Genomic DNA, 56,005 nt, shown 5'->3' with positions numbered 1-56,005 from the left:
TTTGAGAGCGCGCACAGAACATTCAATTAAGCCCGTCAAAAATTTACTCCGATCTTTCCCACGGTTTGACAGGAATCCAAATATGGAATTCTTTGTTCACTGAAAAGCCGTAACTCGGTACCGTAACTCCTCTTCTGTATTGCGATGCACGCGCGGAGGCTGTCTCTGGACTCCGGCTTCTGCTGGAGCAGATGTAAAGACGGCGCTCTGGCGCAGGAGCGTGCGCGCTGCTTTTGTAAGACTTCCGGAGGGTGGTTGTGAGCTGCACAGGTCACGGTTATCGGGGTGGTATATGTCCACAGAGGTAATTTTCAGATCGACCCGGTCGACGGGACGTCCTGCACAGTACGGACGTCGCGACCAGAAACCGGTACGCCGCTACGCCGGCATCGGTGTGGTGCTGCTCCTGCACGTCTTCTTCATTTGGGCGTTAATGAACGGCCTCGCGAACAAGGTCGTGCAGATCGTCCAGAAGCCGATCGAGACGAGGATCATCCAACCGGTGAAACCTCCGCCTCCACCGCCCCTGCCGACGGTGAAACTGCCGCCGCCGAAGTTCGCGCCGCCACCGCCGCCGCGGCCGTTCGTGCCGCCGCCTGAAGTGCACGTTACGCCGCCACCGCTTGCACCGACAATCACGCACCAGGCCGCGCCGGTGCCGGCGGAGGTTGCACCGCCGATCCCTGTGCCCGTCGCGCCGCCGGCGCCTGCAAAGCCGGTCAGCCAGGCGGTCGGCGTCGTATGCCCGAACTCGGACGACGTTCGCCGCTCGATGGGCTATCCGGAAGAGGCGCAGGAAAACAACATCACGGGTGACGTATTGATCTCGTTTGTTGTCGATCCGCAGGGGCATGTGACTGACGAGAAAGTCGAGCAGTCCGCCGACCCGATCCTCGCCCGCGCGGCCTTCAAAGCGGTGAAGAAATTCAATTGCATTTCGCAAGGGCAGCCGGTCCGTGTACAGGTGCCGTTCTCGTTCAACCTTAACTGAGCGCCGTGCGTGCAGTTCGAGGTTGCCCTTGATTTCAACCCTTTCGATAGCGATGGATGCACCATCTGGAGCATGTATGAAGAAGCGTTCCTTTTTTGCCGCCGTAGCGGCCAGCCTGTTGATCTCGACCACGGCCGCCAGCTTCCTCGCTGCACCGCAGGCCGCCTGGGCCGAGGCGAGCGCAGCGGGAGCCAACAATGTACCCGGGGCAGCCGGTGCATCGGGCGCCAACAATGTACTCAAGGAAGCCGGCGCTTCGGGCGCCGGTCAGTCAGCCACGCCACCGGCCGCAGCTGCCGCCGACCAGCCGGTGCCGCCGCCGCTGCCCGCGACCAGCACTGAAGTGGCGAACCCATACGGCCTCGGTGCGTTGTGGGCGAACGGCGACTTCGTCGCGCGCTTCGTATTGATTCTGCTCGTGCTGATGTCGATGGGAAGCTGGTACATCATGATCACGAAGTTCCTGGAGCAGTTGCGAGCGAACCGCCGCGCGCAAACCGCCGACGAGCAGTTGTGGAACGCGCCTTCGCTCGCGCAGGGCGCGGAACAGCTTGATGAGAACTCGCCGTTCCGTTTCATCGCTCAAGTAGGGATCGAAGCCGGCCAGCATCACGACGAAGTGTTGCTCGAAGCAGTGGATCGCAACACGTGGATTGACGTGTCTATCGAGCGTGCCATTACCAACGTGTCGAACCGGCTGCAGGACGGGCTCGCTTTCCTCGGCACGGTCGGTTCGACGGCGCCGTTCGTCGGTCTGTTCGGCACGGTGTGGGGGATTTATCACGCGCTGACCGCGATCGGCATTGCCGGGCAGGCGTCGATCGACAAGGTTGCGGGCCCCGTCGGCGAGGCGTTGATCATGACGGCGATCGGTCTCGCCGTCGCGGTGCCGGCGGTGCTGGGCTACAACTTCCTCGTGCGCCGCAACAAGTCGGTGATGGAGCGCGTGCGCGCGTTCGGTGCGCAACTTCATACGGTGCTGCTGCCGGGCACGAAGCCTCATGTGCGTGCGGTCGCGAATGCGAAGTAAGCAGCGGCAGCATAGACGGAGCAAGACGCCATGGCCATGAACGTTGGACAGGACGGCGACGAGGACGAGGTCATCGCCGCCATTAACACGACGCCGCTCGTCGACGTGATGCTGGTGCTGCTGATCATTTTTCTGATCACCATTCCGGTCGTCACGCACACGGTGCCGGTGCGGTTGCCGACGGAGACGGTGAACCCGTTGCAGACCAAACCGGACAGCATCGAGATTGCGGTCAACAAGGACGGCGACTTCTTCTGGAACGAGAAGCTGGTCGATGCAACGACGCTGCTTGCGAGACTGAAGGTGGCGTCGGTGAAGCTGCCGCAGCCGGAGGTGCACGTGCGGGGTGACCAGACGACACGCTACGAATTCATCGGGCGAGTGGTTACCGCATGCGAGCGCGCCGGGATCTCGAAGGTTTCATTTATTACCCAGCCGCCAGCGCGCGGCGGGTAGCTCTGCATGGGACCGGAGTAAGAGCTCTGCATGGGACCAGAGTAAGAGCTTTGCATGGGACCAGAGTAAGCGCTAAAGCGCCAACTCTGGCCGACAGCTAAAGCGCCCACTCTGGCTGACAGCTTTGCATAGGATCGAACCAGGAGCAGGAGTCGACAATGGGAATGAACGTATCTTCGGGCCGCAGCAGCGGCGAACCGGAGGTGATGGTTGACATCAACACCACGCCGCTGATCGACGTGATGCTGGTGTTGCTGATCATGCTGATCATCACGATTCCGATCCAGATGCACTCGGTAAAGATGAACCTGCCCGTCGGCAATCCGCCGCCGCCGGCTGTGCCGCCGCCGGTCGTGCAGGTCGACATCGATTTCGACGGAACGATCAGGTGGAACGGTGCGCCGGTCGCGGGCGTGCCGGACCTGGAAAAGCGCCTGGCCGACGTCGCCGCGCAGCCGGACCAGGCGGAAATTCATCTGCTGCCGAACAAGCTCGCTCCGTACAAGGACGTGGCGGCAGTACTCGCCGCCGCGCAGCGTGAAGGCGCGACGAAGATCGGGCTCATCGGCAACGAACAATATATGCAATGAGCGCGCGTGACCGGCGCGCGCAGCAACCGATCCAGTCAGGGAAGAACACCGGCACGATGATGACCAGGCGGCACGGCCGGATATCCCGCCTCACGAAGGAAGCCCGATGAGTTCCATCCACAACGAAATCGATCTCGATGCCGATGGACGTCACGTCGGCTATTTGCGTCTGCCTTACTCGGTTCATCGTTCCGCGTATGGATGGATTCCCATTCCGATTGCGTCGGTTCGCAATGGCGACGGTCCCGTCGTACTGCTGATGGGCGGCAATCACGGCGACGAATACGAAGGGCAGGTGCTCGTTTCCAGCCTGATTCGCGAAATCGAGCCGCAATGGGTGCGCGGGCAACTGATCTTCCTCCCCATGGCGAATTTTCCCGCTGCGGCTGCGGGCCTGAGGACTTCACCGCTCGACGGCGGCAACCTGAACCGCAGTTTTCCCGGCGACTCACAAGGCTCGCCAACGGCCGTCATTGCCGACTACATCGAGCACACGCTGCTCGCGCGCGCGCAATATCTGATCGACCTGCATTCGGGCGGCAGTTCGCTTCTCTACGACGGCGCCAATATGCTGGCCATCGAGCCGCGCGATCCCGAGGAAGAGCAGCGGCTCAAGGCTTTACTCACCGCCTTCGGGTTGCCGCGTGCGTTTCTGCATCGGCCGAATCCGGTCCATGCGGCGACCGCGGCGCGCCGGCAGGGCGCGCTCTCTATCCTCACAGAACTCGGCGGCGGCGGTACGGTGCAGGCGAACCTGCTGCGCGATGCGCGACACGGTCTGCTGAATCTGCTCGGTTTCATCGGACTGCTGAGCGGGCCCCTCGTCCCGGACGGTCCTCCCGGGCAGACCCGCTTTTTTACAGTATCCGGCTCGCGCCACTATGTGTACGCCTATGAGCGCGGTGTCTATGAGCCGCTCGCCGATCTGGGCGACCAGGTCGTGGCGGGCCAGCCTGCGGCGCGCATTCATTTTCCCGACACGCCGCTGCGTGAGCCGGTCACGACTTTTTTCGCGGGAGCGGGCGAGGTTGTTTGCAAGCGCGTGCCGGCCGCAGTAGAACGCGGCGACTGCCTGTTCCATCTCGCCGAACCGACTCAAAGCTAATACGGCATAAACTCGCTGCCGTTATCCTGGAAGCTCACGCGTTTTATCGGCGCCGGCCTACGTTTTATACGCATTAATCGTCATTTAAAGCCGGTATCTGAAAGCGTCCTGAAATAAAAAGGGCGGCCGGTATTTTTTAAAAACAAATATTTATTCAATAGCGCAATTCACGCAGCGCACGCGAATTGTAATCTTAATTAAATAATTGAAAGCAATATGAAATAATGCGGCGCCGATATCCTGGGGATTTACAGGCTCTATTGGCGGCGCAGCCTCGCGCTTAAATCCGGCAATAAGACGTGAATTATATATATGAAATTTTCGGAATAACGATCTGTTAAATGTTTGGTTCATTCCTCATTGACGGCCTGTTATCTTGTTTTCGGTTCGACGGCAATACAGATCGGGCGGAATAGAGATTCACCGACAGTATCAACAGGCGCAAACGCTCCCCATATCCGAAATGACCTACGAGATTATTGATACCACGCCTTTGGATCCCATTGCGCGGCCTCTATTGGATGCGCTTCAGGTCGAGTACGCGACACGCTATCGCGAATTCAGAGCGAACAGCGCGGCCTTGGTGAGTGAGGAGTTGGCGCGTTATCCGGCCGAGTTGTTTGCACCTCCTGAGGGCGCTTTCATTGTGATCGTGAGTGACGGCGAGACGATCGCGGGTGGCGCATTCAAACGTTACGACGCGACGACCGCCGAACTCAAGCGTATCTGGACGCATGCCGGTGAGCGTCGTCAAGGGTTGGCCCGCCGCGTCGTGCAGGAGCTCGAGTCGCGTGCGGTGCGACAGGGTTATCGCCGCGTCTATCTGACCACGGGCTTCAGGCAGCCGGAAGCGGCGGGACTCTATCACCGCGCCGGTTATGAACCGCTCTTTGATCGTTCGATCGCGCCGGAGATCCACTTTCGTCTTCCGTTCGGCAAGGACTTGCTGGAACCGGGCAGCATCGATTCGTTAAGCGATCTGCGCCAGCCCGAGCCGCTCGGTCAGCGGTAACCGTGCGTGCAACGCATCGGTCAAATCGTCCATTTCAACGGAATCTATCAAGTCATGAAACTCAGCCGGAATATTTTGTCGGCGATGGCCGGAACGTTCGCCGCCCTGGCGATGGGCGTAGCGGCCACAGCGCTGGCGGCCACACCCATCACGCTCAATCTGAGTCCGGATCAACACGATCGCATCCGGACCACCCCTGACGCTGCGGCAATCCAGGCCGTACCCGCCGCGTTTCCGTTTGCCGAGAAGGGCGAACTGGTTATCGGTATGACCGTGGCATGGCTGCCGCTCGGTTCGTATGCGAGCGATGCGAAGACCGTGATTGGCTTTGACCCGGATCTCGCGCAACTGGTCGCGGACGGTTTGGGACGCAAGCTGAAAATCGTAGTGCTGGCGTGGGAAGACTGGCCGCTCGCCTTGCAATCGGGCAAGGTCGACGCAGTGGTGTCGAACGTGACGGTAACCGAGGAGCGCAAGCAGAAATTCGACTTCTCGACCTACCGGCGTGACGTGCTCGGATTTTACGTGACCGATGCAAGCCCGATCAAGGCGATCAAGGAGCCGAAGGATGTTGCCGGACTCCGTGTCATTACCGATTCAGGCACGAACCAGGAAAAAATCCTGCTCGCGTGGGACAAGGAAAATGTCGCCCACGGATTGAAGCCGGTCCAGATTCAGTATTACGACGATCTCGCCGTGAGGGATGTGGCGTTGCGGTCGGGGCGCGCTGACGCGATCCTGAGCGTCAACTCGGGGCTTGCCTACGCGGCCGCGCAGCGTGGCGGGATCCGCTCGGTCGGCACGATCAGCGGAGGCTGGCCGATCATGGCCGACGTCGCGGTCACGACCCGCAAGGGCAGTGGACTCGCTGCGCCTGTCACGCTGCTGCTGAACGACCTCATTCACAGCGGGAAATACACGCAGGTGCTCGACCGCTGGAATTTGGGTTCAGAAGCGGTCGACCAGGCCAGGACGAATCCGCCGGGACTCCCCAAAAGCTAGCGGGTCGGGGAAATCGACAGCAGCGGTCGCTGCTGTCGAAGATGGCCCATCACATTTCCTAAGTATCACTAATAGGTTGGCGTGGCGCATCGGCTGATATGGGCCGATGTGCTGAATCGTTGTATCCACTTATAACCAACGGGGCAGTCGATGCGTGGTAAAAGCAGAAAGAATCGGGCAGGTCAGCCGATCATGGGGGCACGGCGAAAAGTGCTGTCGGTTGCTGTGCTGGCAATCACGTGCAACGGCGCTGCATGGGCGCAAAGTGCGGCTGCGCCGACGGGCGTGAGCGACGCCCCGGTTGCCTCGCCCACCGCCGATTCCACGCAAACCTCGCCGGCCGCGAGCGCTCAGTCGAAAGCGAGACAGCCCGGCGCGGCGGATACGGTGCAGCAGGATACAGTGGTGGTGACGGGGACTCGCACCGATACGAAGGCGAGCAAGAGCCTGACGCCGGTGGATGTGATCAGCAGCGCCCAGTTGCAGGCGACAGGGCAGAGCAATCTGCGCGATGCACTCGTCCAGCTGTCGCCTTCGATTGCGCATGAGACTTATGCGGGGGACGCCGCCGTGCTGACCGACGCATTGACGCTGCACGGTCTGAGTCCGGACCACGTGCTCGTGCTCGTGAACGGCAAGCGTCGCCATACCACGGCGAACATCGCGCTCGACGGCGGGTTGAATCAGGGTTCAACCGGCGTCGACATCGACATGATTCCGGTGGGGCTCATCGATCACATCGAGGTGCTGCGCGATGGGGCGGCGGCACAGTACGGTTCGGATGCAATCGCGGGCGTCATCAATATTATTCTGAAGAAGAGTTCGCACGGTGGCGAACTGCAGACGACGAACGGCCAGACCTATGCCGGCGATGGTTTCAAGAATGGCGAATCGGCCAGTATCGGTCTGGATCTGGGCGGCAAGGGCTTTCTGGACTTGAGCGCGGAATACGACCGCCAGAACCATACGGTCCGCACCGGGCCCGACGATTATTTCGGAACGTTCCAGCCGGGGCACGGTTACTACAACCCGATCGAAGGCGATCCGGCCAGCACGCGCGAGTCGGTGGGCTACAACGCCGGATATTACCTCGGCGACGATGTCGAGCTGTATGGCTTTGGCACGTACGCGCATCGCAACGCACAGGCCTACCAGAACTATCGTCCGCCTTCGGTGCTTCCGGCCGTCTATCCGGACGGGTTTGTGCCAAGGGAGACGGTCAACGAGAACGACTATTCGGTCACGACGGGTATCAAAGGGCAGAACCTGTTCGGCTGGTCGTGGGATTTGAGCACGACCTATGGCGGCGACCATGACGTCATCGGCATGGAGAATTCGGCCAACACGGGGCTGTTCGCGGCGCAGGGCTATACGCCGAGCACGTTCCATCTGGCGACGGTCAGCAACACCCAATTGACGAACAATCTGGATTTCTCACGGGCATTCCAGCTGCCGTTGCTTGCGGTGCCTGTGAACGTCTCATGGGGTGTCGAGCAGCGGCGCGAGACCTACTCGGTGGGGGCGGGCGATTTTGCATCCTATGTCGATGGCGGTTCGCAGGCGCTGCCGGGCCTTGCGCCCGTTAGCGCGAGCGACAACTCGCGCAACGTGATCGGCACGTATATCGACCTCCTGACCCATGTCACGCCGAAGTGGACGGTCGATCTGGCCGGACGCTTCGAGCATTACAGCGATGTCGGCAGTACGACGAACGGAAAGCTTTCGACCCGCTACGATTTCACGCCTGTTTTCGCGGTGCGCGGCAGCGTCAGCACCGGATTCCGCGCGCCCTCGCTGGCCGAGGAGTACTACAGCAACATTAACGAATCGCCCGCATCCGTCTTCGGCCTTCTTGCCGCCAACTCGGCGGCAGCCAGGTTGATCGGCGCGCAGCCGCTGCAATCGGAGAAGTCGACCAACTACAACATCGGCTTCGTGCTGACCCCGGCACGCGATCTTCACCTGACGCTCGACGCCTATCAGATCGACATTCGCAACCGGATCGTCGAGGGCGGGACGGCCTCGGGCGCGGCCGCGATCGCCGCGATGCAGGCCGCGGGGCTGTCGGTGCCCAGCTCGGTCCCGGCGTCGGCGGTATCCGCGAGCTACTTCACCAATGGTGCGAGCACGCGTACCCGCGGGATCGATCTGACCGGCACCTACCACACAGGCTTTGGTGCTTATGGACAGGTGGACTGGGACCTGGGCGTGAACATCAACACCACCTCGGTCACGCATGTGGCGGCCGGCGCCAACGGTGCGCCGGAACTCAATGCGCAGCAGATCGCGTGGCTCTCCACGTCGACGCCGAAGAACAAGATCATCATCGGCGGCACATGGCATCTCGACAAGTGGGGCGTGAGCCTGCACGAAACACGCTATGGCTCCACCACGAGTCAGGAAACCTACATCGTCGGACCCAATGCGTTTTCGACGACACAGTTCCTGCAATTCCAGAATGCGGCGAGATACATCACCGACGTCGAGGTCCGCTACAACGTGACGAAGAAATTCCAGATCGCAGTGGGCGCGAACAACTTGTTCGACGTGTATCCGAGCAAGCTGCCTTACGTCGCCCAGCTCGAAGGGAGCCAGTACGACGCATTTGCTTCGACGACCGGCGTGAATGGCGGCTTCTACTACGCGCGTGCCCGGTACGTGTTTTAGCGTTTTCCTGCTATGCATAGCAAAAATTGCTGGAACGCTCGCGAAGCCTGCTAGCGATAATGGGCTCAGTGGCTTCATGCAGGAATTTCCTCAAAACTTTTTCCCCATGTACCCGTGGGTGCATGAGGAGGACTCCGATATGTCCTATTCACTTTCGCTTCTCGACAAGAGTCCGATCGCCGACGGAACCAGCGCCCATGATGCACTGCGCTTTACGGTCCAGCTTGCCCAGCGCGCCGAGGTGTTGGGTTACAAGCGTTACTGGATCGCCGAGCATCATGGCGCGCCTGGACTGGCAAGTTCCGCGCCGGAGATCGTCGTGTCCCATCTGCTCGCGCACACCTCGCGCATCCGTGTCGGCTCCGGGGGCGTGATGCTTCAGCATTACAGTCCTTTTAAAGTCGCGGAGTCGTTCCGGGTGCTGGCATCGCTAGCGCCGGGGCGCGTGGATCTCGGCGTCGGCAAGGCGCCGGGCGGCCTGCCGTTGACGACGCGCGCGCTGCAATGGTTTCACGACAAGGCGAAGAAGCCCGATTTCGCCCATCAGCTCGCGGAACTCGATGCGTTCCTGAAGTCGGGCGTGGCCGTTGATCATCCGCTAGCGGGCGCCGTAGCGCTGCCCACGCCGCCGCAGGCGCCGGAAGGCGTGTTGCTCGGCGCGAGCCCCGAGAGCGCCGCGCTCGCCGCGCAGCATGGCTGGCAATTCTGCTATGCCGGCCATTTCAATCGCGATGAAACCAACCTCGAACGCTCGATTGACGTTTATCGCAACGCAACAGGGCGCGCGCCCTTGCTCGCGCTCTACGCGTTTGCAGCGGAGTCGAAGGCCGAGGCCGAGCGCCAGGTCCCAGCGCTGCGCATTTTCAAGCTGCAACTCGCCACGGGACAAAGCGTGAATCTCCCCAGCCCCGAGGCGGCCGCGGAGTTCGCGCGGCAAACCGGTGTGACCGACTACCGGCTCGACGAACTGCATCCGCATCTCCTCACCGGCACGGCAGACGACGTACGCCAGGAACTCGACGCATTGCACGAGCGCTTCGGTATCGAGGAATTCGTGATCGACACCCCGGTCGCGGACTACGCGCTGCGCCTCGCTTCGGTCGAAGCGCTGGCCGTGACCGAACATGCCGCGCGCGTTTGACGCGCTCCCCAGTCTCACATTACGGACCCCACCATGACCCAGCGGAACCTCACTTTCGGCATCATGCTGCACGGCGCAGGCGGCCACATGAATTCATGGAAGCATCCAGCCGGACCGGCGGATGCCAGCGTCAACCTGGATTTCATCACGGGCATCGCACAGAAGGCGGAGGCCAACGGCGTTGCGTTCGCGTTCGTGGCCGATGGCCTCTATATCAACGAGAAGTCGATTCCTCACTTCCTGAATCGCTTTGAACCGATCTCGATCCTCTCCGCGCTCGCCACGGCGACTTCGAAGATCGGTCTGGCAGGCACGCTCTCCACTTCATATAGCCATCCGTTTACGGTGGCGCGGCAGTTTGCGTCGCTCGACCTCATTAGCGGCGGCCGTGCGGGATGGAACGTCGTCACGTCGCCACTCGAAGGGTCCGCGAAGAACTACGGCGGCGAGCATCCCGATCACGAACTGCGCTACGAAATCGCCGACGAATATCTGGAAGTGGTGCAGGGGCTGTGGGACAGTTGGGACGACGGTGCGTTCGTGCGCGAGCGCGAGACCGGCCGTTTCTTCGACCGCGACAAACTGCATACGCTCGATCACAAGGGCCGGTTCTTCCAGGTTGCCGGGCCGATCAATATTCAGCGCTCGCCGCAGGGGCAGCCGGTGATCTTCCAGGCCGGCGCGTCGGATTCCGGAATCGCGCTCGCGGGCAAATACGCGGATGCGGTGTTCACGCATTCGCCCTCGCTAGAAGAGACGCGAGCCTTCACGGAGAGCGTGCGGCATAGCGCGGTGGAACACGGGCGCGCAGCCACGGACGTGAAGATCTTTCCGGGCATCGGCCCGATCGTCGGCGCGACGGCGGCCGAAGCCGAGGCGAAGTATCGCGCGATCCGCGATCTGCTGACCATCGACGACGCGCTCGCGTATCTCGGCCGCTTCTTCGAGCACCACGACTTTACGCAATATCCGCTCGACGCGCCGTTTCCGGATCTGGGCGATCTCGGCACGAACAGCTTCCGTTCGACGACCGACCGCATCAAGGCCGACGCGAAGCGTACGGGTTCGACACTGCGCGAGGTCGCGCTGGAGGTGGCGACGCCGAAACCGCAGTTCATCGGCACCGGCGAGCAGGTCGCGGACGAGCTGATCCGCTGGTTCGACGCCGGCGCGGCTGACGGCTTCATTCTCGGCTTCCCGGTGCAGGCCGAGGGCTTCGACGATTTCGTCCGGCACGTGATTCCGGTGCTGGAGGCGCGCGGCCGCTACAGCCGCACGCTGCCTGGGGCGACGCTGCGCGATCACCTCGGCCTGCCGCGCCGCGAGAGCCGCTACGCAACCGCGGAAACGGCATGACGAACGGCTCGCCGAACGGCTTGCAATCCTGGAGGGCGGCATCATGAGCGACACCACCCAGCAGCTTGGCGGCCCCGTCCACGCGGGCCATGTGATCCATGCGAACGATAGCGCAGCAGGGCACGAGTACGCGCACTACCGGATCGTTCCGGCGAGACATCATGCGCGGACGGCCGGAACCGTGCTGGCGATCCTGCTGATCGCGATCGTCCTGAACTCGGTACTCGGTAATCCGCGCTGGGGTTGGGACGTCTTCGCGCAATGGTTCTTTGCCGGGCCGGTGCTCGAAGGGCTCCTGCGTACGCTCGTGCTCACGGCCCTCGGTGCGCTCTTCGGCTTTGCGCTTGCGACGCCGCTCGCCCTGGCGCGCGTCTCCCGTTCGCCATTGCTGGCCGGCTGCGCATGGGCGTTCATCTGGCTGTTCCGCTCGATTCCGCCGATCGTGCTGCTGCTCCTGCTGAACAACCTGGGCTACCTGTATGACACGATCTGGATCGGCGTGCCGTTTACGCAGATCACGCTGCTGAGTGAACCGACCACCAACCTGATCAGCCCATTCTTCGCCGCAGTGCTCGGTCTCACGCTCAACCACGCTGCGTTTTCAGCCGAGGCGATCCGCGGCGGGATTCTGTCCGTCGACCACGGGCAGCGTGAAGCCGCCGCCGCGCTCGGTTTGCCGGGCGCCCGTCAGGTGCGGCGCATCGTGCTGCCGCAGGCAATGCGCTCGATCCTGCCGACCGCGTTCAACGACGTGATCGGTCTGGCGAAAGGCACGTCGGTTGTCTACATCCTCGCGATGCCGGACCTGTTCTATACGGTGCAGATCATCTATCACCGCAACCTCGAGGTCATTCCCCTGTTGATGGTCGCGACGGTCTGGTATCTGATCATCCTGACCGTGCTGTCGGCGATTCAGGTTCACATCGAACGGTATTACGCGCGCGGCGCGACGCGCGAGCAGGTGGCGCTGTCGCCGCTGGCCGCGCTATTCGGACGGTGGCGTGGCGCACGCGCCGCACGTGCAACGCACGCAGGCCAGCCAGAAAAGCAGGACCGCACGGCAGCCGAAGCGGGCGCGACGGGATGGGCGCAGCAGCGCGTCGGCGGCAAGGTCGGCATTCACAACGTATCGAAGAGTTTCGGCACACTGAAGGTTCTCGACAACATTTCGCTGGCGTTTCCGTCGGGCAGTGTCACGGTGATTCTCGGCCAGTCGGGCTCGGGCAAATCGACGCTGCTGCGCTCGATCAACCATCTCGAACGCGTTGACGACGGCTTCATCGACATTGACGGTGAACTGGTCGGATATCGCCGGGAAGGACGCACGCTCTACGAACTCAAGGAGAAGGACATTCTGCAGCGGCGCCGCGCCGACGTCGGCATGGTGTTCCAGAGTTTCAATCTCTTCCCACACCTGAGCGTGCTCGATAACGTCATCGAGGCGCCGCTCTCGGCAGGCGTGCCGCGCGCTCAGGCCGAGGCGGAAGCGCGCACGCTGCTGGCGCGCGTAGGACTCACCGGCAAGGCGGATGCCTGGCCGCGCCAGCTATCCGGCGGTCAGCAGCAACGCGTGGCGATCGCAAGAGCGCTTGCGTTGAAGCCGAAGGTTCTGCTGTTTGATGAGCCGACGTCGGCACTCGATCCTGAGCTCGTCAACGAAGTACTCGACGTCATCCGCCAGCTTGCGCGTTCGGGCACGACGCTGATCGTCGTCACGCACGAGATCGGATTCGCGCGCGAGGTGGCCGACACGATCGTGTTTATGGACGCCGGGCGCGTGGTGGAATCGGGTCCGCCGGCTAGCGTGCTCGGTGATCCGGCGCACCCGCGCACACGTGAATTCCTTTCGAAGGTACTGTGATCGTATGCAACGCGGAAAACGCCACAACGTAGAACAGTTGATGACACAGCGACGGACGTTCCTGATCAACATGGCCGTGCTCGCCGCCGTGCCGCTTGGGTGGCCTGCTGGATTTGCACTGGCTGCGACGCAGTCTTTCGACTTCAGTCCGGAACAGAAAGGGCGCGTCCGTGCGCCTCAGGATCGCGAGGCCGCGCGCTCGCTTTCAGCGTACCGCTTCGTGACGCCCGGTGTGTTCACCGTGGCCGTTGCGCCGTTCGCGCCGCCAATCGCAACCTATGCGACCGACGCCCGGAGTATCGTGGGCGCCGATCCTGATTACGCACAGCTTGTCGCCGATGCACTCGGCCTGCGATTGCTGCTGGTGCCCGTCGCGTGGCCGGACTGGCCACTCGGCCTCGCATCGGGCAAATACGACGCGGTGATCTCGAACGTCGGCGTGACCGAGAAGCGCAAGCAGAAGTTCGACTTCACAACGTACCGGCAGGGTTTGCACGGCTTTTATGTGCAGGCTTCCAGCGCGATCAAGTCGATCCGCGAACCTCGGGATATCGCCGGACTGCGGATCATCACGGGCTCTGGGACGATTCAGGAGCACATCCTGATCGAGTGGAACCAGCAGAACGCGGCACATGGGCTGAAGGAGGCCACGTTCCAGTACTACGACGACAGCGCGTCGGAGCGGCTTGCTCTGCTGTCGGGTCGCGCGGATGTCATCTTCGACCCGGACGGTCCTCTTTCCTACGAAGCCGCGACGCAGGGAAAGATCCGGCAGGTGGGCACGATCAACGCGGGCTGGCCGGGCAAGGCGGATGTCGCGATCGCGACGCGCAAGGGCAGCGGGCTCGCCCCGGCGCTGACGGCCGCGACCAACGGGCTGATCCGCGGCGGGCAATATCGCGCGGCGCTTGCCCGCTGGGGGCTGCAGACGGAGGCCGTCGATCGCTCCGAAACCAATCCTCCCGGCTTTCCGGATGCCTGATATAGCGTGCGCCCAGGCGGGAATAACCACACCGGTGCGTGGCGCAGCCGATCTGATGCCGATGCATCGCGAGAACAACAACAGAGGTCCGGTATGTGTGCTGTCCGCATTGAACATCTTGCTTTCCTGACCCCGGGTAACTATCCGGACGACGCGCCGCTCGCTGGCTTCGAGCGAACGCTCGAACTCTTCTCCGTTGGCGAAGCGCTCGGGTACGACAGCGCGTGGGTGCGCCAGCGCCATCTGGAGCGCGCGGTGTCGTCGTCGGCGACGTTCCTTGCTGCTGCGAGCCAGCGTACGACGCGGATTGGACTCGGCGCGGCGGTGATTCAGATGGGGTATGAGAATCCATTCCGGCTCGCTGAGGATCTTTCAACCGTCGATGTGCTGTCTCGGGGCCGCCTGAATATCGGGCTTAGCGCGGGTGCGCCTGCGCACGGCATCCTGCTCGGCGACCGGCTTTTCGATGCGAATCCCGAACTGATCGACTTCTCGCACGCGCGTGTCGAGCGTCTGCGCCGCAATCTCGCGGGAGAGTGGCTCGGCGACGAAGATAGCTTCGTCGAATCCGCGGCAGGCCGTGTTCGGCCGCGCGTGACGCCCTACGCGCCGGGCTTGACCGAGCGCCTCTGGTACGGCGGCGGCTCACAGCGTTCTATCGAATGGGCGGGTCGTAACGGCTTCAATCTGCTGATCGGCAACATTACGTCGGGTGAGGGGACGGACGATTACCGCGACGCGCAACTACGTCAGCTTGATCTGTACCGCTCGCACTGGCGCGAAGCCCGCGCGCCGCGTATCGCGCTGGGCCGCGTGATCGTGCCGACCGACGGCGCCGATGCCGGCACGCGGCAGCGCTATCGTGAGTTCGCCGAGGGGCGCCACGCGCGTACGCTGACGCCGCATGGCGAGCGGCGCACCTTGTTCGTGCCCGACCTCGTCGGTACGGCCGACGAAATTATCGGCAAACTGCTGGACGATCCGGTCGTTGGGCAGGTTCGCGAACTGCGCCTCGAACTGCCCTATGACCTGCCGTTTGAGAACTATCACCAGATTATCGAAGACTTCGTCACGCGCATCGCACCGGAACTCGGCTGGCGACCCGCCACCGCGCGCGAGACCGTCGCCGCCTAGCCACGGAGCGGTGGATGTTGCAAGCCTCTGATGGTGAGCGAGGCAGGGGATAGGAAAAAACATTTAACGTTACTAACCAAATGTGGGAGATTTGCTCATCATGAGCCGAGATTTGCTGTTGTTACTGGAACCGGGCTTTACCGATCCCGCTCACCCTGGTGAGCGCTTTGTTTGTCCGCACGGGGTGGCGATCGAAGGGCTGCTCGCGAGCGACCCTGCGCGCGTCGAACGGCTCGACGTAAAGCGCGTTTCGTTTTTGCGGCCGAGGCAGGATGTGATCGCCGCGCTCGACGACGCGCATCAGGGCCTGCCGGTGCTCGTTCTAGGTGACGAGCACCCGCTACCCGACGACGCTGAAACGCTCGGCGACAAGCGCTTCGTCACCGATACGAAGCGGATTCTTGCGTTGCTGGCCGAACGGCATGGCTTTCCGAAGCTTCACTAGGCGTGTCCACGCGCCGCGGCGATTTCCGGTTTTCGGTTCCCGGCGCACAGCACTACTTCCAATCATGCTGGTTTTACGCAGGAGTCACGATGTCCACCCTGGCCGCGCATCCGTCAACCGTGCCTGATGACCGCTTCGTTTACGTTCCGGTTCACGACCCATTGGCGCGTCCTTTATTCGATGAACTGGCCTACGAATATGGCAGCCGTTACGAAGGTCTGATCGATCCGGACGAGATCTCGAAGGAACTGCAGCGCTATCCGGTCGAGGCGTTCGCGCCGCCGCATGGCGCCTTCGTGCTCCTGCTGCGTAACGGGCAGGCAATCGCCGGCGGCGCGTTCATGCGCCATGCGGATGCCGGCACCACAGAGTTCAAGCGCATCTGGGTCAGCCGCGATCATCGCCGTCGGGGCCTTGCGCGCCGCGTGCTGGCCGAACTGGAGGCGCAGGCCATTCGCCAGGGTTATACGCGCGTGTTCCTCAGCACCGGGCCCCGGCAGCCTGAGGCCATCGCGCTATACGAGACGAGTGGCTATACGTTGCTCTCGGCGCATGACTTCGGGGAAGATGAGCCGCCAGGCTTTCTGTTCGAAAAAGATCTGTGCACGCTGCAAATTGGCTAGTCCCGGCGGGCATAACCGCGCAAAGCGGAAATCCTCATAAGCAAGTTCCAATTCGGTAGTAGGCGTGGCCTGCGTGTGCTGGTTCAATACGCGATTGGCCCGATCTCTTTCCCGATCACGGTCTCCCGCAAGTCCCGATGGCATGCTGTCTCGCGCAGTTAAGGCCGAAGCCGCGGGGCGGCCGGATTGGCAGGGGCGCTCGGGCGCCACCTCTGTCTGCACGAATCATCATGTCTATCCCGACTCATCTTCCGCGGCCAATCCTTTGCCGCGCCTTCCCGATCCCGCTCGCGTGCGGCGCATTGCCGATGACGCGCAAGCGCTCGCCAGCGCGCATGCACTCGCGGCCCAATTCGCCACGGGCGCGGCTGAGCGCGACCGTCAACGTCTGCTGCCCTGGGCGGAGCTCGATCTCTGGTCGGAGAGCGGGCTTGGCGCGATCACGGTTCCCCGCGAATACGGCGGCGCCGACGTCTCGTTCGCGACGCTGGCGGAAGTCTTCGTGATCCTTTGCGCGGCCGATCCGGCGCTCGGGCAGATTCCGCAGAATCACTTTGGCTTGCTCGGGGTGCTGCGCGAGATCGGCACACCGGCGCAAAAGGCCCGCCTGTACGGCGAAGTGCTGGCAGGCCGGCGGCTTGGCAATGCCGGACCCGAACGCCGCTCGGCCGGCGCCGCGACGATCCTGCAGGGCACGACGCGGCTAGTCAGGACCCCGGACGGCTTGCGCCTCGACGGTCAGCGCTTCTACTCCACCGGCGCACTGTTCGCGCATCGCGTGCCGACGCGCGCGACGGACGACGAAGGCCGCGCCGTGCAAGTGTGGGTGCCGCGTGATGCGCCAGGCCTTACCGTCATCGACGATTGGAGTTCGTTCGGCCAACGCACCACCGCGAGCGGCACGGTGACCTTCGAACAGGTGCCGGTCGACCCGCAGGACGTGCTGCCGGTCTGGCAACTCGCCGACCGTCCGGGCCTGTTCGGGCCGACCTCGCAGTTGATTCAAGCTGCGATCGACCAGGGAATCGCGCAAGCCGCCGTTGCCGATGCGCTCGCGTTCGTGCGCGAACGCGCACGCCCCTGGGTGGACTCCGGCCTTGAGCGCGCGAGCGATGATCCGTACATCATCGCCGATGTGGGCCGGTTGCAGATCGATCTGCATGCCGCACACGAAGTGCTTGAGGAGGCCGGCCGCACGCTCGACCTCCTCGCTGCGCAAACGCTGGACGCCGAAGGCAGCGCGGCGGCGTCGGTTGCGGTGGCCGAGGCCAAGGTGCTGACCACGCGCATCGCGCTCGAAGCGAGCGAAAAACTCTTCGAACTGGCGGGCTCCGCTTCCACTCGCGCGGCGCATAACCTCGACCGCCATTGGCGCAACGCCCGCACCCATACGCTGCATGACCCCGTGCGCTGGAAGCTGCATCTGCTGGGCAACTATCACCTGAATCATGTCCTGCCGGCACGGCATTCGTGGAACTGAAACATGAGCCTTGATCTTTCTGCTGAAACGCTCAATGACGTGGCATCAGGGGAATTGCCCGGCGAAACGCGTACCCCGCAACGGATTGTCGACGACGCGCAAGCGCTGCTCGCGGCACGGCGACTCGCCGACGCGTTCGCACCTGAAGCCGCGTGGCGCGATCGTGAGCGGCGGCTCCCCTGGGCCGAGCTCGACGCATTTGTGGCGAGCGGCCTCTGGGGGATTACCGTGCCGCGCGAGTTCGGCGGCGCGGGCGTGCGTAACGGTACCCTCGCTGAGGTGACCGCAACCATTGCCGCCGCTGACGGTTCGCTTGGCCAGATTCCGCAAAACCATTTCTATGCGCTTGAAGTGCTGCGCGTCGGCGGCAGCGTCGAGCAGCAGCGGTTTTTTTACGGACGTGTGCTGGCCGGTGAACGTTTTGGCAATGCACTCGCGGAAATCGGCCATCAGGATTTCAAACGGCGTACACGGCTCACACGGGCGGCGGCCGGCTGGCATATCGACGGCCGCAAGTTCTATTGCACAGGCGCACTATACGCACACTGGATTCCCACGCTTGTCGTCGCGGAAGACGAAGGCCGCGACGTCACGTACCTGGTGTTCGTGCCGCGCGATACGCCGGGCGTGACGGTAATCGACGATTGGGACGGCTTCGGCCAGCGGGTCACCGGCAGCGGTTCGGTGCAGTTCGACCATGTGCGTGTCGAACCCGAATGGGTCGTGCCGTTTCAGGTCTCGTTCGAACGGGCGACGACGATCGGGCCGCTTGCGCAGATCATTCACGCAGCGATCGATCTGGGTCAGGCGCGCGGCGCCTTCGCAGCCGCGCTGCAGTTTGTCCGTGAGCGTTCGCGGCCGTGGATCGACGCGAAGGTGGCGCGCGCTGCCGACGACCCTCTCACCATCGCGCAGTTCGGCGACCTCGCCGTGCGGCTGCGCGCAGCCGAAGCGTTGCTGCGCCGCGCCGGCCGTTTCGTCGATGCCGCTCAGGCCGAACCCACCGATCGCTCGGTGGCCGAGGCATCTATTGCTGTTGCTGAGGCACGGGCGCTCACCACGACAGTTTCGCTGGATGCGGGCTCGCGTCTGTTCGAACTTGCGGGCACGGCGGCGACACTCGATGGACTCGGCCTTGACCGCTTCTGGCGCAATGCGCGCACGCATACGCTGCATGATCCGGTGCGCTGGAAGTATCACGCCGTGGGCAACTTCTACCTCAATGGCACGCTGCCGCCACGGCATGGCGCGTTGTGAAGACGGAGAAGCGGAGGCTGCTCAACTGACCTCCGCCAACGCCTCGACCGACCATGCGCAGGCTTCAACGCAACTCGAAACCCAGCGCGGCCAACGCGTCACGCAAGCGATCACGGCCATGCAGCGATTCGCGGGTACGCCACCGCTCTACCGAGCGGTGGGTCCAGACCGCTTCGGACTGACCCTGCTGGGCCTGGAACCCGGACAGGATGTCATCGTAAAGGGAGATGCCGGCCGGCTGCGCGTGCGCGTTGTAGCGCTCGCGGTGCAGCACCACGGATTGTGGCAGGCGTGGCTTGACCTGCGCTGGACGGGCAGGGTCCTCGTAGCCCACGCATAAGCCAAACACCGGCAGCACATGCGGCGGCAAGCCCAACTCCGCCGCAACCTGTTCGGGCGCGTTACGGATTGCGCCGATATAGACCGAGCCAAGACCCAGCGACTCGAGCGCGACCACCGCGTTCTGCGCGGCAAGCGCCGCATCGATCACGCCGACCAGCAAGGTCTCGAGATAGTGCAGTCCTTCCGGCTTGACGCTGGCGCGCGCGGCCACCGCTTCAAGCCTTGCCAGATCCGCCAGCCATACCAGCAGCAGCGGTGCATCGCGGATATGTGCCTGATTGCCCGCCAGAACGGAGAGGCGCGCTTTTCGTTCGATATCCTCGACGGCGACGACGCTCCAGGTCTGCAAGTTCGAGGAACTCGGTGCGGACTGCGCTGCTGCAATCAGGGTTTCAAGCGTACCGTCGGGCAGCGGACGATCCTTATAGGCGCGCACGGAGCGATGTGCGAGTAGCGTTTCCAGCGTGTCGTTCCATGCCGGCAGCGATGCTGCCAGATGCGTTCCGTAACGTCTGTGCAATGCTGCAGCGGCGGCCTCAGGAAGAAGCGTCTCGAGGGGGCGTTCAAGCGTGTCGTCAGTGGACATGTGTTTTCTCTCGCAAAGTATGTCGGTGCCGATTTCTGCGCATACATTACCCAGGAATTGTTTGTGCAGAAGCGGACCGGCATCTAACAATTCACGCTACCGATATGAGCCCGCTGCTGGCACGCATAGGTCTTTTTAAGCAATGCATCTGATTTCATCATGTTCGAGCGCGGCTCGTGATGACAGACCCGCCGCCGCGCTGTCGAAGCACTCGTCTTTTTCATCTATCCAACGACGAGCAGATCCGGATTTGCATTTGCCAAATACTTATTTCTCCCGCTTCGTTAAGCCGACTAACCTCGATCCGTTGCTTCAACTGTGCCGTGTATCGGAGGTCAATCGCGCATGTATACAAAGGGTATGAAGTCTCACCGGCGGCGCAAGCTTTAACCGGTGGCCTGTTTGCCGCCAACCTTGTCATTCACGACGAAGTGTCGCTATTGAAGCCGGCTTTCGTATTCGACGCGCTCGACTACTTCTTCGAGTCGGATCTTGCCCTGGCCTATGCGGCTCGCTGGGCGCGCATGTGGATCGATGCCCGACCGCTGCGGCGCGCCTGAAATACAGTGGCATGGGAAGGTTCCGTTCATTTTGCAGCGCAAAACGCCGCTGCTGGCGCAGTCCTTCGATTTGCCCACAACGAAAGGCATCGACCGTAAGCTGGTTGTCGGCGCACTGATTTTTGGCGTTGGGTGCGGCATCGCCGGCTATTGTCCCGGCCCCGCCATCGCGCTGCTTGCGGCCCCTGACTCGGAAGCGCTCTATTTCCTGCCGGCCATGGTGGCGGGGTGGTGGTTGTATCGGTTGACAACGGGTGTAGCGAACCGACCTCGCCGTACCTGAAAACTTCATGCCGACGCAGTGCGTTCGTCACGCCGGGAAATGACGTTATCCAAGACTTGCAACTGCCATAAAGGCGCAGTATCTTGAACGCGCTCCGTAAATTCCCTTTGCTTATAAGCATTCCCGTATTTCACTCATGAAAAAGGGGTATTGCAATGGCAACAGCAGGCCACACCGCACTCGGCGACCGTGCAGCAAGACAGTTAGCAAACGCCACCAAAACCATCCCCCAACTAGCAACGATTACCCCGCGCTGGCTCACGCATTTTTTGCAGTGGGTGCCGGTCGAGGCGGGTATCTACCGTCTGAATCAGGTCAAGAATCCTGAAGCCGTGACTGCGGCATGCACGGCGCGCGAAGACGAAAGCCAGTTGCCTACCACCTATGTGCCTTACGAAGAAGAGCCCCGCGAATATTTCCTGAACGCGGTGAGCACGATTGTCGAGGTGCACACGCGCATCTCCGATCTTTACAGCAGCCCGCACGACCAGATCAAGGAGCAACTGCGTCTGACGATCGAAACGATCAAGGAATTGCAGGAGAGCCAACTGATCAACAACCCTGACTACGGGTTGCTGGCGAACGTCGCGGACGAGCAGCGCCAACTGCCGCTCACCGGTGCGCCGACCCCGGATGACCTCGACGAGTTGTTGACCAAGGTCTGGAAGGAACCGGCGTTTTTCCTGACGCATCCATGGGCAATCGCGGCGTTCGGCCGTGAGTGCACGCGCCGTGGCGTGCCGCCTCCAACCGTCAGCCTGTTCGGGTCGCAATTCATCACGTGGCGTGGTATTCCGCTGATTCCGTCAGACAAGGTGGCGATCGAGGACGGCAAGACCAAAATTCTGCTGCTGCGGGTCGGCGACAAACGCCAGGGCGTAGTGGGTCTTTATCAGCCGGGCGTGGCAGGCGAACAGGGGCCGGGATTATCGGTGCGTTTCATGGGAATCAACAACCAGGCGATCGCTTCGTATCTGGTGTCGCTGTACTGCTCGCTTGCCGTGCATACGCCGGACGCGCTGGCAGTCCTCGAGGACGTTGAGATTGGCAAGTACCATGACTATGCCGACAAATACCTCTAGTTCGCCGACTGCGTATCCGGATCCGACCTCAGCGCTTCCTGCCGGTTTACCCGATCCAGCAACGCTGACGCGTCTTGCGAACGAGCTTTTTGCCGCGCTGCCGGGAAGCACGCCCGCGGGTCATGGCGTGCCCGGCAGCGTGCCCTCCGAGCTTGCAGCAGCGGCGCCTGCGGTGCCGGCTTCGACGAATCCGGTGCCGCCGGGCTCGCCGATGGCGGGACCCTCCGGCGCAGGCAGCGGCATACCGGGCGCGGCGATGCCCCAGGGCAAAGTGCCGGGCGCCAACCTTGCGCCTTCGGCGCCGACCCATGTGCTATCGCTCGGCAACCGTGCGCCCGCTTTGTCGCCTCACGCAACGGCCCAGAACGGCTTGCCCGACAATCTGGTGACGGTCGCGCCTGCACTCGACAGCCGCTATGGCGGCACGGCGCTGGGTGTGCCCGAAGCCGCAGGGGTTCATGTCCCAACTGAGGGCGCACCAGGTAGAGGCAGTGCGTCGCCTTACTATTTCCTCGACCTCCCCAGACCGTCCGCGTACAACCCCGAAGGCGCGTCGCCGTCCGCCATACCGGCGCTCGATCTGTTCGCGGTTCCGTCGATGGTGCCGGTTGACGTTCCCGCAAGCGCCACACCCCCGCACGCGACGCCATTCGGCGCGCCGCGTGGCATGACGGAGGCGTCGCCGGCGCAGCCGGATGCAACCGGACGCTACTTTCTCGACGATATCCACGCGCCCGGGACGCCAGCCTCGGCCCGCGCGAGCGAATCTGCGGCAGCGGATCAGTCGGCTCATCCGCCGTTCGACGTCAACGCGGTTCGGCGCGACTTTCCGATCCTGCAGGAGCGTGTGAACGGGCGGCAAATCGTGTGGTTCGACAATGCGGCCACGACGCAAAAGCCGCAATCGGTGATCGATCGCCTTGCGTATTTCTACCGGCACGAGAATTCGAATATTCACCGCGCGGCACACGCGCTCGCGGGCCGTGCCACTGACGCTTATGAGGCGGCGCGCAGCAAGGTGCAGCGTTTTATCGGCGCTTCACAGACTGAGGAAATCGTGTTCGTACGTGGCACGACGGAAGCGATCAACCTGATCGCCAAGTCGTGGGGCGTGCAGAACGTCGGCGCAGGCGACGAGATTATCGTGTCGCATCTCGAGCATCATGCGAACATCGTGCCGTGGCAGCAACTCGCCTCGCTAACCGGCGCGAAGCTGCGGGTGATTCCGGTCGACGATTCGGGCCAGGTGCTGCTCGAAGAATACAGCCGGCTGTTGAACGACAGAACGAAGATCGTCTCGGTCACACAGGTATCGAATGCACTCGGCACCGTGGTGCCGGTCAAGGAGATCATTGAATTGGCGCATCGGGCCGGCGCCGTTGCGCTGATCGACGGCGCGCAGTCGGTGTCTCATATGCGCGTGGATGTGCAGGCGCTCGATGCGGATTTCTTCGTATTCTCGGGGCACAAAGTGTTCGGGCCGACCGGGATCGGTGTCGTCTATGGCAAGCGGGCGCTGCTCGATGCGATGCCGCCATGGCAGGGCGGCGGCAACATGATTAGCGATGTGACTTTCGAGCGGACGTCGTTTCAACCGGCGCCGCATCGGTTCGAGGCGGGCACCGGGAATATCGCGGATGCGGTCGGCCTGGGCGCGGCGCTCGACTATGTCACACGCGTCGGTATTGAAAACATCGCGCGTTACGAACACGAATTGCTCTGCTATGCGACGCAACTGATGAAGCCGATTCCCGGCGTGCGTCTGATCGGCACCGCGGACGACAAGGCGAGTGTGCTGTCGTTCGTTCTGAACGGCTATACCCCCGAAGAGGTGGGGCGCGCGCTCAGCGAAGAGGGGATCGCCGTGCGAGCCGGTCATCATTGCGCCCAGCCTATCCTGCGGCGCTTTGGTCTGGAGGCTACGGTGCGGCCGTCGCTAGCGTTCTATAACACGCCGGAGGAAGTCGACCGGATGATCGCGGTGGTGCGGCGGCTGGCGAAGCATTGATTCAGGCCGGCGCGGCGACCCGTTTCTCCGGCGTGGTGCGCTTTTATCAATCGCCATCACGATTGATTGCATGCGTCACCCGCCGAGATAGGCTTCCTTGACGCGTTCGTGGGTGGCGAGTTCGGTTGTGTCTCCGCTCAACACACAGCGGCCCTCGCTGAGCAGATACCCTCTTGAGCACACTTTAAAGGCCATATGCGCGTTCTGCTCGGCGAGCAGGATCGCGGTGCCTTCGTGCGCCAGTCGCGCAATCACGTCGAAAATGCTGGCGACGATCTTCGGCGCGAGTCCGAGCGAGGGTTCATCGAGCAGCAGCAGGCGCGGCCGGCTCATCAAGGCACGCGCGATGGCGACCATTTGCTGTTCACCACCGGACAAGGTACCCGCCTGCTGCTTCAGCCGGTCCGCGAGCTTCGGAAAAATCGCGAGTACGCGGGCCAGGTCGGCTTCGGACTCGCTTCTGCTCAAACCGCGGCGGCTGTATGCGCCCATGCGTAGATTGTCGAGAACGCTCAAGGGTGCGAACACCTGTCGTCCTTCGGGAACCAGCGCCACGCCGCGTCCCACGATCGCGTCGGCGGTAAGAGACTGAATCTCGGCGCCGTCGAAGCGCACGGTTCCCCGAACCGGTCGCAACAGGCCGGTCATGGCGCGCATGATGGTCGATTTGCCGACGCCGTTGGCGCCGATCAGGCACACCGCTTCGTGCTCGCCGACGGCGAGGTCTATTCCCCTGAGAACGTGCGCGGCCCCGCGCACGGCATGCAGATCCGTTACCTCAAGCACCATCGGCGGGCTCTCCGAGATAGGCTTCGATCACGGCCGGATCGGCTTGCACATGCAGGGCCGTGCCTTCGCTGATGAGCTCGCCGTTGCTGAGCACGATGACCTGATGAGACAGTTGCATGACGACCCGCACGTTATGTTCGACCAGTACGATCGAGGTTCCAGTGCGATTGAGATCCACTACAACCTGGGCAACCCGTTCGACCGCGCCGCCAGGCAGTCCGGCAAGCGGTTCGTCGAGCAGCAGGATGCGGGGCTCGGACGCCATCGCGCGGGCGATTTCCATGATCTTCGCTTCGCCGTAGCTCAGCGATTGTGCGGGCGCCTGAGCACGATCCGCTAGCCCGAGCCGATCCAGCAGTTGCCAGGCGGTGTGCCGTGCGTCGGCGGTATCGCGTCGCGCAGCGGGCGAGCCGGTCAGTCCCGCGATGAAGCCTGAACGGCTGCGCGTATGCGCTCCGATCATCACGTTCTCGAGCACCGTCAGTTCATCGAACAGTTGCAGGTTCTGAAACGTGCGCGCCATGCCGGCCACGACACGCTGATGCGCGGCAAGCCGGTCGAGGCGCCGGCCTCCGAGGGTGATCGTGCCCGCGGACGGCGGCGTGACGCCGCTCAGAATGTTCAGCAAGGTGGATTTGCCTGCGCCGTTGGGGCCGATCACGGAGCAGATCTGGCCCGGCTGCACGACGAACGACACATCGTGCAGCGCGCGCAAGCCGCCGAAGCGCCGTCCAAGGCCGTGCACTTCGAGTCGGAAATCGCTCATCGGACCCGCCTGCCGCTGAGGTGATCGGCCCTGCGCAGGCGCGTAGCAACGCGCGCCACGCTCGCGGCCAGGCCACCGGGCAGAAAGCCGACCACCACGATCATCGCTACGCCGATGACGAGTGTTTCGATATCGTCGAAGCTACGCATCAATTCGGGCAATGCGGTGACCATCAACGCGCCGAACAAAGGGCCGAAAAAACGTCCGGCGCCGCCTACCGTCACCATGACCAGCAGCAGTACCGAGGTGGAAAACGAGAACGTGTCGGGCGAGGCAAAATTGTTCTGATGCACGTAGAGCGCGCCGGCCAGCGCGGCGAAGGTCGAGGCGAGCGTGAAGGCGATCAGTTTGTAGCGGAACACCGGCACACCGCTGCAGGCGGCGGCAACGTCACTGGCGGAAAGCGCACGAAGCGCACGGCCGGCACGCGAACGTTCGAGATTCAGCAACCCGAGCATCACCACGCCGGTCACGAGCCACGCCACGGGATAGAAGGCCGCGGGTGTGTCGAGCACGTGCGAGCCGAGCGCGTAAGACGGCACGCCGATCAACCCGTTGGGGCCGCCCGTGATCCCCACGCAGCCGACCAGCAGGACCGAGATGATGGCATTGAAGCCAAGCGTCGCCATGGCGAATGAATGACCGCGCAAGCGCAGCGTCGGCAGACCGATCAGGACCGCCGCGCATGCGCCGGCGCCGAGCGCGGCCAGGGTGCCGAGCCACGGTGACCAACCTAGCGCGGTCGACAGAATACCGCTCGTGTACGCCCCGATGCCGAAAAAGGCGGCGTGTGAAAGGCCGATCTGTCCGGCGTTGCCGACCAGCAGGTTCAGACTGGCGATCAGCAGCAGATTGATCAGGAAGGTGCTGCCGAGACTCACCAGATAGTCGTTCCACGCCACGCATGGCCATGCGGCGAGCACCAGCCACAGCAGGGCAAGCAAGCGCGGCTCGCTGGCGAGCAAACGGCGGAGGGCGGTGCGCATGTCAGATCTTCACGATATCGGGTTTGCCGAACAGACCCTGCGGACGCACGATCAACACCAGCAACAGGATCACGAAGGACACCGCGTCCCTGAACTGCGAACTGAGATAACCGCCGGCAAGGGCTTCGATCAAACCTAGTACGAGGCCGCCGAGACCCGCGCCGTAGAGGTTGCCGAGGCCGCCCAGCATCGCCGCGCTGAATGCCTTGAAGCCGATGGTGGCGCCGCTGTCGAACGACATCAATGTGAGGGGCGTGATCAGTGTGCCGGCGAGTCCGCCGAAGCCGGCAGCCAACGCGAACGACAGCGAGACCATCCGCCCGCGGCGCACGCCCATCAGATCGGCGGCATCGCGATTGGCCGCTGCTGCCCGCATGGCGATCCCAGTGGTCGTGTGGTTGAAGAACAGGTGAATCGCGCACATCGACACCACGGCGACGCTGATGATCCAAAGCGTCTGCTGGTTGATCGCGGCGCCCGCCAGGTGCACCATCGCGTCGCCGGACAGGCCGGGATAACCTTGCGGCGAGCGGCCAAGCACGAGCATTGCGAGGCCTTTGCAGGCCAGCGCCAGTCCGACTGTCACGAGGGTCAGTTTGAGCGGCGAGGGATGCCGGATCGGCGCAATCACGAGGCGCTCCGACAGGAAACCCAACGCGACCACGATGAGCGTTGCGACGATGCACGCGGCCCAGACCGGCAGATGCCAATGCGTCACGCCGGCGGCCGCGACGAGGCCGCCGAGCATGACCCATTCGCCTTGCACGAAACTCAACGCGCCGGTGCTCTTGTAGGTGATGTTGAAACCGATCGCGATCAAACTGTAGATACTGCCGGTGCCGAGGCCGGAAAGCACAATTTGCAGAAGCGCTACGTTATGCATGACGCGAGGCAGTCGATGGCGGCCGGCTCATCGATAGTCGACGAGGCGAAAGCGATTGTCTTTCCAGGTGATCAGCACGAGATCGTCCTTGGAGAGTCCGGAATGTCGCGTCGGCGAAAAGTTGAAGGTGCCTTCCACGCCGTCGTACTTCGAGATTTTCTCGAGCGCATCGCGCGTCGCGCCACGTTCGCCATGGCCGGCTTTGAGCGCTTGCGCAGCGAGATAGACCGCGTCGTAACTCTGCGCCACGAACTGGTTTGGCGCGCGGCCGAAGCGCTTCTGAAATGCGGCGGTCAGCGTCGCGATCTTCGGCTTGAGCGGATCGGTGTCAGGCAAGTCTGCACCGACCGGAAACTTCACCGAAACGAGCAGCACGCCGTCGGCATCTTTACCGGCCAGTTCCATATAACGCTGCGACACGAAACCGTAGCTGTGAATCAGCGTACGGTCACCGAGGCCGAGTTGCTTCGCCTGCTTGATGAAGATGACGCCCGCAGGCGTTGTGGTCCAGCAGACGATTGCCTGCGCACCGCTACTCTTGATACGCGTGAGTTGTGGCGTGAGATCCGTGTCGGTCGGATTGAAGGCTTCGTCGACGGTGGTCAGTCCGCGCTCCGGTGCAACTTTGGCGAGCTCCTGCACAGCGGCCTGACCGAAGCCGCTGGTGTCGTGCAGCAGCGCCACCTTCGTGATGCCTTTCTTCCTGAAGTAATCGGCGAGCCGCTCGAACACGACGCTGTCGTCGACCGTGCTCTTGAATATCCATTGGCGCTGCGCGACCGGATTGACGATCGAGGCGGCGCCTTCGGTCGACATGAACGGAATTTTTGCCTGCTCCGCCAGCGGCACCATCGCCTGAGCAATGCCGCTCATGTTGCCGCCTCCCACGATGATATCGACGTGGTCTTGCGCGATCAGCCGGCGCGTCGACGCAATGGCCGTCGCGGTTTGGCTCTGGGCGTCATAGAAGGTCCAGTTGATCGGCTTGCCGTCGATACCGCCGTGCGCGTTGATTTCGTCCACGGCGATCGCCATGCCGTCCTTCATGTCGCCGCCGAGAAACGCCGATGGGCCGGTGGTCGACAAAATGGTGCCGACCTTGAAATCCTCAGCCTGCGCCGGCAATGAGGACGTGAACAGGAGCGCGGCCATCGCGGCGCCAGGCAATGATCGGACAGCGAATCTCATCCGGGTTCCCGAGAAATGAAATCTGCGCAGCGCCGGCAAATAAAGACGTCGTCCCTACCGGTGCGCAAGAGAAGCGCGAATTCTATGCCGAGCGCATTCGGTTTCTATATCTTGATTCCTGAATTGTTTATCTGGACTCGGCTTATGGCGCAGGACGGCTTGGCGCTATGATGGGTAGCTTCCTTCGGCGCTCGCAGAGTTTGCCTCGCCAGCGTCACATCGGCGTTATGTGCCTAGCGTCTGGCGCATGGCGCCCCTCATCGCGAACAGAATGACGACCCCACGTAACGATCAGATGCACCTCGCAGCGTTCGCGCTTGCCGGTCCTGTGTCCGGCAATCACGGCGGCTGGCGCTACCCCTCCGCCGACACGAACCTCCTTTCGGGCAGTTACTACAAGAAGCTGGGACGATTGCTGGAAGACGGCAAGTTCGATCTGCTATTTCTTGCCGACATCCTGGCCGTGCCGAGCCGTTATGAGGGCAGCACCGACAGCCAGCTGCGTTATGGCGCGCTGGGCGCCTTGCGGCTCGAGCCGCTTGCGGTGCTGGCCACCGTCGCCGCGGCAACCGAACGCCTGGGTCTCGCCAGCACGATTTCGACGTCGTATTTTGAGCCGTTCGCGGTGGCGCGCTCGCTCGCGACACTCGACCACCTGAGCGACGGGCGTGCCGCGTGGAATATCGTGACGTCGTTCCAGGCCGCCGAGGCCGCGAACTTCGGCCTCGAGGCGCAGCTCTCGCGCGATCAACGTTACGATCGTGCCGACGAATTCGTCGAAGTGGCCTGCAAGCTGTGGGACAGCTGGCGTGACGGCGCCTTGACGCTCGACCGTGAGACGCCGCAGTTCGCCGACCCGTCGAAGGTCGCCGCGATCGATCACGTGGGCGAGTACTTTCGCGTGAAGGGGCCGCTCAATGTGAGCCGTTCACCGCAAGGCCGGCCGGTTTTCATTCAGGCCGGGGCGTCCGGGCGCGGGAGAGATTTCGCCGCGCGCTGGGCCGAGGTGATCTTCGTCACGCATTCGTCGCTCGAATCCGCGCAGGAGTTCTATCGCGACATGAAGCGGCGCGCCGCGAAATTCGGCCGCAATCCGGACGAGCTCAAAGTGTTGCCCGGGATCGTGCCGATCGTCGGCGAAACGCGTCTGATTGCCGAGGAGACCGAGCGCTTGCTGAATAGCCTCGTCGTGCCCGAAGCGGGACTGTCGACGTTGTCATACCACCTGGACATCGATCTCAGCCAGTATCCTCAGGACGACGTCCTGCCGCAAGTCGACGTACCGGGCGTGCAGGGACACTACAAGGAAGTTGCCGAACTGACGCACAAACATGGTCTGTCGCTCAGGCAACTCGGGACGCGCTACGGCGTGGGGCCGCTGCGCGAATTTGTCGGCGCGGCGGACGAGGTGGTCGACACGCTGCAGCTATGGTTCGAGAGCGGCGCGTGCGACGGTTTCATGATTCAGGCGCCATTCCTGCCGGGCGGTCTGGAAGATTTCGTCCGTCTCGCCGTGCCGCGTTTGCAGGATCGTGGCTTGTTCCGTACCGAGTACACCGGCACGACCTTGCGCGATCATCTGAATCTGTCGCGTCCGGCGGCGTGACGCTCAACCGTAACGTGGCGGCTTGTTTCGATTCAATACCATGACGAACCGATCTTCATTTGGACCGCTAGTGTCGACCGCGTGGCTGGCCGCGCATCTTGGCACAGCGAATCTGGTCGTGCTCGACGCTACCATCATCAAGGAAGCGCTAGGCGAGTTGCGCTTCGTGCGGCGTCCGGCATTGCGCGAATTCGAAGCCGAAGGGCATATCCCTGGCGCGACCTTTGCCGACCTCGTGAATCAGTTTTCGGACCCGCAGGCAGCGTTTCCGTTTACACGGCCAACCTCGCAGCAAATCGCCGACGCGGCCGCGGCGCATGGCATCACGCGGGACAGCCTGGTGGTCGTCTACGACTCGCTTGACGGTATCTGGGCGGCTCGCGTCTGGTGGGTACTGCGCGCCTTCGGACACGATCAGGTGGCCGTGCTCGACGGCGGCCTGAAAAAATGGCGCAGCGAAGGCAGGGCGCTCGAACAGGGCGCCGGGCAGCGCCTGACACAGGCCGGCACGCCATTCGAACCGCAATTCGATGCCGATGCCTTCGTCGACAAGGCCTATGTGTCCCGCATGCTCGATACCGGTGGACAAGGCGTGTTGTGCAATGCGTTGCGCCGTCCGGTGTTCTCCGGTGCCGAGCAGGCTTATCCGAGACCTGGGCGGATTCCTTCCAGTCTCAGCGTACCCTTCGACGAACTGATCGATCCTGCCACCAATGCGTTGTTTCCGGTCGAGGTGTTGCGGGAACGGCTCGCGGCTTCGACGGAGTCTGGCACGCGCATCGTGACCTACTGTGGTGGCGGGATCACGGCAGCGGGGCTCGCGTTGGCGTTGGCAGTGTGTGGCTTTTACAACGTGACGATCTACGACGGATCGTTAAACGAATGGGCCGTCGATCCCGCATTGCCGATGATCGTCGACCTGGACGTGCACTGATTGGAATTCCGAACCGTGACCCTTTCCATCTTTCGTTTGCTCACTCGCGCGGTGCTGACATCGCTGCTCGTCGTGAGCGCCGCTCACGCGCAGACCGCCGCCAATCCTTCGGCCCCGCTAAAACTGCGGATCGGTTATCAAAAGTCTTCAACGCTCATCACGATCCTGAAAGCGCGTGGCTCGTTGGAGCAGGCGCTGGCGCCACTGGGTGTGACCATTACCTGGAACGAGTTTGCCAGCGGCTTGCCGCTGACCGAAGCGCTCAACGCCGACGCGGTCGACTTTAGCGCCGATGTTGCCGATACAGTCCCGGTGTTCGCGCAAGCCGCTCACGCACGGTTTGTGTATGTTGCGCAGGAAGCGCCGTCGCCGGGTGCCCAGGCGATTATCGTGAAGCGCGACGGTCCGCTGCATACGCTCGCCGACCTGAAGGGCCAGCGCATCGCGGTGACGAAGGCGGCTGGCAGCCACTATCTGCTGCTCGCCGCGCTCGCCAAAGCAGGTCTCGCGCCTGCTGACGTGCGCATCAGCTATCTGACGCCCGCCGATGGACGTGCCGCCTTCGAGCGCGGCAGCGTGGATGCGTGGGTCACGTGGGACCCGTATGTCGCCGCGGTCGACAAAGCGCCGGACGTGCGCATCCTCGCCAACGGCGATGGCCTTGCCTCCTATCAACGGTACTACCTGGCGTCCAGCAGCTTCGCTGCGGCCCACCCGGATGTGATTAGCACGGTGTTTGCACAATTGACGTCGGCAGGTGCATGGGTCCGCAGCCATCCCGACGATGCGGCAAAGCTACTCGCCCCGATCTGGGGCTTGGACGCGGCGACGATCGAGCGTGCGAATGGGCGCCGCAGTTATGCCGTACGCGCCGTGGATGCGCAGAATTTCGGTGAGCAGCAAAAGATCGCCGACACCTTCTATCGGGCGGGTCTTCTGCCGGCGCCGGTCGATACGGCTGCGGCGTTGCGCTGGAACTTCGCCACGAAGCGAGCTGAAACGGCGGGCGCGTCGACCACCGCTTCCGGGGGATAGGCGCTGGCGCCTGCCACCTCCGCGTCCTGTGAGAGCAGCTTTCACCGGCTCGCGCCGCCGCGAGCCGGTTGAAGAAACAGGCGAATCAGAGAACGAGACGCCCTTCCGATGCGATGGCAGTCAGCGAATTGCGCTGGCTCTGCACTTCGCGCGCCTGCAGCGCTTCCGGCAGCGAGGCCTTGTCACCCGCGCGGCCGATCGCGATAGCGGCTTCGATGGAGTAGACGTCCGGAACGGCGAGCGCCTGACGGATCTTCTCTCGTTCGATGCCGGCGAGGCCGTGCGCATGCCATCCGGAAAGGCTGGCCTGTAGCGCCAGATAGGCCCACGCGGCGCCGGTGTCGAACGAATGGGTGGGCGCCGGGACTTCAGCCGCGCCGCCGGGCGGCGTGAACGTGCTCTTGGAGAGCACGACGACAATGGCTGCTGCCTCACGGGCCCAGCTTCGATTGAATTCGTTAAGGAAGCCGAGGAATTGTTCCCAGTGGGGCGTGTCCCGTCTTGCATAGACGAAACGCCAAGGTTGGGAGTTATAGGAAGACGGCGCCCAGCGGGCGGCTTCGAGAAGCGTCAGCAGGGCGGCGTCCGGGATCGGGTCGGAGGTGAAAGCGCGCGGCGACCAGCGGTTGAGGAATTGCGGGGCGATGGGATGGTCGGCCGTTCGTGCGTTCGATGCTGTCATTGACTGCTCCTGGAGAGAAAGAATTCGACGCTCAAGCCTGAGGGCCATGAAGGCCCCAGGCGATGCCGGATCACTTTATTTGCCCGAACAGGATGACTGAACCGATTTATTCTCACATCGTTATTCCACCACTGAGCACGGCAGTGCCTCCGGCTCACAGCCCGCAGCGCGTTACAGCATCGGGTTTATCACTTCAGCAGATAACCGTATCCGATTTGCTTCGTTGTCCTCGCGCGCGGGCACCGGTAAATTCGTCTGGCTGCGCCCTTGCCGGCGTCTTTCGAACAGATTCGACCAAGAGTTTCCTGTGACGACAGTCTCTGCACCCACCGCCGCCAGCGCCGCTGGCCAAGTCAATCAAGCCCAGCGCATCGAAATTCGTGCTTTCGACGGTCCCGTCGGCGCGGAGGTGCTGGGTCTCGATCTCGGTAAGCCGCTGGGTCAGGACGATTTCGCACGCATCCACCGTGCACATCTGGACCATCACGTGCTGGTGTTTCGCGATCAACGCATCACGCCGGATCAGCAGATTGCCTTCAGCCGCCGCTTCGGGCCGCTGCAGATTCATGTGCTGCATCAATTCCAGCTGGCGGGCTATCCAGAGGTGCTGGTCGTCTCGAACATCGTCGAGAACGGCCAGCCGATCGGTCTCGGCGACGCCGGTCACTACTGGCATTCGGATCTGTCGTACAAGGAGAAGCCGAGCCTCGGTTCGATGCTGCATGCGCAGGAACTGCCCGCGGAAGGCGGCGACACGCTGTTCGCCAACATGCACCTCGCGTGGGACACGTTGCCGGCGCACTTGCGCAGCGCAGTGGAAGGGCGTTCGGCGGAGCACACGTATCTCGCGAAATACGCGGAATTGCAGAAACGCAGCCCATGGCGGCCGAATCTCTCGGCGGAGCAGATCGCCCAGGTGAAACCGGTGGTGCAACCGGTCGTGCGCGCGCATCCTGAGACCGGGCGACGCGCGCTGTTCGTCAGCGAGCATTTCACGACCCGCGTGATCGGTTTGCCGGAAGACGAGAGCAAGTCACTGCTCGAAGAAATTTTTGCGCACAGCGTGCGCCCCGAGCATCTGTACCGGCATCAATGGGCCGAACACGACATGGTGTTCTGGGACAACCGCTCCTTGATGCATCTGGCAGCCGGCACGCCGGATCATCTGCGCCGCAAACTGTATCGCACGACGATTGAAGGCGACGTGCCGTTTTGACGGCAACGCCGCCCGCTTTGACCACACTCACATGCTGACCGGAGTTCCGATGCTTGCCAGGTTTCATCCGACCGCTGCGCGGTCGTTCTTTGCTCGCCGCCTGAGCGCGGCGCTGCTGACTGTATCGATGGGCGTGGTGGGCTTCGGCGCAACCGTACCTGCTCACGCCGAAGGGCAGATCCGCGTCGCCGAACAGTTCGGTATCGTCTATTTGCTGCTGAACGTGGCGCGCGACCAGCAATTTGTCGAGAAAGAAGGGCGCAAGCAGGGCCTCGATATCAAGGTCGACTGGGTGAAGCTTTCGGGCGGCGCCGCGGTCAACGACGCGCTGCTCTCCGGCGCGGTGGATATCGCCGGAGCGGGCGTCGGCCCCTTGCTGACGATCTGGGATCGCACGCACGGCAAGCAGAACGTGAAGGGCGTGGCGTCGCTCGGCAATTTGCCGTATTACCTCATCAGCAACAATCCCGATGTCAAGACGATCGCCGACTTCACCGAGAAGGACCGCATCGCGGTGCCGGCGGTCAATGTGTCGGTGCAATCGCGCGTGCTGCAATACGCGGCGGCGAAGCGTTGGGGCGACAAGGATTACAACCGCCTCGACAAGTTCACGCAGGCGCTGCCGCATCCTGACGCGGCAGCGGCGATCATCGCGGGCGGCACGGAAATCACCGGACACTTCGGCAATCCGCCGTTTCAGGAGCAGGAACTCGCCGGCAATCCGAAGGCGCATATTGTGCTGAATTCATACGACGTGCTCGGTGGCCCGAGTTCGGCGACCGTTCTCTACGCGACAGAAAAATTTCGCGACAACAATCCGAAGACTTACCGCGCATTCGTCGATGCACTGGCGGATGCCGCACGCTTTATCTCGGCGAATCCCGACGCCGCGGCCGATATCTACATCCGTACGAATCAGTCGAAGGTCGACCGTAATCTGCTGCTGAAGGTCATCAAGGATCCGCAGGTGCAGTTCAAGGTCGCACCGCAGAACACGTTCGGACTCGCGCAGTTCATGTATCGCGTCGGCGCGATCAAGAACGAGCCGAAGTCGTGGAAGGATTACTTCTTCGACGACCCGGCAACCGCGGCGGGCAGTTGAGCGTGATTTTCCGGTTGAGCTTCGCCGGCCATTCATCGACCCGTGCGGTCGGCTTACAGGGAGCGATCTGATGGTGGCCAATCCTACCTTGCTGTTTCCGAACGGTGGCGGGCAGATCACGCCGGCGACCAGCGCAAGGCTGCTCGCAGTCGAGCATATCAACCTCGAATACCGCACGCGCGAGCGGATCGTTCGCGCGACCCATGACGTGAGTTTCGATGTCTATGGCGGCGACCGTTTCGTGCTGCTGGGGCCGTCGGGTTGCGGCAAGTCGACCCTGCTCAAAGCCGTGGCCGGCTTCATCCAGCCGACATCCGGCAGCATCGCGCTCGACGGCGTTCCTGTGCGAGGTCCCGGCGCCGATCGTATCGTCGTGTTCCAGGAATTCGACCAGTTGCCGCCGTGGAAAACGGTGCTGCAGAACGTGGCTTTCCCGCTGCGGGTGGCGAAGAAGCTTTCGCGTGCGGAAGCCAGGGAACGCGCGCTGCATTATCTCGACAAGGTGGGGCTTGCTTCGTTTGCCGACGCCTATCCGCATACGTTGTCGGGCGGTATGAAGCAACGCGTGGCGATTGCCCGCGCGCTGGCCATGCAACCGCGCGTGCTGCTGATGGACGAACCGTTCGCCGCGCTCGATGCGCTGACCCGCCGCAAGATGCAGGAGGAACTGCTGCGTTTGTGGGAAGAGGTGAACTTCACGCTGCTGTTCGTCACCCATTCGATCGAAGAGGCGCTGGTGGTCGGCAACCGGATTCTGTTGCTGTCGCCGCATCCAGGCCGCGTGCGCGCCGAACTCAACAGCCACCAGTATTCGCACGATAGTTCCGGGCGTAGCGACTTTCAGCACAGTGTTGCGCGCATTCATCACCTGTTGTTCGAGCAAACCGAGGCCGTTCAATGAGCACGCCCATCCTGTTGCCGCCGGTTCGCGAAGAGTATGAGCGCCCGCTCGAACCGCTCGGTGAACTTATTGTCGAAGCGCCGCTGCCGCTCGGCAAGCGCATCGTTGCGCAAGGCTGGGTGCGCAAGACGCTGATTGCACTGGTGCTGATCGTGGGGTGGGAAATCGCCGCGCGTGCGGTCGACAACGATCTGCTGCTGCCGACTTTCGGCGCGACGTTCAGCGCCTTCGTACAAGGCATCTGGTCGGGCGAACTGCTGCAGAAAACGGCGGTATCGATGTCCGTGCTGCTGCGCGGCTATCTGCTTGGCGCCGCACTCGCGTTTGTGCTCACGTCGCTTGCCGTGTCGACGCGTATAGGCCGCGATTTCCTGTCGATGCTGACCGCGATGTTTAACCCGTTGCCATCCATCGCGCTGTTGCCGCTCGCTTTGCTCTGGTTCGGCCTGGGCACCGGCAGCCTGCTATTCGTTCTGGTGCACTCGGTGCTGTGGCCGCTTGCGCTCAACACTTATTCCGGTTTTCAATCGGTGCCGGCAACGCTGCGCATGACGGGGCGTAACTACGGCCTCACCGGTATGCGCCATGTGCTGTTGATCCTGGTGCCGGCCGCATTGCCGTCGATTCTGGCCGGCTTGCGCGTGGGCTGGGCCTTTGCGTGGCGCACGCTGATTGCCGCCGAACTCGTATTCGGGGCGAGTTCCGGCAGCGGTGGGTTGGGCTGGTATATTTTTCAGAATCGCAACGAGTTGTATACGGATCGCGTTTTCGCCGGCTTGGCCGCGGTCATCGTGATCGGCTTGCTGGTCGAGCATCTGGTGTTCGATACGCTAGAGCGCGTGACTGTGCGGCGCTGGGGCGTGCAGCACTAACGGTCCAATGGCGCGACAATGGCAACGACGGTTCGCAACAAGGCGTGCGATCCGTCGAAGAGAATGAGCATACGAACGCCTTAGGCCCGAACCAGAGAGACAAGGAGACCCTGTCATGGGAATGCGTCCAGATCCTACGTTCCATGCATCGCCGAAACTCGCGATGGATGCGCCAGCGGAAGACTTTGCCTACACGTTGCTGCTCAGCCCCGATTTCTCGCAGCCGGACGCGCTCGCCGTTATCGACGTGAAGCCCGGATCGCCAACCTACAGCCAGGTGGTTCACACCGTGCCGGTGCCGAACAAGGGGGACGAATTTCACCACTTCGGATGGAATGCCTGCTCGTCGTCACTCTCGCCGCTGACCGGCCACGCCTTTCTCGAACGGCGCTATCTGATCATTCCGGGGATGCGCTCGTCGCGCATCTACATTGTGGACACCAAGCCTCATCCGACCCAGGCGCGAATTCACAAGATCATCGAACCCGAGGAAATCTTCCGCAAGACGGGCTATTCGCGTCCGCATACGGTCCACTGTGGGCCTGAAGGCATCTACGTCAGCACGCTCGGCGGAGGGGGGAAGGATGGCACAGATGGCCCCCCGGGCATCTTCATCATGGACTGCGAGACGTTCGAGGTGCTCGGCCGCTGGGAGATCGACCGTGGGCCGCAGGAAAAACACTACGATTTCTGGTGGAACCTGCCGCGCGATTACATGGTGTCGAGCGAATGGGCGCTGCCGCCGCAATTCGAGAACGGAATCGTCCCCGAAGATCTTCTGTCGAACAAGTACGGACACCACATCCACTTCTGGGATTTGCGGGCGAGGCGCAATGTGCAGACGATTGACCTCGGCGCCAATCATCAGATGGCGCTCGAAGTGCGGCCCGCGCACGATCCCAGCCGCGAATACGGCTTCATCGGCGTGGTGGTGGATACGACGAATCTTGAAGGATCGATCTGGACCTGGTGGCGGGAAGATGGGAAGTTCCACATCGAGAAGACCGCGACCATCCCGCCCGAGCCCGCAGCCACGGAGTTGCTGCCACCTTTGCTGCAGGGATTCGGCGCGGTGCCGCCGCTCGTCACCGATATCGATCTGTCCATCGACGACAAATTCCTCTACGTCGCCTGCTGGGGAACCGGCGAGCTGCGCCAGTACGACGTGACGGAACCGCGGAAACCGAAGCTCACCGGGTCGGTTCACATCGGCGGAATTGTGCGGCGCACGCCCCATCCGAATGGCAAGACCTTTGCGGGTGGTCCGCAGATGGTCGAGATCAGCCGTGACGGGAAGCGCGTCTACTGGACCAATTCGCTCTACTCGACGTGGGACAACCAGTTCTACCCGGACGGCGTGCCTGCGGCGCAGGTGATGGCCCGGGCTGAACCTGGTGGCGGCCTTGCGCTCGCCGACGACTACTGGGTCGACTTTCCCGACGGATACCGGGCGCACCAGATCCGGCTCGAAGGCGGCGACTGTTCGACCGATTCGTTCTGCTACCCGTCGGTGGGGACTTGATGGGGGGCGGCTGGCCGCAGGCCGGTCTTTGGTTAGCCGTCGCGGCGAGCGGTCTCTATCACGGGCTCAACCCGGCAATGGGATGGCCGCTCGCCGTGTCGAGCGGATTGATGGACAGACGGACCCGGTCGCTGTTCTCCGCACTCCTGTATCTCGCGGCGGGACACGTGCTGGCCATGTTCGTGGTGATCGCGCCCTTCGCCATGCTGGCGATCCTGCTCGCCTGGCAGCGCGAGATCCAGATTGGCGCGAGTGTGCTGGTTATCGGCTTTGGCGTTTTCCTTCTGATCTGGCGGCGCCATCCGCGTGTGCTCGCGCGGATTCCGCCGTCGCGCCTCGCGCTCTGGTCCTTCGCCGTGGCTATCGCGCATGGCGCGGGACTGATGCTGGTACCGATCTACCTCGGCCTTTGCCGGTCCTACGACATGGACCGGGGGCATCAGGCCGCGCAGGCGCTGATCGACGCCAATCTGGGCATGGCGCTGCTTGTCTCCGGCGTTCATGCCACCGCCATGATCCTGGTCGGTGGACTTCTTGCCTGGTTGGTCTACCGCTACCTGGGGCTGAAGTTCGTGTCACGGAGCTGGTTCAATCTGGATGCGGTCTGGGCCGCGAGCCTCATTCTGGTGGGTATGCTCTCATTGGCGTTCAATACCGCGTTGTCAGGCCGATTACCATGAATTTCACGGGCGATTTGCCTGCAAAACAGGCGGATTCATCTGGATAAAGTCGGATGAATCTCCCTGCACAGGGTGCGCAGCCAGAGCGAACGCGTAAAGCCTCAACCATTCGCTGTAACCCTGCACGAGAAAACCTCCTGAGCGCTCTATGTATTGCGGGCGGGACGTTTCATAAACGCCTCGAAGCGCAAACCACGGCACATGCGGTAAGTCGTGATGAACCAGATGGTAGTTATTGTTCAGGAACAGCAGCCGCCAGAACCACGCCGCTTCATTGATGACGGTGCGATGTTGGTGAGCAGATGCCGTGCGATGTTCCTGAAACGAGCGGATCGAACCCAACGACAACGATCCATATCCCGCGCCGACAATAAAGGCCCACACCGGAATTCCGCAGCTGCGCTGAAGCCACACCGTCAGCACGGCTAACGTGGCCAGATGCGCGAGCCACATCGGCACATCGCGCCAATCGCCGCGTTTGATCCTGGCGAGCGCATTCGCGCCCGTCGCCGCAATGGCAAAAGCCGGCCCGACTAGCAGGCGCCCGGCGAACGTATTGCGGAACGTCAGCAGCGCGCGAAACGCGAAACCGGCACGTCGCCAAACGCGCTGACTGACGAAGTAGCTTTCGGGATCACGCTCGGGAAGCGTCAGATGCGGATCGTCGTGATGCTGAAGATGCGAATCACGATAAACGCCATACGGAAACCATACCGCGAGCGGCGCGAATCCTAACAATGCGTTGAAGAGCGGCGAACGCGTGGGATGACCGTGCAGCAATTCGTGTTGCAGGGACATGTACCACGTGCCCAGCAACGCCAGCAGCGCGGTGCTCAGTGGCAAGCCGAGCGCGTGCGCGTGCGTGGCCACGCCGAACCATCCCGTGTAGATCGTGACGATCAGCAGCCAGGTCGGCCATTGTGTGCGCCATGTCCAGCTTGTGGCCTGTTGGGCGAGTGCTTTGCGTTGCGTGTCGTCGAGATAAATCGCCATCGGCTGGATCGGTTGAATGCAGGTTTAGACCGATCCTACGGACCAATTCACACGACCAGAACCATTTTGTTCAGCAATGCATCTGCGTATGCGTGCAAAAGCGGAGGGACACATCGCAAGCCTTTACGCAGCGAGAGGTCGCAATTACCAGCGCTCAAAACGTCTTGTACGGCGCTCGCCGATTCTGACCGGGCGGTCGACAATCAATGTTCATTCACCGTCCGCCACGCGGCATGCGTGATCGAGCAAGCCTTCCGCCGAGCCGCTGCCGTTGTCGACATCGAGGCCGCTATTCACGACGAGCCAGCCGTCCTGTTCCGCCGATGGTCCTGCGCCCGTCACGAGGATGGTTTGCATGGCCATCGCCGCAGCGTCTCCATTGTCACGCGCGACGATGCGAAACGGATTGTTCGCCTGCGTAAGCGAGGTGACGCGCATGATCCGGTAGCGCTGGCCGTCGAGCGTATCCCAGTGCCACTTGCCAGGCGCGTCTTTCGCGTGACGCGCGAGGGCGTCGCTTATCTTGCTGTGCATGCAGTCGATATGGATATGCAGCTGGTTTTGCGAGCGGCGGTACTGGGAATTGATCTCGAGGCCGAGTTGGTTGTCGGGCAGGGAGCGCTTGACTGATTTTTCCACGTATAGCCGGGACGTCCACGCGTCGTCCCAGTAGTCCTGCGCGTTCGGCGCCAGCACGAATGGACTTTCTATGCCGGTGACGCGGTCGGTCGGAATCAGCAGATGCTGTGAGCGGCCGACGATATCCTTCAGGATCACATAGTGTTTGTCGAGATCGACCACCGTGCATTGGCCTGGCGTGCCGGTGGACTGTTGCGATGGCACGCAACGCAGATCGACGATTTTCCAGAGCGCGTTCGAATCGACTGCGGCCAGGCGCGCACAGGACGTGGCGGCGAAAGCGACCGCTAATACCGCGACGGTGCGTAGAAGCGTGGACCGAAGGCGGGCGGGTTGGCGGAGAGTCATCGGCATGCGGATCGGCACTTTTTTAGCGGAATGTTCAACGGAATGCTTAACGGAATGTTCAACGGCATTTTCAATGGCACGCAATGGCACGTTCGGCGACATCTGCAAAGCCGTCAGAGCACCGGCGCCGGCAGCACGCCGAGCAATTGCTCGAATGCGACGCCAATCGCCAGCAGCCGCCGGTCCTCGCCGAGCGGGCCATCGAGTTCCAGGCCGACCGGCAAGCCGCTGGTCGTCATGCCTGCAGCCAGTGACAAACCCGGAATGCCGGATGTGCTGGCCGGGTCGGTATTGCGCAGGAACGCGTCCATCGTATCGAGCGGCGCGGCGCCATCGATCGCTACTGTCGACGAGCCATTCAGGTCGTCGATCGGCACCGCGGTGAGGCGCGTGGTGGGGAATAGCAACGCATCGAGATGCGCATCGGCGAAGGTCGCCGCGACATACTGCTGCAAGCGCGGCCGCCATTGTTTCAGCGCTGCGTCGTATTGGGCGCCGAGTACATCGGCGAGCACGCCGTCGTAGATCGCGCGCACGTCCGGGCTCGCGATGCGGGCCGCCATTTCACTGACGGTCTTGACCGGCGCATGGTTGGCGATGAGCCAGGCGAGGACGTCTTCACGCGCCTCATGGATCGCGATCGGACCGCCGACCAGGCCGTTCAAGGTCTCCAGTTCGCTCATCGCGACGGGGACGAAGATGACACCCGCCGCTTCGAGACGGCGCAAGGCGGCGCGCGCGACTTCTTCCACCTGCTTTTCGAGTCCGTCCCAGAGCGGCTCGGGCAGGCCGATGCGCAAGCCATTCAGCGTGAGTGCGGGCAACGGTCCCGTTCCGGTGATTACGCCGTCCAGCAAAGCGATATCGGCGACCGTGCGCGCCATCGGCCCCACCGTGTCGCGCGTATGACTGATCGGCACGACGGCATTCGGGTCGTGATAGCGCCGCTCGGCGCCGCCGTTACCGACCGAGGGACGAAACCCCGCGATGCCGGTCAACGCGGCCGGAATGCGGGTCGAGCCGCCCGTGTCGGTGCCCAGACCCGCGGGCACGATGCGCGCGGCGATCGCGGCGGCGGTGCCGCCCGACGAGCCGCCGGGAATCAGCGTGGGGTCGTAGGGGTTGCGCACCGGCCCGGCGTGCGTGGCGAAATTCGTACTGGTGATGCCGAACGCGAGTTCGTGCATGTTGGCCTTGCCGAGGATGATCGCGCCCGCATCGAGAAGCCGTTGTACCGAAGGCGCATTGGTCTTCGGCACGAAGCCCTCCAAAGCAGGCGTGCCTGCCGAGGTCTGCAAGCCGGCCGTGTTGATGTTGTCCTTCACGACGATGGGCAAACCGGCGAGCGGCAATTGCGCTTTTGTTTCGGGCGGCAATGCATCGATGCGCTGCGCGGCGGCCAGCGCGCCGTCGAGGTCGAGCGTGGTGAGTGCGTTGAGGCTCGAGAGCGATGCCGCGCGCGCCAGCAGCGTGGCGATATAGTCGGCGGCCTTGAGGCGCCCGGACTGGATCTCGGCGACCGCCTCGGTTGCGGTGAGGGCCAACTGTTGATCGACGGTCCATGTCATCGCAGGCGTCTCCTTGAACGGAAGTGTCGCCTATTCTGGCACAGCCGCTTAAGAATCGACGCCGGGTGGCGCAACGCGCTTTGCGTTCGCCAGGTTGCCGGTTCGCAGGGCGATCAGCGCACTCGTTTTGCGCGTGAGACCGGTATGGCGGCCTCGCGCTATCGGACGAACCCGCCGGAGGGCGTTACTTGCGGCTGTCGATCCACATGCGTCCCCAACGGAACGCATAGGCGAGCGCATGCTCTTCGTCGAAGAAGTAATCGAGTGCGTCGAACGAGTAGGCCTGAGCGTGGCTTGCCGATGCTCTCTCTATGGTCAGATTGGCGGCGAACAGACCGTTGGGTAGTCGTTGCGCAGCCGGTGCGACTTCGTAACCCTTGTAGCGCATAGGTGAATTCATGGTCGTGGCAGTGAGTGTGCCCTCGTGTGTTGCCAGGGAGCCGATGCGCGGGACGCAACCCTGTGCGTCAGGCAACCGGTGGTAAGCGGGCAGGATCAAGCGTAGGCCGCGCCGCGCAGCGGGTGAACCAATCTTTCGTCGTAAGCAAATCAGCGAGGTTCGGGAACGGTCTTCAGGAGGCCGGATCGGACCATAGTCGCAGTGTTCGAAAACACTATCCGGCGTTGCGGGTGGGCCGTCTGTTGTGTGGCGCACGGTTTGAACGAGCGGAAACACGAGCGCGTTCGAGCGCGCAGGGCGCGGCTGGTCGGCCTTGAAGGCTATCGGTTTGGGATGCGGCGGTTGGCAGGAAGAGGCGGTCAGCGCACCCCGGCGTCGAATGGTTCGCCGAGGCAGCGGCGCGGCCGCCGCTTCAGCGCAAACACGGGTGCGTCGGGGACCGCAGGCGCAGACCCTCGACGTGGTGCGCAAGGGCGTTAAACCGCGTGCAGCAAGCGGGCAGGTTGCGCTTCCTTGGTGGCATTGCCGATGGGCGCGGCCGTCGGCGTGCGATGCGCGTTGAACGCCAGCGCGAATTGCGCGGCCTGCTGGCCGACGGTAGCGAGCTGATCGACGACCTTGGCGTCGGAACAGCTATCGACGGTATCGAAGCGCGTTTCCAGCGTGTTGATCCCGGCGCCGAACGGCGTCGGCCAGCCTCGCAGCGCGTGGACGATCGAGCGCAGCGACGTCAGCACTGAGCCGGCAGCTTGCCAGCCATAAGCGGTGACGATACAGCCGACCGCGCGGCCATCCAGATAGGGGCGTTCGTCGGCGCGCAGCTCCTCGAGCGTGTCGAGTGCATTCTTGACGAGGCCGGAGACGCCGCCGTGATAGCCGGGCGTCGCGATGATCAGCGCGTCCGCATGGCGCACGGCGTCGATCAGTTCGAGCTGTTCGGCGGTGCGTTCGGGATTTTCCGGGGCGTAGTGAGGCAGGCTATGCAGGAAGGTGCCGCCGAACAGGCGGGTATTCGCGCCCGCGGCTTCCGCGCCACGCAGCGCAAAGCCGAGCGCGCGCTCGGTCGACGACGCCGCGCGTGTCGTGCCGCCGATGCCGATGACGAGCGGCCGGCGGTGATGATCGAAACTGGTCAACGAAATGCTCCTTCGGTAGCGGCTCACGGGACGCTGGCGCGGGGCTGCGCGTAGACGAACCGGGGCGAACCGGACTTTGAAGTGTCATCTTAATGACCGCCGCGACCCGGGCGAAGCGACTTTTTGTTCTAACGATATAACCGCGCGGGGTTATCGGCGGCGCGGCGGACTGTCTGACGGAGGCTTCCGGGACGATACGCAGCCCGTTGCAATGCAGTTGAGGCCGCGCCGGATAAGCATATGGCGAACCATTGTTTGGGGGCGCGTTCACACGCGGCTATGATCGAGTCGTCTCCTCCATGACATCTCCTTGACATGGGACTCGGCCTCGCTACACCAGTGGCGAGGCCTTTTTTTTGTCTGGTCTTTCAGCAGCGCCGGCGCTTGCCGCTTCACGATAAAGCCGTTTTTTGCATGCTACGATGGTCCGCGAAGCGATTCACGGTGAGGTCGAACACGCGATGGCAACCCTATATGACACGCTCGGTGTGCCCACGCACGCCACGGAAGAAGAAATCAAGCGGGCCTACCGCAAGGCCGCAATGAAATGGCATCCGGATCGCAATAGCGGCGCCGAAGAAGTTGCGCGCGCCACCTTCCAGGAAATCAAGGACGCTTACGCGATCCTCTCCGACGCCGCGCAGCGCAAGGTGTATGACGCGGTCTATGCCGAGCAGATGCGCGGCTGGGAAGCGCAACGTGCCCGCCAGCAAAAAGCGCAAGCCGAACGGGAAGCGGCCGCGCGCGCCGCGGACGAGGCGGCCTACGCCGAGATGGTGTCGCTCGCCATGCGTTTCGCCGACGAGGGCCACAATCGCGACGTGCTGTTCGGTGTGTTGCTAGGGCGTCGATGCGAGGCGCGCCGGGCCGCGCAGATCGCCGACAGCGTCTCGGCCCTGCAGGCGGCGCGGCGCGAGGCCGAGGAGGCTGTGGTTGCCGCCGAGGCGGCCGCAAAAACAGCGGACGTCCCGGGCGTTTCAGCCAGAACGGAGACAACGGCCGTGAACGACGATGCCGCCCATCACGGCGCACCCGGTCAGCACGGCAACCCGGGCAAGCGCGAAGAAAGTACCAGCGACGCGCATCCGGTCGGCGTACTGGGTGGACTCTGGTTCCAGTTTCTGAACGGCTTGCGGTTTTGAACAGAGGGTTCTGGCCGGTAGACCCGAGACGTAGACCGAATTGATATAGAGAGCGGCCTTCAGCGCCGGGATATCCACTTCTAGAATCAAAGACATGTCCGTGACATGTGTCGTTCGAGCGTCGATATGAAGCGACGGCTCTTGATTGCAATGCATGCGGGTGGCGGACGCATCAGTGTGTCGGGCACAGGATTGCGCATGTGCTCGCTGCTCCTCTCCTTGTCGCTGGCTCTATCTTCCCCGCGAAAAACCCGCTTCGCTTGACCTCCATGTTGCAGATCCCGAGAGGCACGACGGCCATGGTTACTTTTATTTTTGTCGTTGCGGTGGCGGCGTTTATCCCGTATGTCGCAGCGCCCGGCATTGTGAATGGCGTCAAGGCGATCAATGCCCAGCCCGCGGCGATGCTGTTCGACCCTTTACCGGCGGTGTCTGACGGCACAAGCGACGCTGCGAATCGGATTGTCTCCGGGCAGCCCGAAAGCGGCGCTTCCGTGTGAGGCGATGTCGGCGCGCAGTTGTTGGCATATTGAAAGACTCGGCTTTGCGCGGCTACACTTCGTAGCCGGTAAAGCGCGCGATGAGCGTGGCTTGAGCGGCCTGGTACAAATTCTTGTAGCGCAACAAATTAGGTCATCGTAGTGTCACGAGGGCGCAAGACTGGGCCGGCAGAATTGCACATACATAGAGAGATAAAAAAATACGGGGTGAGCGTGACCAGAAAATATAAGGTGCTGTTTCTCTGTCGCGAGAATTCAGCACGCAGCATCATCGCCGAAGCTTTATTGCGCGAACTGGCGGGGCACCGGTTCGAAGCGTTCAGCGCAGGGCCGGAGCCGGCCACGCGCGTTCATCCTATTGCGATCGCGCAATTGCGGCCCGGTATATCGGACCTCGGCGTGCTCAGTCCGAAAAGCTGGCTGGAATTCACCGGCGAATGGGCGCCGCGCATGGACCTGGTCGTCAACATGGACGAGTACGTCGCCGGGCATCATGCGCCATGCTTTCCCGGAGAGCCTTCGTTGTGCAACTGGATCTTTGCCGATCCGTTGGCCGACGGCATGTCCGAACCGGAGCGAGTCCGTTTGTTCGAAAAGGTGTTCTGGCAAATCGTCCGGCAGGTCAGCACGTTTATCGAATTGCCGCAGTATGCGACGCCGCCGGCTCGCATCAGCGACGCACCGTGCGCACCGGTGAGCGATGCAACGAGCCCCGCCATACAGTGCAACGCGTGAACGGCCCCGACGCGTCAACCGGTCGAGCGACGCCTGACGCGCAATGCGCGGGCGGTTCACGACACGGCTTTCGAGGGATTCATTGCGTCATTGGACGACAGCGCGTGCATGCCGGTGTCGCCCGAGTCTTGTCGTTGCGGCCAGAAAAGTACGGGTAGTGCCTCGGGGTGGTGCCTTTACGCTAGCGGTTTGACAATCTGATGGCTTAGCGGTTATTCGGGCGCGCAAGCGGGCTGCCCGCAAACGGATCGTTTAGCCAATCCACCTGTTTTCTCGGCTGCGGGGCGGGTGCCGGCGTGGCCGATAATTCGAAGTGGTCGATTGATTGACCTGCGCTAATTGCCTGTTTAAGCCATTGGGGCATTTCACCCTGGCCGTCCCAGCTATCTCCCGTTGCGCTACGGTAGCGTTCAGCTTTCTGCCCCTTCGGTTCGGCCGCCAGCACGGCGGCGAGGTCTTCTGGTTTGATACCAAACTCTTCCATGCGGTGGCGGAGATACGCAATCATGCTATCTCGCTTCCTTTCGTCCATAAGATATTCGTCCTTCTAAAGCGTCCAGTGTTCTGTCAATTACAGATTGCAAGGGGATGCCGCGACAGCATTGAGCCCTTGGATAGGAGCCCGCTCGCGGTAAGGTTATTGATCGAAGGAAATTCCAGTTGCAGCGTCAAGGAACGCCGCCCCATATATTGCGGTACAGCATATGTCCAACCAGGCCGCCTATCAGGCTGACTGTGCCAATCAGTGAATATTCAAGCGCTCCGCCGCGCGGCAGGTACGGCTGGGTAAGCCCTACGGCCACAGTGGAAAAAACGGTGATGACAATGCAATGATTGCGAACAGTCGGCCTCATGTCCACGCTCCGTCTCTCGCCGGTGCCTCGTGCGGGGCAGATTTTTGTGTGTTATGGCAGCATCATAACGCACTGTTCGGGTAACGCACGTGCCGGCAGGGCTGATTTTGTTGTCGCATGTCCCGGATCGGTGGGCAACCGGCGCCGCTTACGCCGCCTGCACCGCCGGGATTGAAATCCTGAATGGCCGACCTATAACGAAACAGCGGAGCAACAATCTGCGTTTCCAGCCTGGCGACGACCGGTTCCGGCAAGCCGCGCGTGCACGCCCGACATTGGTTTCAGGTCTGGCAACTAATTACTCGTTTAGTTCGGTGACTCGCAGCAGCAGTCCCGCATAGGCATTCGCCCGTCCGTCAGTTCGATTTGATGACACGACGTTTTTTCGCGGATTACTTCTTTTTGAAGGGGATGAGCGTTGCTGCGCCGGATTCGAGGAGTCTGGACATGAAACTACGTTTATTGATGGCATTGGCAAGCGCCGCGCTGTTTCTGGCGCCGAATACAGCCGGCGCACTGGACAGCCAGCAGGACGCTATATCGGGCCGGGCGCTCATGCAGAACGCAAACGAATCAGCGCAAGACACCACCGACATGTCGTTAGGCGACACTGTGCGGACCGCGATGCCGGCCGGGCAACCGGTGCAGAACGTCTCCTATGGCGGCGTGGCCGCGGGCGCGACGGAAGTAGGGGGCCCACAGGAGCGGCCGTGTTCTTCCGGGCCGCAATGCAGGATTTATTTTGGCCAATAGCAGAGCGGCAGTTCGGGAGGCGGTGCGGGAGCAGAACGCACCGCCTCCAACCTCAGCCGCGCGCTGCGCCCTGATCGAAATACCCACACGCCCGACTGCAATTTTACGGAGTGGTCAGCAGGCGATTTAATACGATGTTAAGGTATGTTCCATTCAGGTTTTCACCCGTTGTCTTTTCCGATCGCAATCATAAGCAGGCCAATACCGCCTGCTTTTTTATTCATGATTTGCCGTCCGTGATTTGATTAGTCCGGTGTGACTGCTCCAATCCCACCCGTTGTTTAGTAACCCGCAAACAATACTATGTTGATGGAAGATAATCTGCCGGCGAGCATTGCCTCGCCGGAGGATGGCGCGTCGTCGTCCCTGCGTTCGTGGCTCGCCGTCGTGGCCGTTGCAATCGGTGCGTTCGCCTTTGTGACCACGGAGTTTTTACCTGTCGGATTGCTGCCGCGCATCGCGGCGGATCTGGGCGTGCTGCCCGGCACAGCGGGACTGATGGTCACGGTGCCGGGTGTGATTGCCGCCATCTCGGCGCCCGGTTTGATGCTGGTGGCCGGACGGATGGATCGCCGGCGCGTGTTTCTGTTGCTCACGGCTTTGCTGCTGGCGTCGAATCTGATTTCCGCCTTCGCGCCCGATTTCCTCGTCATGCTGATTGGACGCGCGCTGCTCGGTGCGGCTTTGGGCGGATTCTGGACCCTGGCGACGGCCGCATCGGGACGCCTCGTGCAGCCGAAGGACTCGGCGCGAGCCATGGCGACGATTCTGACCGGCGTGACCTGCGCAACGGTGATCGGTGTGCCGCTCGGCACATTCATCGCCAGCTTCGCGTCGTGGCGTGCATCGTTTATGGCCACCGGCGTGCTCGTTGCGGTCGCGCTCGTGGCGCAGTTCGTTTTCGTGCCGTCCTTGCCATCGAGCACTGCATTGCAGCTGCGCGATCTGGTGGGGGTGCTGCGCCGCCCGCATCCGCGTAGAAGCATGTTGATGGTGGCGCTCGTATTCGGCGCGCACTTCTCCTCGTACACGTACATCACGCCGTTCCTGTTGCACAACGCGAGTTTCACGATGTCGACGATTACGTGGTTGCTGCTCGGCTTCGGCATGATTGGCTTCTTCTCGAACTTCGCCGTTTCGTCGACAGTGACGCGTAATCTGAAAACGTCGCTGGGCGTGATGGTTTCCTTGCTTATGTTCGCGCTGCTGGCGATGCCACTGCTGGAACAATCGCCGATCGGTGTTGCGGCGCTCGCCCTCGCGTGGGGTGTTTCGTTCGGCGCGCTGCCGCTGTGTTTCAGCATCTGGATTCAACGCGCCACGCCGGATTCGCCGGAAGCGGGTTCCGCGCTGTTTATCAGCGTCATTCAGATTGCCATCGCGCTGGGATCGCTTGTTGGTGGCGTGGTAGTCGACCATGTCGGCATTTCTGCCGACTTTCTCTTCGGCAGTGGTTTGGCGCTGCTGGGGCTCGCGGCGCTTGCAAGTTTCGGACGGGGCGAGCAGGCGGTGGAGGTGAAAGCGATGGCGTGTCCGGCGTGTACTGATTAGCCGGGGTAAGCCGCTGACGCCACACCACCGATTGCCGCACACCTCTGGCGCCACGTCGACCGATCCGCTTTTGTTATCGGCCTCTCCAATACACGGATTGTTAGCGCATCGCACCGCTCGTATATTTGCTGAACGAAAGCACAGACAGCAGAAATACAACAACTGAACGGCAAGCCGCCCAGGCTTGTTACAGGAGCACAGCGATGAATCGAATCGATCTGGAGGGGCGTGTCGTCGTCATTACCGGCGGTGCGCGCGGCATTGGCTACGCGGTGGCTCAACGGGCGCTGAACTCGGGCGCATCGGTCGCGCTATGGGACATCGACGCCGAGCGCCTCGCGCGCAGCGAGCGCGAACTCAGCGAACTGGGCAAAGTCACCGCTGTCACCGTCGAACTCACCCAGGAAGCCTCGGTGGCTGAGGCGGTGGCACAAACGCTCGCCGCCCATGGCGCGATCGACGTGCTGATCAACTGCGCCGGCATCACCGGCGGCAACGGCACGACGTGGGAGCTGGACCCCGAGGTCTGGCGTCGCGTGATCGACGTGAATCTGATCGGCCCGTATCTGACCTGCCGCGCGGTCGTGCCGCACATGCTCAAACAGGGCTACGGCCGGATCGTCAATATTGCGTCGGTGGCCGGCAAAGAGGGCAACCCGAACGCCTCGCACTACAGTGCTTCCAAAGCCGGACTCATTGGCTTGACCAAATCCCTCGGCAAGGAACTTGCGACGAAGAACATCCTCGTCAATGCGGTCACGCCCGCCGCGGCCAAAACGGAGATCTTCGATTCGATGTCGCAGCAGCATATCGACTACATGCTTTCGAAGATTCCAATGAACCGGTTCCTGCTGCCGGAAGAGGCGGCGTCGCTGATTCTCTGGCTATCTTCCGAGGACTGCGCGTTCAGCACGGGCTCGGTATTCGACCTGTCCGGCGGCCGCGCCACTTACTGAGTCTGAGGCATCACAGCATCACCTGAGCAGTAGAAGTCGCCGTAGAAGTGGAAAAGGAAAAAAACGCAGAGTGCGACCCGCATGCTCTGCGAAGGAGACGACATGAATCCGCATTCGCCCGCTTCACTGGAGGCGATCAACAGCAAGGTCATGCGCCGGCTGTTGCCGTTTCTGTTGCTGATGTATGTGCTGGCGTTTCTCGATCGCGCCAATATCGGTTTCGCGCAGAAGGCGTTGCAGCACGATACGGGTTTGTCCAATGCGGCTTTTGCGTTCGGCGCGGGTGTGTTCTTCGTCGGTTATGCATTGTTCGAAGTACCGAGCAATCTTCTGCTGCACAAGGTCGGCGCGCGCGCGTGGATGTGCCGGATCATGGTGACCTGGGGGCTCGTTTCGGCGGCGATGTGTCTTGCGCATACGCCGGCTGCTTTCTATGCACTGCGCTTTCTGCTTGGCGTCGCCGAAGCCGGTTTTTTCCCCGGCGTGATCTACTACCTGACCCATTGGTTTCCGCAAGCGGCGCGCGCGCGTGCGGTGGGCGTGTTCTATTTCGGTGCGCCGCTGGCGTTTATCTTCGGCAGTCCGTTGTCGGGTGCCCTGCTCGAATTGCATGGCGCAATGGGGCTGGCCGGCTGGCAATGGCTGTTTCTGATCGAGGGAACCTTGGCCTCGCTGGTCGGCGTATGGGCGTTCTGGTATCTCGACAACCGCCCTGAAGACGCCCGTTGGCTCGACGCGCAGGAGCGCGCCACTTTGCGCAGCGCACTCGACGACGATGCGCTCGCTGCGTCGGCGCATGGGCCGCGCCATATTCTCGCCGCGCTGGTGGATCGCCGTGTGTTGCTGCTGTCGGCGATCTATCTGTTGATTCAGATGAGTGTCTACGGCGTGATCTTCTATTTACCGCAGCAGGTGGCCGCATTGCTCGGCACAACGGTCGGCTTGCGCGTGGGACTCGTCGGCGCGGTGCCGTGGCTGTGTGCGTTGGCCGTCACGTGGTACGTGCCGCGTCGTGCGGATCGCACAGGGGGACACCGGCGTTGGGCGGTCGCGCTGCTGGTGCTCGCGGGCCTGGGCATCGGTGTTTCAGGGCTTGCGCATAACCCATCGATCGGTTTGATCGCACTGTGCTGCGCGGCCAGCGGTTTCATCGCGGCGCAACCGCTGTTCTGGACATTTCCGACGCGCTATCTCACGGGCGCCGCAGCGGCGGGCGGGATCGCGTTGATCAATTCGCTTGGCGGCCTCGGTGGATTTTTTGCACCGAGCCTGCGTACCGCGGCGGAACGGGCGTTTTCGTCGACCTCGGCGGGGCTGATCGTATTAGGCCTGTCGAGTCTGCTGGCGGCGCTCATGATCGGCGCGTTGTTGCGCCGCGACGGCGCGCCTTCATCCGGATCTTTCCAGCACTTATTGCACCGCGCCCGCTAGGCGCATTCTCGGCTGCGCGTTCGACGCACCCATAACGGAGCCCTTTTCATGGCCATGCCTACTATCCGGCACGTGCGTGCCTTCATCGTCCGCGGCGGCGGTGCGGACTATCACGATCAACCCGACGGACACTGGATCGACGATCACATTGCCACGCCAATGGCGCGTTATCCGGAGTATCGCCAGAGCCGCCAGTCGTTCGGCATCAATGTGCTCGGCACGTTGGTGGTGGAGATCGAAGCGAGCGATGGCACAGTTGGATTCGCGGTGACGACGGGGGGTGAGATCGGCGCGTTCATCGTCGAAAAACATCTCGCACGCTTTCTCGAAGGCCAGCTTGTCACCGACATCGAGAAGATGTGGGATCAGATGTATTTTTCGACGCTGTACTACGGCCGTAAAGGCGTGGTGCTGAATACGATTTCGGGCGTCGATCTCGCGTTGTGGGATTTGCTCGCGAAAGTTCGCAAGGAGCCGGTGTATCAGCTATTGGGCGGCCCGGTGCGCGACGAACTCGTGTTTTACGCGACTGGCGCGCGTCCGGACCTCGCGAAGGAGATGGGGTTCATCGGCGGCAAGCTGCCGTTGCAGCATGGTCCTGCCGAAGGCGAAGCGGGACTGAAGAAGAATCTGGAGAAGCTCGCCGAGATGCGCAGTCGCGTTGGCGACGACTTCTGGCTGATGTACGACTGCTGGATGAGCCTCGACGTACCGTATGCCACGCGGCTCGCACAAGCGGCGCACGAATACGGTCTGAAGTGGATCGAAGAGTGTCTGCCGCCGGACGACTACTGGGGTTACGCCGAACTGCGCCGCAACGTGCCGCGCGGCATGATGGTGTCGACCGGCGAGCATGAAGCGACGCGTTGGGGCTTTCGCATGCTGCTGGAGATGCAGTGCTGCGATCTGATCCAGCCGGATGTGGGCTGGTGCGGCGGCATCACCGAACTCATCAAGATCTCCGCGCTCGCCGATGCCCATAACGTGATGGTGGTGCCGCATGGTTCGTCGGTGTATAGCTATCACTTCGTCGCCACGCGGCACAACTCGCCGTTCGCCGAGTTTCTGATGATGGCGCCGAAAGCGGATGAAGTCGTGCCGATGTTCACGCCGCTGCTGCTCGATGAACCGGTCCCCGTGAATGGGCGGATGAAAGTGCCGGACACGCCGGGCTTTGGTGTGCGGCTCAATCCGGAGTGCGCGCTGGTGCGGCCTTATCCACGTTGAATGCGCGTGAAAGATAAGGCGGGCCTGGGCATTATCCGCAAGACATCGTATTGATCCAGCCAACAGGAGAATGACGTGCTGCTCAAGGACAAGGTTGTGATCGTCACCGGTGGTTCGCGTGGCATCGGCCGCGCGATAGCCGTTGCGTGTGCAACCGAAGGTGCGGACGTGGCGATCAACTACTGGGGCGATAACGACGCATCGTATGGTCGCCGTTCTGCCGTCGCGGAAGTGGTCGCCGAAATCGAGGCGCTGGGGCGGCGCGTGATCGCGATCGAAGGCAACGTCGCCGCGCGCGACACCGGTCAGGACCTCGTGCGCCACACCGTCGAGGCCTTCGGCAAAGTCGACGTGCTCGCGAGCAACGCCGGCATCTGCCCGTTTCACGCTTTTCTCGACATGCCGCCCGAAGTACTGGAGTCGACGGTGGCAGTCAATCTGAATGGGGCGTTCTACGTCACGCAGGCCGCTGCGCAGCAGATGAAAGCGCAGGGCACCGGCGGCGCGATCGTGGCGACGAGTTCGATCAGCGCGCTGGTGGGCGGTGGCATGCAAACGCACTACACGCCGACCAAAGCCGGTGTGCATTCGCTGATGCAGTCATGCGCGGTGGCGTTGGGGCCGTACGGTATTCGCTGCAATTCGGTGATGCCCGGTACGATCGCGACCGACCTGAACGCGGAAGATCTCGCCGACGAAGCCAAAAAAGCCTACTTCGAAAAGCGCATTCCGTTGGGCAGATTGGGCCGCCCAGAGGACGTCGCCGATTGCGTGGTATTCCTGGCGTCCGACCGCGCACGGTATGTAACAGGCGCCGCGCTGCTGGTGGACGGCGGCCTGTTCGTCAACTTGCAATAACGCGCGATGCCGACCTCAATGAACCGGTGTGGAGACGATCACAGGCTCAGTCGCAGTCGAGGCGGGATTGTCGCGTGCGAGCTTGCGCGAGAAACCGCGCAGCAAATCGATGAAGCGCAACGCCGGTTCGGCGAGCGTTTCTTCCTTGCGCGTGAGAATGCCGAAGCCGGCGAGGCTCTTGCCGATCTCGAGCGGCAGCGCGACCAGCAGTTTGCCGCGCACATGATCGCGCACCACCGACTCTGGCAGCATGGCCACGGCGTCGTAGTTTTCGAGCAATTGCAGCGTGGCGAAGATCGACGCGCACTCGGTCAGATTGACGGGCGTTGTGAGACCCGCACGCGCGAGTTCCTCTTCGTACAGCACGCGCGCCGGACTGGTAACGGGTTGCGCCACCCACGGCCAGTCGATCAACTCCCGCAGCGTGATGCGCGAGCGCTGCGCCAGCGGATGCACCGAACGCACCACCAGCAGCAACGTCTCGCGGGCGAGCGGCTCGAAACTGAAATCGTTGTGTTGCAACGGGCTGGTCAGGCGCCCAAGCGCCAGATCGACTTCGCGGCGATGCAGCAATTGCACGACCTGGTCGCTGGTTTCGCCAAGAATGCGCACGTTCAGCAGAGGGCTCTCGGTTTTCAGGGTGGCGACGGCCATGGCCAGCAGATCGGGGGCGGCCCCCATGATCGCGCCGACGGTCAACTGCCCATGCCCGCCGCGGCGTTTGACGTCGAGGTCTTCGGCAAAGCGGGTCAACTCGGCAAGGGCGCGCCGCGCATACGCCAGCGTCACCACGCCGAGCGGCGTGGGCGTCATGCCGCGCGCGTTGCGCTCGAACAGCAGGAAGCCGAACGCTTCCTCGATATCGCCGAGCATGCGGCTCGCGCTGGGTTGCGCGACGTTGATGGCCTCGGCGGCTTGATGGAGATTGCGTGCGTCGTCGAGCGCGACGAGCAGCGCGAGGTGCTTGAACTTGAGCCGATTGACGAGTGCGATGGCCGCTGAATGTTGGCTCATGATTCCGGTGCGATTCGGTTTGTGGATCGCCCAATCCCAAACACGGATTGAGATGCTATCGACGCAGGAATTATAGTCGTATCAGACGCTTCTCAGAGAAAGCGCCGGATACGACGGGAGACAGGCCGCAATGGAGACAATCGCTTTCCGGATGGTGCTCAACCCCGGCATGCGCGAGGAATACGAACGACGTCATGCGCAGATCTGGCCCGAACTGGTTGATGCATTGCACAACGCCGGCGTGCGCGACTATCGGATTTTCTTCGACGCGGACTCGCATCATCTTTTCGCCGTGCTGACGCGCCGCACGAATCACACCATGAATACGCTGCCGCAACTCGACGTGATGCGCAAATGGTGGGATTACATGGCCGACATCATGCAGACGGCCCCTGACCATACGCCGTTCCAGCAACCGTTGGAGCCGGTTTTTCATTTGAATTCGCTTGGCTGACAGTGCTTGCCCAATGGGCGGAGGATGTCGCATGCAGGTTGTCGATTCGCATATCCATCTGTGGGATCTGAAGACGCATCGCTATCCGTGGCTGGAGAACCCGGGCGTGTCGTTCGTGGGGGACGCGCGCGACCTGAAGCACGATTATCTGCTCGACGATCTGCTCGGCGAGGCGGGCGATATCGAGGTGCTGAAACTGGTGCACGTGGAGGCGAATCATGATCCCGCCGATCCGGTCGAGGAAACCCGCTGGCTGCAATCCATTGCGGATCGTCCGGCGTCGCGCGGCAT

The 56,005-nt window shown here is 62.5% G+C and carries 55 protein-coding genes (1 of these 55 cut by a window edge); 41 read left to right on the top strand and 14 right to left on the bottom strand.

All coding sequences use genetic code 11. From position 1 onward, the window contains the following. The first annotated feature begins 292 nt into the window (after positions 1-292). The 17 genes from PQQ95_RS20835 (at position 293) to PQQ95_RS20755 (ending at position 19,132) form a co-directional block, all read left to right on the top strand. The gene (locus PQQ95_RS20835; protein WP_408440036.1) at positions 293-991 is read left to right on the top strand and encodes an energy transducer TonB; all 699 of its coding nucleotides are present in this window, start codon (positions 293-295) and stop codon (positions 989-991) included. A 76-nt stretch (positions 992-1,067) separates the two neighbouring features. Next, the gene (locus PQQ95_RS20830; protein WP_408440034.1) at positions 1,068-2,021 is read left to right on the top strand and encodes a MotA/TolQ/ExbB proton channel family protein; all 954 of its coding nucleotides are present in this window, start codon (positions 1,068-1,070) and stop codon (positions 2,019-2,021) included. Between the two features lie 30 nt (positions 2,022-2,051). After that, on the top strand, positions 2,052-2,477 hold the full coding sequence (locus PQQ95_RS20825; protein WP_408440032.1) for an ExbD/TolR family protein: 426 nt from the start codon (positions 2,052-2,054) through the stop codon (positions 2,475-2,477). Positions 2,478-2,635: 158 nt separating this feature from the next. Next, positions 2,636-3,067: an ExbD/TolR family protein gene (locus PQQ95_RS20820; protein WP_408440030.1), complete on the top strand. Its 432-nt coding sequence runs from the start codon at positions 2,636-2,638 to the stop codon at positions 3,065-3,067. 106 nt (positions 3,068-3,173) lie between these two features. Continuing rightward, positions 3,174-4,172 carry a succinylglutamate desuccinylase/aspartoacylase family protein gene (locus PQQ95_RS20815; RefSeq protein WP_408440028.1) on the top strand — a complete coding sequence of 333 codons (999 nt, stop codon included), beginning with the start codon at positions 3,174-3,176 and terminating at the stop codon, positions 4,170-4,172. Between the two features lie 463 nt (positions 4,173-4,635). Continuing rightward, complete coding sequence (locus PQQ95_RS20810) at positions 4,636-5,184, top strand: GNAT family N-acetyltransferase (protein ID WP_408440025.1); 549 nt, start codon at positions 4,636-4,638, stop codon at positions 5,182-5,184. An 84-nt stretch (positions 5,185-5,268) separates the two neighbouring features. Next, a complete protein-coding gene (locus PQQ95_RS20805) occupies positions 5,269-6,186 on the top strand; it encodes an ABC transporter substrate-binding protein (RefSeq protein ID WP_408440078.1) in 918 nt (305 codons plus the stop codon). Between the two features lie 192 nt (positions 6,187-6,378). Beyond that, positions 6,379-8,853 carry a TonB-dependent receptor plug domain-containing protein gene (locus PQQ95_RS20800; protein WP_408440022.1) on the top strand — a complete coding sequence of 825 codons (2,475 nt, stop codon included), beginning with the start codon at positions 6,379-6,381 and terminating at the stop codon, positions 8,851-8,853. A gap of 139 nt (positions 8,854-8,992) precedes the next feature. Then, positions 8,993-9,994: an LLM class flavin-dependent oxidoreductase gene (locus PQQ95_RS20795; protein ID WP_408440019.1), complete on the top strand. Its 1,002-nt coding sequence runs from the start codon at positions 8,993-8,995 to the stop codon at positions 9,992-9,994. Positions 9,995-10,027: 33 nt separating this feature from the next. Next, entirely contained in the window at positions 10,028-11,350 is a 1,323-nt protein-coding gene (locus tag PQQ95_RS20790) for an LLM class flavin-dependent oxidoreductase (protein WP_408440017.1), read from the top strand. A 43-nt stretch (positions 11,351-11,393) separates the two neighbouring features. Then, entirely contained in the window at positions 11,394-13,211 is a 1,818-nt protein-coding gene (locus PQQ95_RS20785; RefSeq protein WP_408440014.1) for an amino acid ABC transporter permease/ATP-binding protein, read from the top strand. Between the two features lie 40 nt (positions 13,212-13,251). Beyond that, the gene (locus tag PQQ95_RS20780) at positions 13,252-14,193 is read left to right on the top strand and encodes an ABC transporter substrate-binding protein (RefSeq protein WP_408440011.1); all 942 of its coding nucleotides are present in this window, start codon (positions 13,252-13,254) and stop codon (positions 14,191-14,193) included. A 93-nt stretch (positions 14,194-14,286) separates the two neighbouring features. Next, positions 14,287-15,327 carry an LLM class flavin-dependent oxidoreductase gene (locus PQQ95_RS20775; RefSeq protein WP_408440008.1) on the top strand — a complete coding sequence of 347 codons (1,041 nt, stop codon included), beginning with the start codon at positions 14,287-14,289 and terminating at the stop codon, positions 15,325-15,327. Positions 15,328-15,427: 100 nt separating this feature from the next. Continuing rightward, positions 15,428-15,772 carry a DUF3088 domain-containing protein gene (locus PQQ95_RS20770; protein ID WP_408440006.1) on the top strand — a complete coding sequence of 115 codons (345 nt, stop codon included), beginning with the start codon at positions 15,428-15,430 and terminating at the stop codon, positions 15,770-15,772. Positions 15,773-15,861: 89 nt separating this feature from the next. Further along, on the top strand, positions 15,862-16,395 hold the full coding sequence (locus PQQ95_RS20765) for a GNAT family N-acetyltransferase (RefSeq protein WP_408440004.1): 534 nt from the start codon (positions 15,862-15,864) through the stop codon (positions 16,393-16,395). A gap of 292 nt (positions 16,396-16,687) precedes the next feature. Beyond that, complete coding sequence (locus tag PQQ95_RS20760; protein ID WP_408440075.1) at positions 16,688-17,875, top strand: SfnB family sulfur acquisition oxidoreductase; 1,188 nt, start codon at positions 16,688-16,690, stop codon at positions 17,873-17,875. A gap of 3 nt (positions 17,876-17,878) precedes the next feature. Beyond that, entirely contained in the window at positions 17,879-19,132 is a 1,254-nt protein-coding gene (locus PQQ95_RS20755) for an SfnB family sulfur acquisition oxidoreductase (RefSeq protein WP_408440001.1), read from the top strand. Positions 19,133-19,196: 64 nt separating this feature from the next. Here PQQ95_RS20755 and PQQ95_RS20750 read toward each other — a convergent pair whose 3' ends face one another. Further along, positions 19,197-20,060, bottom strand: a complete 864-nt coding sequence (locus tag PQQ95_RS20750) for an NADPH-dependent oxidoreductase (protein ID WP_408439999.1) — start codon at positions 20,058-20,060, stop codon at positions 19,197-19,199. Positions 20,061-20,383: 323 nt separating this feature from the next. On the opposite strand from PQQ95_RS20750, the gene PQQ95_RS20745 reads away from it, so the two are divergent. The 4 genes from PQQ95_RS20745 to PQQ95_RS20730 all read left to right on the top strand — a co-directional run bounded on the left by PQQ95_RS20745 (position 20,384) and on the right by PQQ95_RS20730 (position 23,993). After that, positions 20,384-20,620, top strand: coding sequence for a hypothetical protein (locus PQQ95_RS20745; RefSeq protein WP_408439997.1), 237 nt, complete (start codon positions 20,384-20,386; stop codon positions 20,618-20,620). Further along, the gene (locus PQQ95_RS20740; protein WP_408439996.1) at positions 20,595-20,903 is read left to right on the top strand and encodes a DUF6691 family protein; all 309 of its coding nucleotides are present in this window, start codon (positions 20,595-20,597) and stop codon (positions 20,901-20,903) included. The genes PQQ95_RS20745 and PQQ95_RS20740 overlap by 26 nt, the downstream gene beginning before the upstream one ends. 155 nt (positions 20,904-21,058) lie before the next feature. Beyond that, positions 21,059-21,985 (top strand): family 2A encapsulin nanocompartment shell protein, encoded by a 927-nt coding sequence (locus PQQ95_RS20735; RefSeq protein WP_408439993.1) that lies wholly within the window; start codon positions 21,059-21,061, stop codon positions 21,983-21,985. Continuing rightward, entirely contained in the window at positions 21,960-23,993 is a 2,034-nt protein-coding gene (locus PQQ95_RS20730; RefSeq protein WP_408439991.1) for a family 2A encapsulin nanocompartment cargo protein cysteine desulfurase, read from the top strand. The genes PQQ95_RS20735 and PQQ95_RS20730 overlap by 26 nt, the downstream gene beginning before the upstream one ends. 75 nt (positions 23,994-24,068) lie before the next feature. Here PQQ95_RS20730 and PQQ95_RS20725 read toward each other — a convergent pair whose 3' ends face one another. From PQQ95_RS20725 to PQQ95_RS20705, 5 genes are read right to left on the bottom strand one after another with little or no spacing between them, the layout of a single operon-like run. Continuing rightward, a complete protein-coding gene (locus tag PQQ95_RS20725) occupies positions 24,069-24,782 on the bottom strand; it encodes an ABC transporter ATP-binding protein (RefSeq protein ID WP_459251991.1) in 714 nt (237 codons plus the stop codon). Beyond that, the gene (locus PQQ95_RS20720; protein ID WP_408439989.1) at positions 24,772-25,548 is read right to left on the bottom strand and encodes an ABC transporter ATP-binding protein; all 777 of its coding nucleotides are present in this window, start codon (positions 25,546-25,548) and stop codon (positions 24,772-24,774) included. The genes PQQ95_RS20725 and PQQ95_RS20720 overlap by 11 nt, the downstream gene beginning before the upstream one ends. Next, positions 25,545-26,534 (bottom strand): branched-chain amino acid ABC transporter permease, encoded by a 990-nt coding sequence (locus PQQ95_RS20715; protein WP_408439987.1) that lies wholly within the window; start codon positions 26,532-26,534, stop codon positions 25,545-25,547. The genes PQQ95_RS20720 and PQQ95_RS20715 overlap by 4 nt, the downstream gene beginning before the upstream one ends. 1 nt (position 26,535) lies before the next feature. Next, positions 26,536-27,417 (bottom strand): branched-chain amino acid ABC transporter permease, encoded by an 882-nt coding sequence (locus tag PQQ95_RS20710; RefSeq protein WP_408439984.1) that lies wholly within the window; start codon positions 27,415-27,417, stop codon positions 26,536-26,538. 27 nt (positions 27,418-27,444) lie between these two features. After that, on the bottom strand, positions 27,445-28,605 hold the full coding sequence (locus PQQ95_RS20705; protein WP_408439982.1) for an ABC transporter substrate-binding protein: 1,161 nt from the start codon (positions 28,603-28,605) through the stop codon (positions 27,445-27,447). A gap of 271 nt (positions 28,606-28,876) precedes the next feature. Here PQQ95_RS20705 and PQQ95_RS20700 point away from each other — a divergent pair, with 271 nt between their 5' ends. The 3 genes from PQQ95_RS20700 to PQQ95_RS20690 are packed head-to-tail and all read left to right on the top strand — an operon-like array spanning position 28,877 to position 32,180. Next, on the top strand, positions 28,877-30,211 hold the full coding sequence (locus PQQ95_RS20700; protein WP_408439981.1) for an LLM class flavin-dependent oxidoreductase: 1,335 nt from the start codon (positions 28,877-28,879) through the stop codon (positions 30,209-30,211). Between the two features lie 40 nt (positions 30,212-30,251). Next, the gene (locus tag PQQ95_RS20695; protein ID WP_408439978.1) at positions 30,252-31,145 is read left to right on the top strand and encodes a sulfurtransferase; all 894 of its coding nucleotides are present in this window, start codon (positions 30,252-30,254) and stop codon (positions 31,143-31,145) included. Positions 31,146-31,160: 15 nt separating this feature from the next. Continuing rightward, the gene (locus tag PQQ95_RS20690; protein WP_408439976.1) at positions 31,161-32,180 is read left to right on the top strand and encodes an aliphatic sulfonate ABC transporter substrate-binding protein; all 1,020 of its coding nucleotides are present in this window, start codon (positions 31,161-31,163) and stop codon (positions 32,178-32,180) included. An 85-nt stretch (positions 32,181-32,265) separates the two neighbouring features. Here the strand turns inward: PQQ95_RS20690 and PQQ95_RS20685 are convergent, their stop codons facing one another. Beyond that, the gene (locus PQQ95_RS20685; protein WP_408439974.1) at positions 32,266-32,862 is read right to left on the bottom strand and encodes a nitroreductase family protein; all 597 of its coding nucleotides are present in this window, start codon (positions 32,860-32,862) and stop codon (positions 32,266-32,268) included. A gap of 307 nt (positions 32,863-33,169) precedes the next feature. On the opposite strand from PQQ95_RS20685, the gene PQQ95_RS20680 reads away from it, so the two are divergent. From PQQ95_RS20680 to PQQ95_RS20655, 6 genes are all read left to right on the top strand, one after another. Then, entirely contained in the window at positions 33,170-34,078 is a 909-nt protein-coding gene (locus PQQ95_RS20680) for a TauD/TfdA dioxygenase family protein (RefSeq protein WP_408439972.1), read from the top strand. 49 nt (positions 34,079-34,127) lie between these two features. Then, positions 34,128-35,180 carry an ABC transporter substrate-binding protein gene (locus tag PQQ95_RS20675; protein ID WP_408439969.1) on the top strand — a complete coding sequence of 351 codons (1,053 nt, stop codon included), beginning with the start codon at positions 34,128-34,130 and terminating at the stop codon, positions 35,178-35,180. 70 nt (positions 35,181-35,250) lie between these two features. Beyond that, positions 35,251-36,081 carry an ABC transporter ATP-binding protein gene (locus PQQ95_RS20670; RefSeq protein ID WP_408439968.1) on the top strand — a complete coding sequence of 277 codons (831 nt, stop codon included), beginning with the start codon at positions 35,251-35,253 and terminating at the stop codon, positions 36,079-36,081. Continuing rightward, entirely contained in the window at positions 36,078-36,953 is an 876-nt protein-coding gene (locus PQQ95_RS20665) for an ABC transporter permease (RefSeq protein ID WP_408439965.1), read from the top strand. The genes PQQ95_RS20670 and PQQ95_RS20665 overlap by 4 nt, the downstream gene beginning before the upstream one ends. 115 nt (positions 36,954-37,068) lie before the next feature. Continuing rightward, entirely contained in the window at positions 37,069-38,475 is a 1,407-nt protein-coding gene (locus PQQ95_RS20660) for a selenium-binding protein SBP56-related protein (RefSeq protein WP_408439962.1), read from the top strand. After that, a complete protein-coding gene (locus PQQ95_RS20655; RefSeq protein WP_408439960.1) occupies positions 38,475-39,155 on the top strand; it encodes a hypothetical protein in 681 nt (226 codons plus the stop codon). The genes PQQ95_RS20660 and PQQ95_RS20655 overlap by 1 nt, the downstream gene beginning before the upstream one ends. A gap of 3 nt (positions 39,156-39,158) precedes the next feature. Here PQQ95_RS20655 and PQQ95_RS20650 read toward each other — a convergent pair whose 3' ends face one another. From PQQ95_RS20650 to PQQ95_RS20630, 5 genes are all read right to left on the bottom strand, one after another. Further along, entirely contained in the window at positions 39,159-40,148 is a 990-nt protein-coding gene (locus PQQ95_RS20650; protein ID WP_408439957.1) for a fatty acid desaturase, read from the bottom strand. Positions 40,149-40,358: 210 nt separating this feature from the next. Further along, positions 40,359-41,135: a CDP-diacylglycerol diphosphatase gene (locus PQQ95_RS20645; protein WP_408440072.1), complete on the bottom strand. Its 777-nt coding sequence runs from the start codon at positions 41,133-41,135 to the stop codon at positions 40,359-40,361. Positions 41,136-41,248: 113 nt separating this feature from the next. After that, a complete protein-coding gene (iaaH, locus tag PQQ95_RS20640) occupies positions 41,249-42,703 on the bottom strand; it encodes an indoleacetamide hydrolase (RefSeq protein ID WP_408439954.1) in 1,455 nt (484 codons plus the stop codon). A gap of 184 nt (positions 42,704-42,887) precedes the next feature. After that, a complete protein-coding gene (locus PQQ95_RS20635; RefSeq protein WP_408439952.1) occupies positions 42,888-43,103 on the bottom strand; it encodes a DUF6566 family protein in 216 nt (71 codons plus the stop codon). A 476-nt stretch (positions 43,104-43,579) separates the two neighbouring features. Next, the gene (locus PQQ95_RS20630; RefSeq protein WP_408439949.1) at positions 43,580-44,239 is read right to left on the bottom strand and encodes an NADPH-dependent FMN reductase; all 660 of its coding nucleotides are present in this window, start codon (positions 44,237-44,239) and stop codon (positions 43,580-43,582) included. A gap of 461 nt (positions 44,240-44,700) precedes the next feature. On the opposite strand from PQQ95_RS20630, the gene PQQ95_RS20625 reads away from it, so the two are divergent. The 3 genes from PQQ95_RS20625 to PQQ95_RS20615 all read left to right on the top strand — a co-directional run bounded on the left by PQQ95_RS20625 (position 44,701) and on the right by PQQ95_RS20615 (position 46,616). Beyond that, complete coding sequence (locus tag PQQ95_RS20625) at positions 44,701-45,381, top strand: J domain-containing protein (RefSeq protein ID WP_408439947.1); 681 nt, start codon at positions 44,701-44,703, stop codon at positions 45,379-45,381. A 269-nt stretch (positions 45,382-45,650) separates the two neighbouring features. Beyond that, positions 45,651-45,881, top strand: coding sequence for a hypothetical protein (locus PQQ95_RS20620; protein WP_408439944.1), 231 nt, complete (start codon positions 45,651-45,653; stop codon positions 45,879-45,881). A gap of 213 nt (positions 45,882-46,094) precedes the next feature. Beyond that, entirely contained in the window at positions 46,095-46,616 is a 522-nt protein-coding gene (locus PQQ95_RS20615) for an arsenate reductase/protein-tyrosine-phosphatase family protein (protein ID WP_408439941.1), read from the top strand. A gap of 205 nt (positions 46,617-46,821) precedes the next feature. Here PQQ95_RS20615 and PQQ95_RS20610 read toward each other — a convergent pair whose 3' ends face one another. Then, positions 46,822-47,148 (bottom strand): H-NS histone family protein, encoded by a 327-nt coding sequence (locus PQQ95_RS20610; RefSeq protein WP_408439939.1) that lies wholly within the window; start codon positions 47,146-47,148, stop codon positions 46,822-46,824. 769 nt (positions 47,149-47,917) lie between these two features. Here PQQ95_RS20610 and PQQ95_RS20605 point away from each other — a divergent pair. The 6 genes from PQQ95_RS20605 (at position 47,918) to lra1 (ending at position 54,246) form a co-directional block, all read left to right on the top strand. Continuing rightward, a complete protein-coding gene (locus PQQ95_RS20605) occupies positions 47,918-48,223 on the top strand; it encodes a hypothetical protein (RefSeq protein WP_408439936.1) in 306 nt (101 codons plus the stop codon). Between the two features lie 303 nt (positions 48,224-48,526). Beyond that, a complete protein-coding gene (locus PQQ95_RS20600; RefSeq protein WP_408439933.1) occupies positions 48,527-49,774 on the top strand; it encodes an MFS transporter in 1,248 nt (415 codons plus the stop codon). A 203-nt stretch (positions 49,775-49,977) separates the two neighbouring features. Beyond that, entirely contained in the window at positions 49,978-50,730 is a 753-nt protein-coding gene (locus PQQ95_RS20595; RefSeq protein WP_408439930.1) for an SDR family NAD(P)-dependent oxidoreductase, read from the top strand. A gap of 102 nt (positions 50,731-50,832) precedes the next feature. Further along, positions 50,833-52,161: an MFS transporter gene (locus PQQ95_RS20590; RefSeq protein ID WP_408439927.1), complete on the top strand. Its 1,329-nt coding sequence runs from the start codon at positions 50,833-50,835 to the stop codon at positions 52,159-52,161. A 48-nt stretch (positions 52,162-52,209) separates the two neighbouring features. Next, the gene (gene rhmD, locus PQQ95_RS20585) at positions 52,210-53,388 is read left to right on the top strand and encodes an L-rhamnonate dehydratase (RefSeq protein WP_408439925.1); all 1,179 of its coding nucleotides are present in this window, start codon (positions 52,210-52,212) and stop codon (positions 53,386-53,388) included. Positions 53,389-53,463: 75 nt separating this feature from the next. Then, positions 53,464-54,246, top strand: coding sequence for an L-rhamnose 1-dehydrogenase Lra1 (lra1, locus tag PQQ95_RS20580; protein WP_097396240.1), 783 nt, complete (start codon positions 53,464-53,466; stop codon positions 54,244-54,246). A 15-nt stretch (positions 54,247-54,261) separates the two neighbouring features. Here the strand turns inward: lra1 and PQQ95_RS20575 are convergent, their stop codons facing one another. Next, complete coding sequence (locus PQQ95_RS20575; RefSeq protein ID WP_408439922.1) at positions 54,262-55,260, bottom strand: LysR family transcriptional regulator; 999 nt, start codon at positions 55,258-55,260, stop codon at positions 54,262-54,264. A 130-nt stretch (positions 55,261-55,390) separates the two neighbouring features. Here PQQ95_RS20575 and rhaM point away from each other — a divergent pair, with 130 nt between their 5' ends. Further along, positions 55,391-55,714, top strand: coding sequence for an L-rhamnose mutarotase (rhaM, locus tag PQQ95_RS20570; protein ID WP_408439919.1), 324 nt, complete (start codon positions 55,391-55,393; stop codon positions 55,712-55,714). 31 nt (positions 55,715-55,745) lie between these two features. Beyond that, positions 55,746-56,005: the start of an amidohydrolase family protein gene (locus tag PQQ95_RS20565; protein WP_408439916.1), read on the top strand. The gene runs 634 nt beyond the window's last position; the window shows 260 of its 894 coding nt (coding positions 1-260); it begins with the start codon at positions 55,746-55,748; its stop codon lies beyond the right edge, outside the window.

Source organism: Paraburkholderia caffeinilytica (genome assembly GCF_046030355.1).
GTDB classification, from domain to species: domain Bacteria; phylum Pseudomonadota; class Gammaproteobacteria; order Burkholderiales; family Burkholderiaceae; genus Paraburkholderia; species Paraburkholderia caffeinilytica_B.
The sequence above is the reverse complement of the archived record's forward strand: the minus strand, read 5'-3'. Positions and strand labels throughout refer to the sequence as shown.

Excerpts from the sequence above, each read along its gene's own strand:
- PQQ95_RS20835 (WP_408440036.1), top strand. The coding sequence starts at position 293 with ATGTCCACAGAGGTAATTTTCAGATCGACCCGGTCGACGGGACGTCCT.
- PQQ95_RS20830 (WP_408440034.1), top strand. The coding sequence starts at position 1,068 with ATGAAGAAGCGTTCCTTTTTTGCCGCCGTAGCGGCCAGCCTGTTGATC.
- PQQ95_RS20825 (WP_408440032.1), top strand. The coding sequence starts at position 2,052 with ATGGCCATGAACGTTGGACAGGACGGCGACGAGGACGAGGTCATCGCC.
- PQQ95_RS20820 (WP_408440030.1), top strand. The coding sequence starts at position 2,636 with ATGGGAATGAACGTATCTTCGGGCCGCAGCAGCGGCGAACCGGAGGTG.
- PQQ95_RS20815 (WP_408440028.1), top strand. The coding sequence starts at position 3,174 with ATGAGTTCCATCCACAACGAAATCGATCTCGATGCCGATGGACGTCAC.
- PQQ95_RS20810 (WP_408440025.1), top strand. The coding sequence starts at position 4,636 with ATGACCTACGAGATTATTGATACCACGCCTTTGGATCCCATTGCGCGG.
- PQQ95_RS20805 (WP_408440078.1), top strand. The coding sequence starts at position 5,269 with ATGGCCGGAACGTTCGCCGCCCTGGCGATGGGCGTAGCGGCCACAGCG.
- PQQ95_RS20800 (WP_408440022.1), top strand. The coding sequence starts at position 6,379 with ATGGGGGCACGGCGAAAAGTGCTGTCGGTTGCTGTGCTGGCAATCACG.
- PQQ95_RS20795 (WP_408440019.1), top strand. The coding sequence starts at position 8,993 with ATGTCCTATTCACTTTCGCTTCTCGACAAGAGTCCGATCGCCGACGGA.
- PQQ95_RS20790 (WP_408440017.1), top strand. The coding sequence starts at position 10,028 with ATGACCCAGCGGAACCTCACTTTCGGCATCATGCTGCACGGCGCAGGC.
- PQQ95_RS20785 (WP_408440014.1), top strand. The coding sequence starts at position 11,394 with ATGAGCGACACCACCCAGCAGCTTGGCGGCCCCGTCCACGCGGGCCAT.
- PQQ95_RS20780 (WP_408440011.1), top strand. The coding sequence starts at position 13,252 with ATGACACAGCGACGGACGTTCCTGATCAACATGGCCGTGCTCGCCGCC.
- PQQ95_RS20775 (WP_408440008.1), top strand. The coding sequence starts at position 14,287 with ATGTGTGCTGTCCGCATTGAACATCTTGCTTTCCTGACCCCGGGTAAC.
- PQQ95_RS20770 (WP_408440006.1), top strand. The coding sequence starts at position 15,428 with ATGAGCCGAGATTTGCTGTTGTTACTGGAACCGGGCTTTACCGATCCC.
- PQQ95_RS20765 (WP_408440004.1), top strand. The coding sequence starts at position 15,862 with ATGTCCACCCTGGCCGCGCATCCGTCAACCGTGCCTGATGACCGCTTC.
- PQQ95_RS20755 (WP_408440001.1), top strand. The coding sequence starts at position 17,879 with ATGAGCCTTGATCTTTCTGCTGAAACGCTCAATGACGTGGCATCAGGG.
- PQQ95_RS20750 (WP_408439999.1), bottom strand. The coding sequence starts at position 20,060 with ATGTCCACTGACGACACGCTTGAACGCCCCCTCGAGACGCTTCTTCCT.
- PQQ95_RS20740 (WP_408439996.1), top strand. The coding sequence starts at position 20,595 with ATGCCCGACCGCTGCGGCGCGCCTGAAATACAGTGGCATGGGAAGGTT.
- PQQ95_RS20735 (WP_408439993.1), top strand. The coding sequence starts at position 21,059 with ATGGCAACAGCAGGCCACACCGCACTCGGCGACCGTGCAGCAAGACAG.
- PQQ95_RS20730 (WP_408439991.1), top strand. The coding sequence starts at position 21,960 with ATGACTATGCCGACAAATACCTCTAGTTCGCCGACTGCGTATCCGGAT.
- PQQ95_RS20725 (WP_459251991.1), bottom strand. The coding sequence starts at position 24,782 with ATGGTGCTTGAGGTAACGGATCTGCATGCCGTGCGCGGGGCCGCGCAC.
- PQQ95_RS20720 (WP_408439989.1), bottom strand. The coding sequence starts at position 25,548 with ATGAGCGATTTCCGACTCGAAGTGCACGGCCTTGGACGGCGCTTCGGC.
- PQQ95_RS20715 (WP_408439987.1), bottom strand. The coding sequence starts at position 26,534 with ATGCGCACCGCCCTCCGCCGTTTGCTCGCCAGCGAGCCGCGCTTGCTT.
- PQQ95_RS20710 (WP_408439984.1), bottom strand. The coding sequence starts at position 27,417 with ATGCATAACGTAGCGCTTCTGCAAATTGTGCTTTCCGGCCTCGGCACC.
- PQQ95_RS20705 (WP_408439982.1), bottom strand. The coding sequence starts at position 28,605 with ATGAGATTCGCTGTCCGATCATTGCCTGGCGCCGCGATGGCCGCGCTC.
- PQQ95_RS20700 (WP_408439981.1), top strand. The coding sequence starts at position 28,877 with ATGACGACCCCACGTAACGATCAGATGCACCTCGCAGCGTTCGCGCTT.
- PQQ95_RS20695 (WP_408439978.1), top strand. The coding sequence starts at position 30,252 with ATGACGAACCGATCTTCATTTGGACCGCTAGTGTCGACCGCGTGGCTG.
- PQQ95_RS20685 (WP_408439974.1), bottom strand. The coding sequence starts at position 32,862 with ATGACAGCATCGAACGCACGAACGGCCGACCATCCCATCGCCCCGCAA.
- PQQ95_RS20675 (WP_408439969.1), top strand. The coding sequence starts at position 34,128 with ATGCTTGCCAGGTTTCATCCGACCGCTGCGCGGTCGTTCTTTGCTCGC.
- PQQ95_RS20670 (WP_408439968.1), top strand. The coding sequence starts at position 35,251 with ATGGTGGCCAATCCTACCTTGCTGTTTCCGAACGGTGGCGGGCAGATC.
- PQQ95_RS20665 (WP_408439965.1), top strand. The coding sequence starts at position 36,078 with ATGAGCACGCCCATCCTGTTGCCGCCGGTTCGCGAAGAGTATGAGCGC.
- PQQ95_RS20660 (WP_408439962.1), top strand. The coding sequence starts at position 37,069 with ATGGGAATGCGTCCAGATCCTACGTTCCATGCATCGCCGAAACTCGCG.
- PQQ95_RS20655 (WP_408439960.1), top strand. The coding sequence starts at position 38,475 with ATGGGGGGCGGCTGGCCGCAGGCCGGTCTTTGGTTAGCCGTCGCGGCG.
- PQQ95_RS20650 (WP_408439957.1), bottom strand. The coding sequence starts at position 40,148 with ATGGCGATTTATCTCGACGACACGCAACGCAAAGCACTCGCCCAACAG.
- PQQ95_RS20645 (WP_408440072.1), bottom strand. The coding sequence starts at position 41,135 with ATGACTCTCCGCCAACCCGCCCGCCTTCGGTCCACGCTTCTACGCACC.
- iaaH (WP_408439954.1), bottom strand. The coding sequence starts at position 42,703 with ATGACATGGACCGTCGATCAACAGTTGGCCCTCACCGCAACCGAGGCG.
- PQQ95_RS20635 (WP_408439952.1), bottom strand. The coding sequence starts at position 43,103 with ATGAATTCACCTATGCGCTACAAGGGTTACGAAGTCGCACCGGCTGCG.
- PQQ95_RS20625 (WP_408439947.1), top strand. The coding sequence starts at position 44,701 with ATGGCAACCCTATATGACACGCTCGGTGTGCCCACGCACGCCACGGAA.
- PQQ95_RS20620 (WP_408439944.1), top strand. The coding sequence starts at position 45,651 with ATGTTGCAGATCCCGAGAGGCACGACGGCCATGGTTACTTTTATTTTT.
- PQQ95_RS20610 (WP_408439939.1), bottom strand. The coding sequence starts at position 47,148 with ATGGACGAAAGGAAGCGAGATAGCATGATTGCGTATCTCCGCCACCGC.
- PQQ95_RS20605 (WP_408439936.1), top strand. The coding sequence starts at position 47,918 with ATGAAACTACGTTTATTGATGGCATTGGCAAGCGCCGCGCTGTTTCTG.
- PQQ95_RS20600 (WP_408439933.1), top strand. The coding sequence starts at position 48,527 with ATGTTGATGGAAGATAATCTGCCGGCGAGCATTGCCTCGCCGGAGGAT.
- PQQ95_RS20595 (WP_408439930.1), top strand. The coding sequence starts at position 49,978 with ATGAATCGAATCGATCTGGAGGGGCGTGTCGTCGTCATTACCGGCGGT.
- PQQ95_RS20590 (WP_408439927.1), top strand. The coding sequence starts at position 50,833 with ATGAATCCGCATTCGCCCGCTTCACTGGAGGCGATCAACAGCAAGGTC.
- rhmD (WP_408439925.1), top strand. The coding sequence starts at position 52,210 with ATGGCCATGCCTACTATCCGGCACGTGCGTGCCTTCATCGTCCGCGGC.
- PQQ95_RS20575 (WP_408439922.1), bottom strand. The coding sequence starts at position 55,260 with ATGAGCCAACATTCAGCGGCCATCGCACTCGTCAATCGGCTCAAGTTC.
- rhaM (WP_408439919.1), top strand. The coding sequence starts at position 55,391 with ATGGAGACAATCGCTTTCCGGATGGTGCTCAACCCCGGCATGCGCGAG.